Source organism: Streptomyces albiflavescens (assembly GCF_014645835.1).
In the GTDB taxonomy this organism is placed as follows: Bacteria; Actinomycetota; Actinomycetes; order Streptomycetales; family Streptomycetaceae; genus Streptomyces; species Streptomyces albiflavescens.
The window spans coordinates 188470-246140 of sequence record NZ_BMMM01000004.1; the positions used below are offsets into that span (position 1 = coordinate 188470).

Annotated in this window: 47 protein-coding genes and 2 pseudogenes (1 of these 49 running past the window's edge); 28 read left to right on the forward strand and 21 right to left on the reverse strand. The window is 71.4% G+C overall.

The window, feature by feature from the left end; translation table 11 throughout:
* Positions 1 to 140 precede the first annotated feature (140 nt).
* Both IEY95_RS13280 and IEY95_RS13285 read left to right on the forward strand, forming a co-directional pair.
* Positions 141 to 836, forward strand: coding sequence for a copper homeostasis protein CutC (locus IEY95_RS13280; protein ID WP_189186186.1), 696 nt, complete (start codon positions 141 to 143; stop codon positions 834 to 836).
* 327 nt (positions 837 to 1163) lie between these two features.
* Positions 1164 to 2378: a trypsin-like serine peptidase gene (locus IEY95_RS13285; protein ID WP_189186187.1), complete on the forward strand. Its 1215-nt coding sequence runs from the start codon at positions 1164 to 1166 to the stop codon at positions 2376 to 2378.
* Here the strand turns inward: IEY95_RS13285 and IEY95_RS13290 are convergent.
* Positions 2371 to 3570 (reverse strand): MFS transporter, encoded by a 1200-nt coding sequence (locus IEY95_RS13290; RefSeq protein ID WP_189186188.1) that lies wholly within the window; start codon positions 3568 to 3570, stop codon positions 2371 to 2373. The two genes, IEY95_RS13285 and IEY95_RS13290, sit on opposite strands and share 8 nt — an antisense overlap.
* Positions 3571 to 3676: 106 nt before the next feature.
* On the opposite strand from IEY95_RS13290, the gene IEY95_RS13295 reads away from it, so the two are divergent.
* Positions 3677 to 4003: an ArsR/SmtB family transcription factor gene (locus IEY95_RS13295; protein WP_189186189.1), complete on the forward strand. Its 327-nt coding sequence runs from the start codon at positions 3677 to 3679 to the stop codon at positions 4001 to 4003.
* A 16-nt stretch (positions 4004 to 4019) separates the two neighbouring features.
* Here IEY95_RS13295 and IEY95_RS13300 read toward each other — a convergent pair whose 3' ends face one another.
* Positions 4020 to 6083, reverse strand: coding sequence for a HelD family protein (locus IEY95_RS13300; protein WP_189186190.1), 2064 nt, complete (start codon positions 6081 to 6083; stop codon positions 4020 to 4022).
* Positions 6084 to 6425: 342 nt separating this feature from the next.
* On the opposite strand from IEY95_RS13300, the gene IEY95_RS13305 reads away from it, so the two are divergent.
* Together IEY95_RS13305 and IEY95_RS13310 are read left to right on the forward strand one after the other, a co-directional pair.
* Complete coding sequence (locus IEY95_RS13305; protein ID WP_189186191.1) at positions 6426 to 6617, forward strand: hypothetical protein; 192 nt, start codon at positions 6426 to 6428, stop codon at positions 6615 to 6617.
* Between the two features lie 128 nt (positions 6618 to 6745).
* Positions 6746 to 7885, forward strand: a complete 1140-nt coding sequence (locus IEY95_RS13310) for a glycosyltransferase 87 family protein (RefSeq protein WP_373294469.1) — start codon at positions 6746 to 6748, stop codon at positions 7883 to 7885.
* On the opposite strand, the gene IEY95_RS13315 is transcribed toward IEY95_RS13310, so the two are convergent.
* Positions 7798 to 9486 (reverse strand): DNA repair helicase XPB, encoded by a 1689-nt coding sequence (locus IEY95_RS13315; protein WP_189186192.1) that lies wholly within the window; start codon positions 9484 to 9486, stop codon positions 7798 to 7800. The genes IEY95_RS13310 and IEY95_RS13315 overlap by 88 nt on opposite strands.
* Positions 9487 to 9562: 76 nt before the next feature.
* The gene (locus tag IEY95_RS13320; protein ID WP_189186193.1) at positions 9563 to 12103 is read right to left on the reverse strand and encodes a helicase-associated domain-containing protein; all 2541 of its coding nucleotides are present in this window, start codon (positions 12101 to 12103) and stop codon (positions 9563 to 9565) included.
* 234 nt (positions 12104 to 12337) lie between these two features.
* Here IEY95_RS13320 and IEY95_RS13325 point away from each other — a divergent pair, with 234 nt between their 5' ends.
* A complete protein-coding gene (locus tag IEY95_RS13325) occupies positions 12338 to 13321 on the forward strand; it encodes a hypothetical protein (RefSeq protein WP_189186194.1) in 984 nt (327 codons plus the stop codon).
* 36 nt (positions 13322 to 13357) lie between these two features.
* Entirely contained in the window at positions 13358 to 13981 is a 624-nt protein-coding gene (locus IEY95_RS13330) for an HAD family hydrolase (protein ID WP_189186195.1), read from the forward strand.
* Positions 13982 to 14020: 39 nt separating this feature from the next.
* Here IEY95_RS13330 and IEY95_RS13335 read toward each other — a convergent pair whose 3' ends face one another.
* On the reverse strand, positions 14021 to 14272 hold the full coding sequence (locus IEY95_RS13335) for a hypothetical protein (protein ID WP_189186196.1): 252 nt from the start codon (positions 14270 to 14272) through the stop codon (positions 14021 to 14023).
* A 196-nt stretch (positions 14273 to 14468) separates the two neighbouring features.
* Here IEY95_RS13335 and IEY95_RS50380 point away from each other — a divergent pair, with 196 nt between their 5' ends.
* On the forward strand, positions 14469 to 14852 hold the full coding sequence (locus tag IEY95_RS50380; protein WP_099503518.1) for a cold-shock protein: 384 nt from the start codon (positions 14469 to 14471) through the stop codon (positions 14850 to 14852).
* Positions 14853 to 14889: 37 nt separating this feature from the next.
* Here IEY95_RS50380 and IEY95_RS13345 read toward each other — a convergent pair whose 3' ends face one another.
* From IEY95_RS13345 to IEY95_RS13360, 4 genes are all read right to left on the reverse strand, one after another.
* Positions 14890 to 15750 (reverse strand): 1,4-dihydroxy-6-naphtoate synthase, encoded by an 861-nt coding sequence (locus tag IEY95_RS13345; RefSeq protein ID WP_189186197.1) that lies wholly within the window; start codon positions 15748 to 15750, stop codon positions 14890 to 14892.
* The gene (locus IEY95_RS13350; protein ID WP_189186198.1) at positions 15740 to 16498 is read right to left on the reverse strand and encodes a futalosine hydrolase; all 759 of its coding nucleotides are present in this window, start codon (positions 16496 to 16498) and stop codon (positions 15740 to 15742) included. Before IEY95_RS13350 ends, IEY95_RS13345 begins: the two co-directional genes overlap by 11 nt.
* The gene (locus tag IEY95_RS13355; protein ID WP_189186199.1) at positions 16468 to 16965 is read right to left on the reverse strand and encodes a DUF2771 domain-containing protein; all 498 of its coding nucleotides are present in this window, start codon (positions 16963 to 16965) and stop codon (positions 16468 to 16470) included. Before IEY95_RS13355 ends, IEY95_RS13350 begins: the two co-directional genes overlap by 31 nt.
* A gap of 83 nt (positions 16966 to 17048) precedes the next feature.
* Entirely contained in the window at positions 17049 to 18482 is a 1434-nt protein-coding gene (locus IEY95_RS13360; protein ID WP_189186200.1) for an MFS transporter, read from the reverse strand.
* A gap of 614 nt (positions 18483 to 19096) precedes the next feature.
* Here IEY95_RS13360 and IEY95_RS13365 point away from each other — a divergent pair.
* The 3 genes from IEY95_RS13365 (at position 19097) to IEY95_RS13375 (ending at position 24587) form a co-directional block, all read left to right on the forward strand.
* Positions 19097 to 20023: a DUF3027 domain-containing protein gene (locus IEY95_RS13365; RefSeq protein ID WP_189186201.1), complete on the forward strand. Its 927-nt coding sequence runs from the start codon at positions 19097 to 19099 to the stop codon at positions 20021 to 20023.
* A gap of 308 nt (positions 20024 to 20331) precedes the next feature.
* Positions 20332 to 23517 (forward strand): sacsin N-terminal ATP-binding-like domain-containing protein, encoded by a 3186-nt coding sequence (locus tag IEY95_RS13370; protein WP_189186202.1) that lies wholly within the window; start codon positions 20332 to 20334, stop codon positions 23515 to 23517.
* A gap of 221 nt (positions 23518 to 23738) precedes the next feature.
* Complete coding sequence (locus tag IEY95_RS13375) at positions 23739 to 24587, forward strand: DUF5707 domain-containing protein (RefSeq protein ID WP_189186203.1); 849 nt, start codon at positions 23739 to 23741, stop codon at positions 24585 to 24587.
* Between the two features lie 13 nt (positions 24588 to 24600).
* Here the strand turns inward: IEY95_RS13375 and IEY95_RS13380 are convergent, their stop codons facing one another.
* Together IEY95_RS13380 and IEY95_RS13385 are read right to left on the reverse strand one after the other, a co-directional pair.
* On the reverse strand, positions 24601 to 27000 hold the full coding sequence (locus IEY95_RS13380) for a cation-translocating P-type ATPase (protein WP_189186204.1): 2400 nt from the start codon (positions 26998 to 27000) through the stop codon (positions 24601 to 24603).
* Between the two features lie 112 nt (positions 27001 to 27112).
* Entirely contained in the window at positions 27113 to 27391 is a 279-nt protein-coding gene (locus tag IEY95_RS13385; protein WP_189186205.1) for a DUF2530 domain-containing protein, read from the reverse strand.
* Between the two features lie 312 nt (positions 27392 to 27703).
* Here IEY95_RS13385 and IEY95_RS13390 point away from each other — a divergent pair, with 312 nt between their 5' ends.
* Complete coding sequence (locus tag IEY95_RS13390) at positions 27704 to 29155, forward strand: NCS2 family permease (protein WP_189186206.1); 1452 nt, start codon at positions 27704 to 27706, stop codon at positions 29153 to 29155.
* A 16-nt stretch (positions 29156 to 29171) separates the two neighbouring features.
* Here IEY95_RS13390 and IEY95_RS13395 read toward each other — a convergent pair whose 3' ends face one another.
* A complete protein-coding gene (locus IEY95_RS13395) occupies positions 29172 to 29354 on the reverse strand; it encodes a ribbon-helix-helix protein, CopG family (protein ID WP_189186207.1) in 183 nt (60 codons plus the stop codon).
* Positions 29355 to 29497: 143 nt separating this feature from the next.
* Here IEY95_RS13395 and IEY95_RS13400 point away from each other — a divergent pair, with 143 nt between their 5' ends.
* From IEY95_RS13400 to thpR, 3 genes are all read left to right on the forward strand, one after another.
* Positions 29498 to 29935, forward strand: a complete 438-nt coding sequence (locus IEY95_RS13400) for a MarR family winged helix-turn-helix transcriptional regulator (protein ID WP_189186208.1) — start codon at positions 29498 to 29500, stop codon at positions 29933 to 29935.
* A 102-nt stretch (positions 29936 to 30037) separates the two neighbouring features.
* Positions 30038 to 31414 carry an MFS transporter gene (locus IEY95_RS13405; RefSeq protein WP_189186209.1) on the forward strand — a complete coding sequence of 459 codons (1377 nt, stop codon included), beginning with the start codon at positions 30038 to 30040 and terminating at the stop codon, positions 31412 to 31414.
* 79 nt (positions 31415 to 31493) lie between these two features.
* Entirely contained in the window at positions 31494 to 32063 is a 570-nt protein-coding gene (gene thpR, locus IEY95_RS13410) for an RNA 2',3'-cyclic phosphodiesterase (RefSeq protein ID WP_189186210.1), read from the forward strand.
* Positions 32064 to 32196: 133 nt separating this feature from the next.
* Here thpR and IEY95_RS13415 read toward each other — a convergent pair whose 3' ends face one another.
* The 5 genes and pseudogenes from IEY95_RS13415 to IEY95_RS13430 all read right to left on the reverse strand — a co-directional run bounded on the left by IEY95_RS13415 (position 32197) and on the right by IEY95_RS13430 (position 35914).
* Positions 32197 to 33189, reverse strand: coding sequence for an aldo/keto reductase (locus IEY95_RS13415; RefSeq protein WP_189186211.1), 993 nt, complete (start codon positions 33187 to 33189; stop codon positions 32197 to 32199).
* A 342-nt stretch (positions 33190 to 33531) separates the two neighbouring features.
* Positions 33532 to 34119, reverse strand: a complete 588-nt coding sequence (locus tag IEY95_RS13420; protein WP_189186212.1) for a Uma2 family endonuclease — start codon at positions 34117 to 34119, stop codon at positions 33532 to 33534.
* Between the two features lie 157 nt (positions 34120 to 34276).
* Positions 34277 to 34885, reverse strand: coding sequence for a GNAT family N-acetyltransferase (locus IEY95_RS13425; RefSeq protein ID WP_189186213.1), 609 nt, complete (start codon positions 34883 to 34885; stop codon positions 34277 to 34279).
* A gap of 39 nt (positions 34886 to 34924) precedes the next feature.
* Positions 34925 to 35100, reverse strand: a pseudogene (locus tag IEY95_RS48910) (Uma2 family endonuclease); the annotation flags it as partial.
* 130 nt (positions 35101 to 35230) lie between these two features.
* Positions 35231 to 35914: an SGNH/GDSL hydrolase family protein gene (locus IEY95_RS13430; RefSeq protein ID WP_189186214.1), complete on the reverse strand. Its 684-nt coding sequence runs from the start codon at positions 35912 to 35914 to the stop codon at positions 35231 to 35233.
* A 275-nt stretch (positions 35915 to 36189) separates the two neighbouring features.
* On the opposite strand from IEY95_RS13430, the gene IEY95_RS13435 reads away from it, so the two are divergent.
* Complete coding sequence (locus IEY95_RS13435; protein WP_189186215.1) at positions 36190 to 37164, forward strand: WD40 repeat domain-containing protein; 975 nt, start codon at positions 36190 to 36192, stop codon at positions 37162 to 37164.
* Positions 37165 to 37345: 181 nt separating this feature from the next.
* Here the strand turns inward: IEY95_RS13435 and serC are convergent, their stop codons facing one another.
* The 3 genes and pseudogenes from serC to IEY95_RS13450 form a co-directional block, all read right to left on the reverse strand.
* On the reverse strand, positions 37346 to 38464 hold the full coding sequence (serC, locus tag IEY95_RS13440) for a phosphoserine transaminase (protein WP_189186216.1): 1119 nt from the start codon (positions 38462 to 38464) through the stop codon (positions 37346 to 37348).
* A 231-nt stretch (positions 38465 to 38695) separates the two neighbouring features.
* On the reverse strand, positions 38696 to 39904 hold the full coding sequence (locus IEY95_RS13445) for a cytochrome P450 family protein (protein WP_189186217.1): 1209 nt from the start codon (positions 39902 to 39904) through the stop codon (positions 38696 to 38698).
* Positions 39901 to 40482, reverse strand: a pseudogene (locus tag IEY95_RS13450) (cytochrome P450 family protein); the annotation flags it as partial. The pseudogene IEY95_RS13450 and the gene IEY95_RS13445, both read right to left, overlap by 4 nt.
* 701 nt (positions 40483 to 41183) lie before the next feature.
* On the opposite strand from IEY95_RS13450, the gene IEY95_RS13455 reads away from it, so the two are divergent.
* The 4 genes from IEY95_RS13455 to IEY95_RS13470 all read left to right on the forward strand — a co-directional run bounded on the left by IEY95_RS13455 (position 41184) and on the right by IEY95_RS13470 (position 47073).
* Entirely contained in the window at positions 41184 to 44237 is a 3054-nt protein-coding gene (locus tag IEY95_RS13455; protein WP_189186218.1) for an FAD-binding and (Fe-S)-binding domain-containing protein, read from the forward strand.
* Between the two features lie 260 nt (positions 44238 to 44497).
* Positions 44498 to 45649 (forward strand): lipid II:glycine glycyltransferase FemX, encoded by a 1152-nt coding sequence (locus IEY95_RS13460; RefSeq protein ID WP_189186219.1) that lies wholly within the window; start codon positions 44498 to 44500, stop codon positions 45647 to 45649.
* 30 nt (positions 45650 to 45679) lie between these two features.
* Positions 45680 to 45952 (forward strand): hypothetical protein, encoded by a 273-nt coding sequence (locus tag IEY95_RS13465; protein WP_189186220.1) that lies wholly within the window; start codon positions 45680 to 45682, stop codon positions 45950 to 45952.
* A 140-nt stretch (positions 45953 to 46092) separates the two neighbouring features.
* On the forward strand, positions 46093 to 47073 hold the full coding sequence (locus IEY95_RS13470) for an EamA family transporter (RefSeq protein WP_189186221.1): 981 nt from the start codon (positions 46093 to 46095) through the stop codon (positions 47071 to 47073).
* Between the two features lie 181 nt (positions 47074 to 47254).
* Here IEY95_RS13470 and IEY95_RS13475 read toward each other — a convergent pair whose 3' ends face one another.
* Positions 47255 to 47887, reverse strand: a complete 633-nt coding sequence (locus tag IEY95_RS13475; protein WP_189186222.1) for a hypothetical protein — start codon at positions 47885 to 47887, stop codon at positions 47255 to 47257.
* A gap of 170 nt (positions 47888 to 48057) precedes the next feature.
* Between IEY95_RS13475 and IEY95_RS13480 the strand changes: the two genes are divergently transcribed.
* The 8 genes from IEY95_RS13480 to IEY95_RS13515 form a co-directional block, all read left to right on the forward strand.
* The gene (locus IEY95_RS13480; protein ID WP_189186223.1) at positions 48058 to 48852 is read left to right on the forward strand and encodes a TIGR03084 family metal-binding protein; all 795 of its coding nucleotides are present in this window, start codon (positions 48058 to 48060) and stop codon (positions 48850 to 48852) included.
* Entirely contained in the window at positions 48849 to 50552 is a 1704-nt protein-coding gene (locus IEY95_RS13485; RefSeq protein ID WP_189186224.1) for an acyclic terpene utilization AtuA family protein, read from the forward strand. The genes IEY95_RS13480 and IEY95_RS13485 overlap by 4 nt, the downstream gene beginning before the upstream one ends.
* Positions 50549 to 52156 (forward strand): acyl-CoA carboxylase subunit beta, encoded by a 1608-nt coding sequence (locus IEY95_RS13490; protein ID WP_189186225.1) that lies wholly within the window; start codon positions 50549 to 50551, stop codon positions 52154 to 52156. The genes IEY95_RS13485 and IEY95_RS13490 overlap by 4 nt, the downstream gene beginning before the upstream one ends.
* 8 nt (positions 52157 to 52164) lie before the next feature.
* Positions 52165 to 54003: an acetyl/propionyl/methylcrotonyl-CoA carboxylase subunit alpha gene (locus IEY95_RS13495; RefSeq protein ID WP_189186226.1), complete on the forward strand. Its 1839-nt coding sequence runs from the start codon at positions 52165 to 52167 to the stop codon at positions 54001 to 54003.
* Positions 54004 to 54093: 90 nt separating this feature from the next.
* On the forward strand, positions 54094 to 55254 hold the full coding sequence (locus IEY95_RS13500) for an acyl-CoA dehydrogenase family protein (RefSeq protein WP_189186227.1): 1161 nt from the start codon (positions 54094 to 54096) through the stop codon (positions 55252 to 55254).
* 30 nt (positions 55255 to 55284) lie between these two features.
* A complete protein-coding gene (locus tag IEY95_RS13505) occupies positions 55285 to 56850 on the forward strand; it encodes a 4-coumarate--CoA ligase family protein (protein WP_189186228.1) in 1566 nt (521 codons plus the stop codon).
* An 11-nt stretch (positions 56851 to 56861) separates the two neighbouring features.
* On the forward strand, positions 56862 to 57581 hold the full coding sequence (locus tag IEY95_RS13510) for an enoyl-CoA hydratase family protein (protein WP_373294466.1): 720 nt from the start codon (positions 56862 to 56864) through the stop codon (positions 57579 to 57581).
* Positions 57569 to 57671, forward strand: partial view of a TetR/AcrR family transcriptional regulator gene (locus tag IEY95_RS13515; RefSeq protein WP_189186230.1) — the 5' portion only. The gene runs 524 nt beyond the window's last position; 103 of the gene's 627 nt are visible here — the first part of the coding sequence; the start codon lies at positions 57569 to 57571; its stop codon lies beyond the right edge, outside the window. The genes IEY95_RS13510 and IEY95_RS13515 overlap by 13 nt, the downstream gene beginning before the upstream one ends.

Sequence of the window (57671 nt, forward strand, 5' to 3'; positions counted from 1 at the left end):
CAGGTACGGGACGGGTAGGGGCGGAGGGGGCGAATCCCCCCACCCGCACTCCGACTCGGCGTGATCTTCTCGCGGCGGCAGCCCCACCCGCGTACTCTGAGATTGGACTAGACCTGTAGCCGCCCAAGGGAAGAGGTCCGATGATCAAGCGCGAGCGCGCAGTCCTGGAGGTGATCGCCCTCGACGTGGAGGACGCGGTCGCCGCCCAGGCCGGAGGTGCGGACCGGCTGGAGCTGGTCACCGACATGGCCGCCGACGGGCTCACCCCACCGGTGGAGACCTTCGCCGCCATCCGCGCCGCCGTGGACATCTCGCTGCGCGTGATGCTCCGCCTCGCGGACGGGTTCGCCGCGGGAGACATCGACGCGCTCGTCCGCGTCGCAGGGGAGATGCGCACCGCGGGTGCGGACGAGTTCGTGCTCGGCTTCCTCGACGAGCACGGCGGCGCGGACCTGGCCGCCGTGGAGCGGCTCGTCGCCGAACTGGACGGCTGCCGCTGGACCTTCCACCGCGCGATCGACCGCGCCGCCGACCGGGACGCCCTGCGCAAGCAGCTCGCGGACCTGCCGGGCCTCGACGCCTACCTGACCGCCGGTTCCGCGGCGGGTGTGGACGACGGCATCCCCACGCTGCTCGCCGAGGCCGCGCGCGGTGATGAGCCGGGCTACGAGCCGCGGATCATGGTCGGCGGCGGCCTGCGCCTCGACCATGTGCAGCGCCTGCGCGCGACGGGCATCGACGCCTTCCACATCGGCGGCGCCGCCCGCCCGGGCGGATGGACCGCACCGGTGTCGCCGAAGGCGGTACGGGAGTGGCGGCAGGTGCTGGACGCGTAGGGGACGGGCCGTCACGCGACCTTCGCCCCGGCCTCGTTCGTCACCGCACTCCCGGCCCCTCCCGACCCCGGCCCCTCCCGACCTCGCCCACCCCCTGACCCGAGGTCACGGATCGATATCCGAGCGGTAGTTGTTGTGTGCTGACCGCCCTCCCGCGATCACTCTCCGGCTCCGAGCGTGCATAGTAAAGACGCCCTGGATCGGCCAGGGCATGACAAGCCATGCCACGTCATGGCAAGTCGAGCCACTACGCACGCGCGCGCCCGCGGGAAGCGACACGCACGCGCGCGAAGCACGACGTACGCAGCAACAGGGGGACAAGGCTCCATGCCATCCATACGCAGCCGCACGCTCGCGGCCGCCGCGGCCGTGATCGCGGCCATCATGGTCACCACCACGGCCTGTGACAGCAAGAAGGACGACGGGGCCGCCGCGCAGCCCTCGTCGTCCTCGCAGGCGGGCAAGAACGTCGACACCGGCCAGGACGACGACGGCTCCACCTCGCTCGGCGGCTACAAGCTGCCCGCCGGCATTCCCACCGACCTCAGCGGCGCCGCCCTGGAGAAGTGGAAGAACGGGGGGTGGAAGGACTACAGCGACTGGGCCTCCAAGGCCGAGGACTTCGCCAACCCGTACATCAAGGACTTCTGGACGCCGGAGAAGATGGCCGCGGCCAAGTCCAGCATTCCGGTCACGCAGGCGGGCAGCACCAGCTCCGGTTCGGGCAACGGCGCGACCTCGTACCTGCCCGACGGGAGGGTGAAGCGGAAGGTGGCCACGAAGGTCAAGGCGACCTACCACCACTACGCGGCCCCCGTGGGCAAGCTGTTCTTCTCCTCGCCCGAGGGCTCCATGGTCTGCTCCGCCGCGGTCGTCACCGACCCGGCGCACCCGGGCAAGTCCAACATGGTGTGGACCGCGGGCCACTGTGTGCACGCGGGCAAGGGCGGCGGCTGGTACCGCAACATCGCCTTCGTCCCCTCGTACAACAACGGCGCGAGGCTGAGCAACCGGCAGATCACCAACCCGCGCGCCAAGTCCGTCTCCCCGTACGGCATTTGGTGGGCCAACTGGGCCACGACGTCGTCCCAGTGGATCAAGGGTGGCGGTCACCAGGGCAACGCGGCCTCGGCGTACGACTACGCCGTGCTGCACGTGAAGCCCGAGAGCGGCAGGAAGTCCCTTCAGGAGCGGCTCGGTTCGGCCCTGCCGGTGTGGTTCAACGCCCCGGCGGCCAACAAGGTCAAGAACATGAAGGTCCGCGGCTACCCCGCCGAGGCGCCGTACGACGGCTCGAAGATGTACGACTGCCGCGGCGCCACCAAGCGATTCGTGCTGGCGAGCAACGCCCCCGCCCAGTTCATGATCGGGTGCACGATGAACGGCGGCGCCTCCGGCGGCCCCTGGTTCATGACGCACAGCGGCCGGACCTACCTGGTCTCCAACAACTCGCTGAGTGACCGCAAGACGTTCATCACCGGGCCGCGCCTCGGCAAGAACGCCAAGCAGGTCTATCTGGCGACCAGCCGCAAGTTCAAGTAACGGCGTCCGTACGGTCGTTGGTGGCCTCCGGCGCTCGGCGCCGGGGGCCACCGCCTGTCGGTGCCCGGGTCGTGACCGCCGCCACCCCTGTCGCCAGGGCCATCAGGGCCGCTCCCACCAGCAGGAACCACCGGTCGCCGAACAGGGCGATCGCCAGGCTGCCGGTGCCGCCCGCCGCCGCCATGCCCAGGTAGAGCGCGCTGCTGTTGAGGGAGACCAGGACGGGCGCGTTGGCGGGGTCCAGGGAGGCCACGCGGGTGATCAGGGCGACCGCGACCGACCAGCCGACCAGCGGGGTGAGCGCGGAGGCGGCCAGTGCCGTCGGCATGGTGCGCAGGGTCCAGGGCGAGGCGGCCGCGAGCACCACGTATGCCGTGCTGCTGGTCAGGATGACCGCCCGTGGGCCCCACTTGTCCACCAGCCGCCCGCCGGCCGATGAGCCGCCGACCGAGGCGATGCCGGACACCAGGAGCAGCAGCGTCAGCCGGTCCTGGTCGCCGCCCGTCGCGGAGAACGTGGCCACGGTGTAGTAGATGAACGACGTCTGGAAGGCCAGGAAGACCAGGAAGGTGGTCAGGGCCGCGCCCAGTACGCGCGGATCGGCCAGCGGCATCAGACGGTCGCGCAGGGTCAACGCGACGGCGGGCTGCGGGAGTTCGCGCAGCAGCAGCGCCAGGCCCGCGAAGGCGGCGACCCCCAGGCCCGTCACCAGCCACATGGTCAGCCGCCAGTCGGTGCGGCCGATCCAGGTGCCGAGCGGTACCCCGAGCGCGGTGGCGACGGTCAGTCCCCCCATCACCACGGCGATCGCCCGCCCGCGCCGCTCCGGCGGCACGAGGGCGGTGGCGACGGCGTTCGCGGTGGGGGTGTAGAAGGCGGCCCCCGCAGCGGCGAGCACGCGGGTGGCGAGCAGGACGCCGTACGAAGGCGCCAGCGCCGTCAGGGCGTTGGCGAGGCTGAAGACGGTGAGTGCGGTGAGCAGGGCGCGGCGGCGCGGCCAGCGCGCGGTGACCGTGGCGAGGACGGGTGCGAGGACCGCGTACGACAGGGCGAAGACGGTCACCATCTGGCCGGCGACCGAGATGGAGACGTCCAGATCACCGGCGATGAGCGGCAGGATGCCGGCCGTCACCATGCCGTCCGTTCCGACGGCGAAGGTGCCGAGGGCGAGCAGGAGCAGGCGTAAGCGCACGGGTTCCCCCAAGAGTCCGTAGCGGTGCGCATGAATGGTTTGACGTTGGTCAAACCATAGAGACTGTTGGATGATTGTCAAACGGTTTGAGGGGAGGGGTCCGCGCATGGGCGACGAAGGCGAGTGGCTGCCGCAGCCCGAGATCGAGGACATCGAGCTGGTCAAGGTGCTGCACGCGCTCGGTGACCCGGTGCGGCTGTGGCTGCTGAAGGTGTACGCGGGCGGAGAGGCCTTCTCGTGCGCCCCCGACGCGCTGGGCATCGGGCATTTGCACAAGTCGACCGTCTCGCACCACATGCGGATCATGCGTGAGGCCGGGATCACCTCGACGCGGGCCGTGGGCCGCAACCGCTATGTGCAGCTGCGCCGCGACGACCTCGACGCCCGGTTCCCCGGCCTCCTGGACGCCCTGCTGGAGTCCCTGCCGTATTAACCCAGTTGCGGCGGCATTAACCCAGTTGCGGCGGCAGCGGTGCCGCGTGCGTGATGATCAGGCCCGAGACCGCTCGGGTCAGGGCCACATACAGGCGGCGCAGGCCGGTCCGCTCGTCCGGCTCGCCGTCGACGACGCCCTGGGGCTCGTCCAGGACCACGTAGTCGAACTCCAGGCCCTTGGCGAGCGAGGCCGGCACCAGGGTCAGGCGGGTCTCGGCCGTCGTCTCCTCGCCCGGGCCGAGGTACGTCACTCCGGCCGCCGCCAGCGCCTCGGCGAGGACCGGGATCCGGGCGTCCGCGGCGATGAGCCCGATCGAGCCCTCGTTGCGCAGCAACTCCGCGCAGGCGCCGACCACTTCGGAGTCCGCCGCGCTCGGCCGTACCTCGAAGAAGCCCGGGTTCTCCCGCACCGACGCCACCGGCGTCAGCCCCGGCGCGATGTGCGGCAGCAGCCGGGACGCGTACGTGATGACATCCGTGGGCACGCGGAAGCCCGCCGTCAGCTCCTCCACGACGGCCTCCGCCTTGCCGAGGTGGCGCAGCGCCTCGTCCCAGCTCCGGGTGGCCCAAGGGGTCGTCCCCTGTGCGAGATCCCCGAGCACGGTCGCCGAACCGGTCGTGCAGCGCCGCCCCACCGCCCGGTACTGCATCGGCGACAGATCCTGCGCCTCGTCGAGCACCACGTGCCCGAGCGAGTGCGTACGCTGCACGAGATCGGTGACCTCGTCGATCAACACGGCGTCGGCGGCGGACCACTTGGCCGACTTCACCGAGCGCACCGCCTTCTGCCAGAGGATCTTCTTCTGCTCGTCCTCGTCGAGGAGCCCCTGCGCGTGTACGGCGAGGAAGTCCGCGTCGCAGAGCAGCCGCAGCACGAGCTTGGCCGGGTCGACGGGCGGCCAGATGGCCTTGACCGCGGCCTTCACGGCGGTGTTGCGGGCGACGGCGTCCTGCACCCGGTCGTCCGGCGCCTCGCCGGACCGCTCCATCTGGACCAGCACCGCGTGCGCGATGCGCTGCGGAAGGGCCTCGCGGGCCGCGCCGTAGCGGATGTCGCGGTCCAGCAACTCCCGCACGATCTCTTCGAGTTCGTACGCCGCCACGCGCCAGCGCCGCGAACCGCGCACGACGACGACCGGCTCGGTCGGCAGCGTCACATGGGAGCGCACCGCCCGCCGCAGCACCTCCGCCATCCGGGCGTCGCCCTTGATGACGGCGGCGGCCGCGTCGTCGCTCCCGCGCACCTCGACATGCGCGACGAGATCGTCGACCGTCGCCTGCTTGACCTCCAGCTCGCCGAGGGCCGGGAGGACTTGCTCGATGTAGTGCAGGAAGGACTTGTTCGGCCCGATGACCAGGGTGCCGGTGCGGGCCAGCCGCTCCCGGTGGGCGTACAGCAGATACGCCACCCGGTGCAGGCCGACGGCCGTCTTCCCGGTGCCGGGGCCACCCTGCACGCACACGGACCCGGCGAGCCCGCTGCGGACGATCTCGTCCTGCTCCGGCTGGATGGTCGCCACGATGTCGCGCATCGGGCCGACGCGCGGCCGCTCGATCTCCTGCTGGAGCAGCTTGCTGGTGGTCGCCGCCTCGGCCGGGTCCGACAGATGCTCGTCCTCGTACGCCGTGAGGTCGCCGCCGGTGTAACCGAAGCGGCGCCTGAGCCCGACGTCCATCGGGTCCTTCTTGGAGGCCCGGTAGAACGGCTGCGACACCGGCGCGCGCCAGTCGATGACCATCGGGTCGCCCTCGGCGTCGTGCACATGCCGGCGCCCGATGTAGAACCGCTCGCCCCCCGCGCCCTCCGCCTTGTCGGCGCCCGGTGCGTGCAGGTAGTCGAGCCGCCCGAAGAACAGCGGGGTGTGGCTGAGGTCGGCGAGGGCCTTGATGCGCTCGCTGATCTGCCGGTGCAGCACTTCGGCGTTCACCCAGTTCGCGGTGACGTCGCTGATGTCGAGGTTCTCCACGTCCTCGCGCATCGCGCGCAGGGCGGAGCGGGACGAGCTGAGGTGGGTCCGCTCACGGGAGAGGGGATCGTCGGACGGGGTGTCCGACGGGTAGTCGGGCGGGGTGGACACGGGGGTTGCCTCCGGGGACCTGCTGCGGGAGTGATTCCGTCGAGGAGCTGCCAAGGGATCTGCGGGGAATCGGTGACAGTGCGCGATTCCGGGATGCCGTCCGGTTTCCGGCCGGACGGCGGCACTCCGTGAAGGGAGGCGGGCAAGAGCGGAGATTCTAAGTGACCGGAGGATGTGGGGGCCAACGGTTTTTCCACGGCCTCAGGGACGTGCCCCCGGGGACCCTAGGGGTCGGGGTCCGTCGTGAGGCGTACGGCGGGCGGCCCGCAGATGTACGAGGGTCCGCCGAGGTTCGGTCCGGAGGCCGACGCCATTCGGGGCCCGGCGTTCCACCATGGATACATGAGCGCAGCCACCTTCACCCACGGACCCGTCCACCCCAGCCCACCGGCCGGCGCGACCGCCGCCACCTCCACCCACCACCGCCACCGCCTCGGCGACGCCCTGCGCGCCGTCAAGGTGTTCGCGGAGGCGGCCTTCGGAGTGGTGGTCCTCGGCGAGTACGGCGAGGAGGCAGGCGTACGACGTCGGTGACGCCCACACCAGTGAGCGGTACGCCCGGCTCACGCCGGTGAGCCGCACCCCGGGCTGAACGGCCCGGACACTAGGGTCACTGCGTGCCCCGACGGAACGTGGCCGCCGCGTCACCCACCGAAGTCGCCCTGCTCGTCCTCTCCTTCGCCGCCTTCTGCGCGCTGTGCGTCGTCACGCACGCCCCCATGGCCGACACGCTGGTCTACCGGGCCGAGGGCGCGGCCGTACTGAACGGCACGGATCTCTACGGCTTCACCGTCACCGAGTGGCGGCTGCCCGCCACCTATCCACCCTTCGCGGCGCTCCTCTTCGTGCCGACGGCCTGTGTGCCGCCGGACGTCCTCAAGGTGGTCTTCGTCGCCGGCAACATGGCCCTGCTGGCCGCGCTGGTGCGACTCTCCTGCCGTCTCGCCGGACTCCCGGAGCGGCTCCCCGCGGTCTGCGCCGCCACCGCCCTCGCCCTCTGGCTCGAACCCGTCTTCCAGACCGTCCTCTTCGGCCAGGTCAACCTCGCCGTCGCCTGCCTGATCCTGTGGGACCTGACCCGGCCGCCGGGCGCGCCCGGCAGGGGAGTGGCTCTCGGCATCGCGGCGGGCCTGAAGCTCACCCCCGCCGTCTTCATCGCCTATCTGCTGCTCACCCGGCGCGTACGCGAGGGGATGACGGCGCTGGCCGCGTGCGCCGGGACCGTACTGCTGGGGGCGCTCGTGCTGCCGTACGCGAGCGTGGATTTCTGGACCCGACGGCTGTACGAGACCAGCCGCGTCGGCAAGGCGTGGATCGTCGACAACCAGTCGATCCAGGGGCTGATCGCGCGTGCGCTGGGGGAGCCGTCGCCGGGCCCGGCGTGGGCGCTGCCGGCGGCGGCCATCGCCTGCGCGGGCCTCTGGATGGCGCGCCGCACGGCCATCGGCAACGACCGTCGGGGCATCCTGATCACCGCCCTCACCGCCCTCCTCGTCTGCCCGATCAGCTGGTCGCACCACTGGGTGTGGTGCGTACCGCTGATCGCCGTGCTGGCGGCGGACGGCCGCAGGTGTACGGCGGCGCTGGTGGCGGTGGTCTTCACGGCTCGCACGCTGTGGCTGGTGCCGCACCAGGGCTCGCTGGATCTCCAACTCCCCTGGTGGCAGCAGCCGTTGGCGTCGCCGTACGCGCTACTGGCGCTGGTCCTGCTGCCTCAGCTGTCCGCGCTGTCGGTGTCGTCGGCGTTGTCGCCCTTGCCGGCGTTGCCGGCCAGCAACTCGTCCGCGTCGACGATCCGGTAGGCGTACCCCTGTTCCGCGAGGAACCGCTGCCGGTGGGCGGCGAAGTCCTGGTCGATGGTGTCGCGGGCGACGACGGAGTAGAAGTGGGCCTGGTGGCCGTCGGCCTTGGGACGCAGTACCCGGCCCAGCCGCTGGGCCTCCTCCTGCCGTGACCCGAAGGTGCCCGAGACCTGGATGGCGACGGTCGCCTCCGGCAGGTCGATGGAGAAGTTCGCGACCTTGGACACGACGAGGACGCTGATCTCGCCCTCGCGGAAGGCGTCGAAGAGCTTCTCGCGCTGCGCGTTGCTGGTCTCGCCCTTGATGACGGGCGCGTTCAAGTGCTCGCCCAGCTCGTCGAGTTGGTCGATGTACTGCCCGATGACGAGGATCTGCTGTCCCGCGAAGCGGCGGACGATCGCCTCCGTGACCTTCCGCTTGGTCTCCGTCGTCGCGCAGTAGCGGTACTTCTCCTCGGTCTCGGCGGTGGCGTACGCGAGTCGCTCGGAGTCGGTGAGATTGACCCGGACCTCGACACAGTCGGCGGGCGCGATGTACCCCTGCGCCTCGATCTCCTTCCAGGGCGCGTCGAACCGCTTGGGCCCGATCAGCGAGAAGACGTCCGACTCGCGCCCGTCCTCGCGCACGAGGGTCGCGGTGAGCCCCAGCCGCCGCCGCGCCTGCAGATCGGCGGTGAACTTGAACACCGGCGCGGGCAGCAGATGCACCTCGTCGTAGACGATGAGCCCCCAGTCCCGCGAGTCGAAGAGCTCCAGGTGCGGATAGACGCCCTTCCGCTTGGTCGTCAGTACCTGGTACGTCGCGATGGTGACCGGCCGGATCTCCTTCCGCGTACCGCTGTACTCCCCGACCTCGTCCTCGGTCAGCGAGGTCCGCTTCACCAGCTCGTGCTTCCACTGCCGGGCGGAGACGGTGTTGGTGACGAGGATCAGGGTGGTGGCCTTGGCCTGTGCCATCGACCCGGCCCCCACGAGCGTCTTACCGGCACCGCAGGGGAGTACGACGACCCCGCTGCCGCCGTGCCAGAAGTTCTCCACGGCCTGCTTCTGGTACGGCCGCAGCGCCCACCCGTCCTCCGCCAGCTCGATGGGGTGCGCCTCCCCGTCGACGTACCCGGCGAGGTCTTCGGCCGGCCAGCCCAGCTTCAGCAGCGTCTGCTTGATCTGCCCACGCTCGGAGGGATGCACGGCGACGGTGTCGCGGTCGATCCGCGCACCGACGAGCGGCGCGATCCGCTTGGAGCGCAGCACCTCTTCGAGCACGGGCCGGTCGGTGGTGGTGAGCACCAGCCCATGGGCGGGGTGCTTGCTGAGGGTGAGCCGCCCGTAGCGGTCCATGGTCTCCGCGATGTCGACGAGCAGCGCGTGCGGAACCGGATACCGGCTGAACTCCACGAGCGCGTCCACGACCTGCTCGGCGTCGTGCCCCGCGGCCCGCGCGTTCCACAGCCCCAGCGGCGTCACCCGATAGGTGTGGATGTGCTCGGGCGCCCGCTCCAGCTCGGCGAACGGCGCGATGGCCCGACGGCAGGCGTCGGCGAGCTCGTGGTCGACCTCGAGGAGCAGCGTCTTGTCGCTCTGGACGATGAGGGGTCCGTTCACACCCGTCCCTTTCTGCGTGCCGACACCCCTGCGCGGATGACCGGCCAAACGTCCAGTGTGCCTCAAGGGACGATGATCACGGCTGGTCGTCCGCCAGCTCCGACACCCCCGTCACACGGTGCAGCGGATAGGTGCGGACTTCGTCAGCGGTGTGGTCGTACGCCGTGACGAAGCCGCCCTCGACGCGGATGGGCGCGATGACGCGCTGGCTGGCGGAGCCCTCGGCGTTGACGTAGCCGATCCAGAGGGACTCGCCGGTGAGGACGGCGGCCTGCATGGTGGCGAGGGTCTCGGCGGAGCTGGTGCGGGGGAGATCGCCGTTGCCGGGGCGGTCGGTGGCCGGGGCCGGTTTGCGCGGGGTGGTGGAGGCCAGGTCGCCGGCCCGGACGGCGCGGATCGCGGCGCCGAGAAGGGTGGCGTCGGGGACCGGGGGGCCGTCGGGGACGGGCTCGGGGGCGCTGCGTGGCGGGGTGCGGTGGGCGTGCGCGCGGGTGATCAGGACGTCGCCCTCGGCGGACTCGGCGGCGGGCGCGAAGCCCATGGAGCGGAGGCCTTCGAGGAGGGTGGCCGGGTCGGCCTGGGCGGCCAGGACCGTGGGCGCGAGGCGGCGCAGGCGGAGTCCGGCCGAGCGCTTGTCGACGAGGATCTCGTTCAGCAGCGCGTCGTCGTCGCAGCGGACGTACGCCGATGCCGCGCCGATCCGCAGATGGCCGTGTCTGCGCGCCACGTCGTCGATCAGATACGCGAGCGGCTGCGGGACGGGAGTGCGGGAGTGGGCCGCGAGGAAGGCGTGCAGGTCCGACGCCGAGCGCCCCGCGTCGAGGGCGCGGCGTACCGAGCCCGGTGTGAAGCGGTAGACCGTCGCCCCGCCCTTCGACTCCACGTCCGCGAGTACGCCGAGCGTGTCGGCCAGGGGCCGCTCCAGGGGGCCCGGCGCGACCGCGGTCAGGTCCGCCTGGAGGAGGACGTGGTCCAGCGGCTCGGGGAGCAGCGGAGCGAGCAGCCGGGCTGCCCGGGCGGCGGCCGCGGCCTGCTCGGCGGGGGAGTGCGGACCTTCGGGGAGCGGGTGGTGCCGCTTGTGGACGGGGAGCTTGTCGCCGGGGCCGACGGAGCCCGCGTCCCGGTCGCTCGCCGACGGGAACCCCAGCAGCGCCCGCCCCTGCGAGGACAGCGCCCCGCGGCCCGAGATCCCCAGCAGCTCCGCCTCGGACAGGGCCCACCGGGCCAGCCGGCTGCGCAGGTCGTCCGTGGCGTCCTGGGGGCCCCGCAGCGGGCGCTCCCAGTGGAGCCGGGCGAGAACGGAGTCCTCGGCGGGAGAGGCCCCCTCGGGGAGCGTGGCGAGGAAGGTGAGGACGCGGAGGCGGACTTCCGGCGCGGCGGAACGGTCGAGGCCGGGGCCCAGCGCGGACAGCGTGCGGTCCTTCGCGTCCCTCCCCCCGACCAGGCCCGCCGTGCGGGTCGCGGCCAGCCAGGCCGAGGCGAGCCGCACCCAGCGCTCGGCGGCGGGCAGCTCCAGCCACTCGTCGTACGCGGGCGTCGCCGCGTACCGCTCGTCGGCCTCGCCGTCCGACGCCAACAGGCCCGCCGCGTAGGCGAGTTCCACCCAGAACGCGGCCACCGGCTCCGCCACGTCGAGCGCCACCGCCGTCCGCTTCAGGTCCCGCACGCTCAGCCCGCCCGCGCGCAGCACGGCCGGACCGCCCTCGTGCCAGTCCTTGAGCAGCTCCTCGATCGTCGCCAGCGCCGTGTACGCCTGGCCCGCGGCAGCGCTGTCCACAACCTGTGGACGGTGTGTCCGCGCGGGCGCGTGCTCGATGGGCGGCGCCACCGGCTCCGTCGCCCGATGCGCGTGGCCCGCCCGCAGGTGCAGGGCGACCTCCCGGGGCAGTACGACCGTGCCGGGCGCCGTCGGCAGCAGCAGCCCGCGGTCGATCAGCCAGCGCAGATGGCGCGCCGGCTCCGCCGTCACCTGGCCGTACGGCGGTCCCCACACCAGCCGGGACAGCACATCCAGCGACTCGACGGGGGCGTCGTCGAGGAGCGCCGCCATGCGGGTGCGGTCCGTGAAGAGGCCCCCGAGCGCCGCGACGGCGGACACCGAATCGTGGGTCGTCGGCAGTCCGGCCGCCGCCACGATCTCCTGGATGCGCCCCGGGGACATGCCCGCCGTCGCCTCCGCGACGGTCGGTCCCAGTCCCGTCGCGGACGGGTGCTGCGCGGACGGGGCGAGCAGCTCCCGGGCCGTCCGTACCAGCCGGAGGCGGTCGTCGGGGCCCCACACCAGGGCCTGCTCGCGGAGCGTCCCGAGCGCGCGCGGGAACGCCGCCGTGACCGCCGGATCGGCGTCGTCGCCCGCCATCAGTCCGAGCAGCTCGTCGTACGTCGCCGGGTCCGACGCCATGGCCAGGGCCTCCGCCGTCTGCAGGGCGAAACGGTCCAGGCGCTCCAGGGCTCGGACGACCGAGGCGCGGGTGCCCGCGCGGGTGGCGAGCTGGGTGAGGTCCGTGGGGACGGGGGTGATCAGGTCCGGGCGGGACCTGAGGAGCGCGGACAGTGAGGCGTCGTCCCGCGCGCGGAGGGCTTCCGCCAGGGAACGCGGAGCGGTCTCGGTGCTCATCCTGTCAACGGTAGCGGGTGGGGTGGGGCCGGGGTGGTGTTCGCCCCCTCCGCCCCTGCCCGTCCCGACCCCCCGGTTTCGGCCGCAGGGGGGTGGGGGCTCTTCGCGCAGTTCCCCGTGCCCCTTCGAAGGCACAGCCCCCGGGTGTGGGACGGGTGGGGGCGGAGCGGGCGAAGAAACCCGGTACCTTCGTCAGCACGGGGTATCCAACGCGCGCGCCCCGGAGGGGACTTCGTGGGGATCGAGAGCGACCAGCTTGTCTTCGACTACCTGAGCCGGGTCGGCGACCTGGCCCAGCAGCAACAGCTGCCGTCCGCGACCCGCATGCGGCTGGTGTCGGAGCTGCGCAACGAGATCGACCGCCGCAGGGCCAAGGCGACCGTCGACAGCCCGGCCGCCGTCCGCCGCATCCTCGCCCGCCTCGGCACCCCCGACGAGATCGTCGCGGCGGCCGGCCAGGGCGGCGACGGGGCGCCCGGGACGGAGACATGGGCCGCCGTCCCCACCCAGCGCGCCACCGAACCGGAGCCCCGCCCCAAGGGCCTGCGCCGCGTCGTCCCGAGGCCGCGCCCCGCGGAGCCGGAACCCACCGAGAACCTCGACACCCCCTCCCCGCCGCACCTGGCGAGCGCGCAGGAACTCGGCGACAGCGCCACGCAGCCGGACTGGTGGCGCGTGGACAGCAGCCCGTTCGGGCTCGACGACAGCGTGCCGGGATTCGTCGGAGGCGTGGAGATCCCCGAGCTGCTCAAGCGGCCGTCCGAGAAGAAGCAGGACGAGGAGGCGAAGCCACCGAAGGAGACGGGTCCGCAGAAGGAGCCGGAGGCAGAGGCGGAGGAGGAGACGGACCGGACGCCGCGCCGCCGCCTGGCCGGCCTCAGCGGCTGGAGCAACCCCCTCCTCCTGCTCGCCGCCGCGCTCCTGGTCGCCGGCGCCGTCCTCGGCAACTGGTTCGCCCTGGGCCTCGGCTGGCTCATCGCCTACGGCTCGCGCCGGCTGACCCCCGCCGAGTCGAAGTGGGCGGTCCTCGTACTGCCCGGCCTGGCCGCCACGGCCGGCATCGTCTGGCTCTGGGGCCGCACGAACGGCCGCTGGGGCGCCCCCATCGCCGAGGGCCACATGAACGACGCGGTCGCCGAGACCTGGCCCTGGGTCGTCCGCGGGGCAGCCGTGACCTCCGCCCTCTACCTGGTCTGGCGCTCCCAGCGGCAACGCTGACCGGCGCACCGCCCCGCCGCGCCGACGCTGGGCACAATGGCCCATATGACTTCCCCCGCGCTGACCGTCGGCTTCGACCTCGATATGACCCTGATCGACTCCCGCCCCGGCATTCATGCCTGCTACCAGGCACTTTCCGCGCGGACAGGGACGTACATCGACTGCGATCTGGTGGTCACACGGCTCGGGCCGCCGCTGGAGGACGAGCTCGTCCACTGGTTCCCGGCGGAGGACGTCGCCGCCGTCGCGGATCTCTACCGTGAGATGTACCCCACATACGCCATCACCGGCACGCTGGCGATGCCCGGCGCCCGGGAGGCGGTCGCGGCCGTACGGGCGGTGGGCGGGAGCACCGTCGTCGTCACGGCGAAGTGGGAGCCCAGCGCCAAGCTGCACCTGGAGCATCTGCGCATCGACGCGGACGCGGTCGTCGGCAACCTGTGGGCCGAGCAGAAGGCGGTGGCGCTGCGCGAGCACGGCGCGAGCGTGTACGTCGGCGACCACACCGGAGACGTGCGCGGCGCCCACACGGCGGACGCGTACTCCGTCGCCGTGGCCACCGGACCGTGCGACGCCGCGGAACTCCGCGCGGCGGGTGCGGACGTCGTCCTCGCCGATCTCACGGAGTTCCCGGCGTGGCTGGAGGAGTACCTGCGCTAGCCCGCGCGAGGGGCGTCGGCCGCTCCCGCGCGAGGACTGCTAACCCCGCGCGGCGCGCGCCCGGCGGCGGCCCTCCGCGATGGACTGGAGCACGCCGGCTCCGGCCATCAGGAATCCGACACCCATGAGCATGCTCAAGCCGAACATGTAGGTCGGAAAAGGCGTTGTACCGAGCAGCAGCGGTGCCACGGTGACCAGAGTGGCCACGGCTCCGATGAAGAACACGATGGCACCGGCACGGATCAGCCGGTCACCGGCTTCGGCGGAATTCGCTTGGGTTTTGTCACGCACCGGACCAGGGTAGTTCCCTGCGCGAAGGAACAATCCAGCGACGTCTTGTCACCAGCCGCCGGACCATTAGCCTTGGTACCGGCGGGTCAGACGACCCGCTGTAGTGCTATCCAGAGCCGTTTTACGGCAGTTGCCCGTGCAACTGCCGGCGCAGTTTTCAGAGCAGTTTCCGACGAGTACGAGGACGAGGACAGACGTGCCTACCGGCAAGGTCAAGTGGTTCAACAGCGAGAAGGGCTTCGGCTTTCTCTCCCGCGACGACGGCGGCGACGTCTTCGTTCATTCCTCGGTCCTGCCCGCCGGAGTCGATGCTCTCAAGCCCGGCCAGCGCGTGGAGTTCGGCGTTGTCGCCGGTCAGCGCGGTGACCAGGCACTTTCGGTAACCCTCCTGGACCCGACCCCCTCCGTCGCGGCCGCTCAGCGCCGCAAGCCGGACGAACTGGCCTCCATCGTCCAGGACCTGACGACCCTCCTCGAGAACATCACGCCGATGCTGGAGAAGGGCCGTTACCCCGACAAGGCCTCCGGCAAGAAGATCGCCGGCCTGCTGCGAGCCGTCGCCGACCAGTTGGACGTCTAGGGCCGTCCAGGGCGCGTCCGGGGCCTGTCACAAGGCCCTAGGGGAACGCGAGCGCATCCGGGCCGAGGGGCGGCACCAGCCCCTCGGCCGCCGCACGTGTGAGCAGTCCGCGGATGGCGGCATACCCGTCGTTGCCCAGATCGGCCGTGAACTCGTTGACGTACAGGCCGATGTGCTGGTCCGCGACCTTCGGATCCATCTCCTGGGCGTGTTCCAGGACGTAGGGACGGGAGGCCTCGGGGTCGTCCCAGGCGGCGCGCACCGAGGCGCGGGTCGCCTCGGCGAGGGCCTGGAGACGCTCCTCGCCCAGTGAGCGCTTGGCGATGATCGCGCCGAGAGGGATGGGCAGCCCGGTCGTCCGCTCCCAGTGCTCGCCCATGTCGGCGAGCTTGTGCAGCCCGTAGTTCTGGTACGTGAAGCGCGCCTCGTGGATGACGAGCCCCGCGTCGACCTTGCCGTCCCGCACAGCCGGCATGATCTCGTGGAACGGCATGACCACTATCTCGCCGACCCCGCCGGCCACGACGTCCGCGGCCCACAGCCGGAAGAGAAGGTAAGCGGTCGACTTCTCGCTGGGCACGGCGACCGTACGCGCCGTGAGGTCCGCGTCGGCGTCACGGGTGAGCACCAGGGGCCCACAGCCCCGACCCAGCGCGCCGCCGCACGGCAGCAGCGTGTACTCGTCGAGGACGTACGGCAGCACGGCGTACGACACCTTCAGCACATCGAACTCGCCCCGCTCGGCCATGCCATTGGTGATGTCGATGTCCGCGAAGGTGACGTCGAGCGCGGGCGCGCCCGGCACCCGGTCGTGGGCCCAGGCGTCGAAGACGAAGGTGTCGTTCGGGCAGGGCGAGTACGCGATCTGCAAGGGCTCGGGCAGCTTCTCAGGGCTCATGCGGGTTCCAACTCTCCAGTACGGGTGCGAGCTTCCCGAAACCCTCGGTGAGAGCGGCGAGAGCGTCGCCGATGCGCCAGGCGGCGCGGTCGCGCGGGCCGACCGGATTGGACACCGCGCGGAGTTCGAGGACGGGCACACCGTGAGTCGCGGCCGCCTCGGCGACCCCGAACCCCTCCATCGCCTCGGCGAGGGCGCGGGGGTGCCGGGCGCGCAGCTCGGCGGCGCGGGCGGCGGTGCCGGTCACGGTGGAGACGGTGAGCACCGTCCCGGCGCGTCCACCCGTGGTCGCGGCGATCGCTCGTACGAGTGTTTCGGGTGGACGGTGGCTGACGGTCCCGAAGCCGAGTCCGGTGACGGGGACGAAGCCGTCCGCGGTGTCCGCGCCCAGATCGGCCACGGTGATGTCGTCGGCGACGACGAGCGACCCGACGGGGGCGTCGGGCGGGAAGCCGCCGGCGATGCCGGCCGAGACGACCAGGTCGTACGGTTCACCGCCGATGGCTGCCGCGGTGAGCGCGGAGGCGGCGCGGGCGGCGGCGAGAGCGGGGCCGACACCGGCGGCGACCAGGTCGAACCGGTGTGCCCCGCCGGCCCGGTGGAGCGTCACCCCGGGGAGCGGGATCTCACGGAGCGGGCCGGCGAACGCCGCGGCCACCGCGTCCCGTTCGACCGGGACCGCGGTGGCTACGAGGACACGTACTGCGGAAGACGTGGTCAGGAGTCCTTCTTGAGCTTGAAGGACCACAGCCCGGTGACCGTCTTCTCGCCCTCCTTGATGGAGACGAGCGTGGAGTTGCCGCTGGCGCCGTACTGCGCGTTGAAGAACACGCTGCCCGGGATCGTGCGGTACGTCTTGTTGCTGGATTCGGTCAGCGGCTGACCGTTCATCAGGATCGTCCAGCCGTTGTCCGCGATTTCCGGGTCCACGCCGAACCGCACGGTCTCGTCGGGGTCGACCTTGATGGACTTGATGTCCTTGGACTTCAGGCAGCTCGCCAGATCCGCGGTGCTCACCGCCTTGCCGTCGTTGTAGCAGTCGGTCTCGGAACTCACCGAGCTGTTGCCGACCGTGATGGTGGCCATCGGCGTCGGCTTGTCACAGGCGGACAGGACGAGAAGTCCGGCGGATACGGTGCCGACGACGGCAACGGCGCGACGGCGGCGCGCAGCGCTGAGTCCATTAGCGGCTCTGCCGCGGGGCAGGGATGTCATGGCGGAAGGCTATCGGGCACGTCCAGCGCTCTCCCCACGTGGGGTGCGGCGTGCCGTGCCGTGCCCCCGCCTGGCCGCCCGGCTCAGGCCACCCGGGGCCGCGCGGCTCCCCCGTGCCGCGCCGAGCTCAGCAGCCCCCGTACGGTCGTCAGCCATCCCGCGGCGACGATCGCGGCGGCCACGGAGAGCCCGAGTGTGCCGTTGAGCGGCAGCACGATGCCGATGCCGCCGCCGATGACCCAGGCCATCTGCAGCAGGGTCTCGGAGCGGGCGAAGGCGGACGTGCGGACGAGTTCCGGGACGTCCCGCTGGATCAGCGCGTCCAGGGACAGCTTGGCGAGGGCCTGGGCGAAGCCGGCGACCGCGGCGAGACACGCCACGAGGGCCGCGCCGAAGAACAGGGCGGCGATGATCGCGGTCCCCAGCACCAACGCCACGACCGTCACGATGATGATCTCGGGAGCGCGCTGTTTCAGCCAAGCTCCGACCGCGGTACCGAGCGCGTTGCCCGCACCCGCCGAGACGCCCACTATCCCCAGCGAGACCGCCGCGCTCTCGCCGGTGAGCGGGTGCTCGCGCAGCAGGAAGGCGAGGAAGAAGATCAGGAAACCGGAGAGGCAGCGCAGGGACGCGTTGGCGCCGAGTGCGTGCGTGACGGCCGTGCCGACGGTCCGCAGTCCGGGCCGCCGCACCTTCTTCTTGATCAGCTGCGGCCCGTGCAGGTGCTCCTCGTCCGCGGCGAGCAGCGCCCTGTCCTCGCCCTTGGCCGAGTCGACCTTGTGCGGCAGCGTGAACGACAGGAACGTACCCGCGATGAAGATCGCGAAGGCGCCGTAGAGCGGATAACGCGGGCCGAGTACCTGCAGCCCCGCCCCGATCGGCGCGGCGACGCCGGTGGCGAGGAGCCCGCCGAGGGTGACCCGGGAGTTCGCCTTCACCAGGGAGAACGTGGGCGGCAGCAGTCGCGGCACGACAGCACTGCGGACGACCCCGTACGCCCTGGACGCGACCAGCACCCCGAGCGCCGCGGGATACAGCTCGATGCCGCCGGTGACGACCGCGCTGGAGAGCAGCAGCGCGAGGAAGGCCCGGGCGAGCATCGCGCCCGCCATGGCGGCGCGGCGTCCGTGCGGGATGCGGTCGAGGAGGGGGCCGATCACGGGGGCGAGGAGGGTGAAGGGCGCCATGGTGATGGCGAGGTAGAGGGCGACGCGGCCGCGGGCCTCGTCGGTCGGTACGGAGAAGAAGACGGTGGAGGCGAGGGCGACGGTGATCATGACGTCCCCCGCGCCGTTCACCGCGTGCAGCTCGATCAGCTTGCCGAGCCCCGACTCACCCGCCCCGTGCGCGTGCGTCGCCTTCCGGATCCCGCGCGCCGTCCCCGTCAGCGGGAAGTGCAGGGCACGCCCCATCGCACGGACGGACCCGCTCACGCGGCCCGATCCGCCACTCCGACTGCTCCCCTTGGCACCACCACCGACTCCGGTGGCTCCCTGGGGCGACCTTGCGGCTGCCACCCCGTCATAGTGCCCCGAGATGGGCGTGCGTAGTGCGGTTACCGCGCGTACGTCCGCCGAGTCGGACGGAACACCGGAGCACACGCCGCAGACGAGCGCCATGGACGAGCGCCGGGGCTGAGCGTCCGCGCGGAGCGTGTGGGGCGGACGGAGTCGGGGTGAGTGTCTGGGCGGAGCGTGTGGGATGGACGGAGCCGGGCGGAACGCCGGGGCGAGTGCCGGGTCGAGTGTCCGGGCGGAGCCCGTGGGACGGGCCTAGTCGGGTGGGTGGGCGGGAAACACGGCGCGGAGCGCCGAAGAAAACGCCGCGGAGCGGCGAGGACCGGGCCGCGGAGCGGCCAAGACCCGGCCGCGGAGCGGCGGAAAGCCCGGCGCGGAGCGCAGAAGAGCCCCGCCGGTGTGGGCCCAGGGGCCAGGAGAAGGTAGCGTGCGTAACGCGCCTGCGGCGATTGTTCTCGGCCGCGCGCCTCTCGGCCATCCCGCAGAATGGATGGCGTAGGTGCGCCCGAGTGCGATCGGGCGCGGACGTCGACGCGGCCCCCCGGTCCGCTCCGTCCGCACCCCCGCCGGGAAACGGCGCACCCGTGAGACGGCGTAGGAGAGAAGCGATACCTGTGAGCGCAGCGACAACGCGAAGCCGCACCCCCGACCGCCTGTGCGCCGAGGCCGTCGACCTCGCACGCGCCGCCGCCGAGGAGGCTGCCGCACCCGGCATCGTCGGCGAGCACGTAGGGCTGGTCTCCGAGGGGGACCGCGTTGTCACGCACTTCTTCGAGTGCAAGGAGCTGGGCTACCGCGGCTGGCGCTGGGCGGTGACCGTGGCCCGCGCCTCCCGCGCGAAGTTCGTCACGCTCGACGAGACGGTCCTGCTGCCCGGTCCCGACGCCCTCCTCGCCCCGGAGTGGGTGCCGTGGAGCGAGCGTCTGCGGCCCGGTGACATGGGGCCGGGGGACCTGCTGCCCACGGACGCCGAGGATCTCCGCCTCGAGCCGGGTTTCACCGGCGAGGACGAGCCGCCGCCGAACTCGCCGGTCTCGGAGGAGATGGCCGAGCTGGTGGAGGCGGAGGACGCGGAGGTCGCGGGCGGGAGGCCGGCGACGCTGCCGGTCGCGCCTCGACGTGGCTCGATCGCCGCGGTGGCGGAGGAGCTGGGGTTGCGCCGTGCGCGCGTTCTGTCCCGGTACGGGCTGCATGTCGCGGCCGATCGGTGGGAGGAGGGGTATGGCGCGAAGACCGCGATGGCGCAGGCCGCGCCCGCGTCGTGCGTCAGCTGTGGCTTCCTCAACCCCATCGGAGGCTCGCTCGGACAGGCGTTCGGTGTCTGTGCCAATGAGTTCTCACCCGCCGACGGGCATGTGGTTTCGCTCTCGTACGGCTGTGGTGGGCACTCCGAGGCCGCGGTCATGCCGAAGCCTCCGCGGCCGGCCCCGCCGGTGATCGACGAGACCCGGGTGGATCCCTTCCCCCTCCGGCCCTCCCCGGATTCCGGTTCGGTATCGGTCACGACGGACGAGTCCTCGGCGGAACTGGGCCACTCGTAGCCCGGGAGCTTGTTTTCGTCCCCTCCGTCCCCTCCGTCCCCTCCGCCCCTTCCCTCCCCCAAGCTCTCGGCTTCTCCCCCAGTGCCTCAAGGGCCTGGGAGGTACCCCCAGAGCAGGGGGACCCCCATCGTCCCTGGGGGCTGCGCCCCCAGACCCTGTCAAAAGACCGCGCAGTTCCCCGCGCCCCTGAAACCCGCAGGGGCGAAAACCCAAGAGCCCCGGCCGGAGGTAGGTCCGGTGCGCGGTACCTTCATGCCGCGGCCGAGCGCAGCACTCGCGGTCGCGCCAGGCGAGAGGGAGAGTGAACCGTGAGCAAGTTCGTGCGGCCGGCAGCCGAGGGCGCGGACCCGTTCGGGACGGCGCGCCTGCGACGCGGTGTGCTGGACGCCTGGGCGACCAGCCCGGCCCGGTTCCGCGAGGACGCCAACGCCGAGGAGGACCTCGTCCTCGGCGGCTATCGGGACCGACTCGTCGTCGAGCTCGCCCAGAACGCGGCCGACGCGGCGGCAAGGGCCGGTGTCCCCGGCCGCCTCCGTCTCACCCTCCGTGACGACGTACTCGTCGCGGCGAACACCGGCGCCCCCCTCGACGCGACCGGCGTCGAATCGCTCTCCACGCTCCGTGCCTCCGCGAAGCGCGACACGCACGACACGGCCGTCGGCGCCGTCGGCCGCTTCGGCGTCGGTTTCGCCGCGGTGCTGGCCGTCACCGACGAGCCCGCCGTCGTCGGGCGGCACGGCGGCGTCCGCTGGTCCCTCGCCGAGGCCCGCGAACTGGCGGGGGACACCGCCCGCCACAGCCCGGGACTCGGGGACGAGATCCGCCGGCGAGACGGTCATGTGCCCCTGCTCCGGCTGCCGTTCACGGCCGAGGGCACCGCCCCGGACCCGTACGACACCGTCGTGATCATGCCCCTGCGGGACCTCGCCGCCCAGGATCTCGCCGAGCGTCTCCTGCAGAGCATCGACGACGCCCTCCTGCTCGCCCTGCCGGGCCTGGAGGAAGTGGTCGTCGAGATCGGGGACGCGGACGTACGCACCCTCCGGCGCCGCACCGAAGAGCACGGCGTCACCCTCGAGGACTCCCGCGAGGGCGCCACCCGCTACCGCACCGTCTCCCACCACGGCCCCCTCGACCCCGCCCTCCTCGCCGACCGCCCGGTCGAGGAGCGGCTGCGGCCGCACTGGTCGGTGACCTGGGCCGTGCCCGTGGACAGCGGCGACGGCACCCCCGGCCGCCCCCGCACCAGCCCCGTCGTGCACGCGCCCACGCCCAGCGACGAGCCGCTCGGCGTGCCCGCCCTGCTCATCGCCTCCCTCCCGCTCGACACCACCCGCCGCCATGCCGCCCCCGGCCCGCTCACCGACTTCCTGGTGGAGCGCGCGGCGGACGCGTACGCCGAACTGCTCGCCGCCTGGCGCCCGGTGGACACCGGGATCATCGACCTCGTGCCGGGCCCGCTCGGCAAGGGCGAGCTGGACGGCGCGCTGCGCCGGGCGATCCTGGACCGGCTGCCGCGCACCGCCTTCCTGCCGCCCGCCATCGAGCCGGACAGCACCCCCGACACCCCCACCGAATGGCCCGAGACCAGCGCGGCGGAGAACCCGGCCGCCCTGCGCCCCCGTGACGCCGAGGTCGTCGAGGGTGCCGGAGCCGAGACCGTCCGTGTCCTCGCCGAGGTGCTCCCCAGCCTGCTGCCCGCCGGTCTCGAACGCCGGGTGGAGCTCCGGACGCTGGGGGTCTCGCGGGTGCCGCTCACGGAGGCCGTGGACCGCCTCGCCGGCCTCGAGAAGGACCCGGCCTGGTGGCGGAGCCTCTACGACAGCCTCGCCGGGGTCGACCCCGATCGGCTCTCCGGGCTGCCCGTGCCGCTCGCCGACGGGCGTACGACCATCGGCCCCCGGCAGGTTCTGCTGCCGGTGCCCGACGGGCCCACCCCGGACGACACCTGGGCCGCCACCTCCGACTCTCTGGCCCGCCTCGGCCTCAAGGTCGCCCACCCGGACGCCGCCCACCCGCTCCTGGAGAAGCTGGGCGCCCTCCCGGCCACGCCTCGCGCCGTGCTGACCACCCCGCAGGTCCGCGCCGCCGTCGCCGCCTCGCTCGACGACGACGGCGGGGCGTGGGACGAGGACGCGCCGGACACGGAGGAGCTGGCCGACACCGTGCTCGCGCTGGTCCGCGACGCCGGCCTGGAGCCCGGCGACGAGCCCTGGCTCGGCGCCCTCGCCCTCCAGGACGACGAGGGCGAACTCGCGCCCGCGGGTGAACTGGTGCTGCCCGGCAGCCCGTTCGCGCAGGTCATGCGCGAGAACGAACTCGCCTTCATCGACACCGAGTTGGCCGATCGCTGGGGCGAACAGCCGCTCGCGGCCTGTGGCGTCCTCGCCAACTTCGCTCTCGTACGCTCCACCGACGTCGTCCTCGACCCGGACGAACTGGAGCCGCGCGACTCCGACTTCGCCGAACCCGACGACGCGGGCCTCCTTGACGCCGTCGACGTGTGGTGCGAGGACGTCCTCGACCGGCTGCCGGACACGCCGGTGCCGCCGGTCGCCACCGAGATCGTCGCCGTACGGGACCTGGACCTGGTGGACGACGAGCGGTGGCCGCAGGCCCTCGCGCTGCTCTCGCAGCCGCCGCTGCGGGACGCGCTGACCCAGCCGGTGCGGATCCTGCTGCCGGACGGCACGCACGAGATCGTCCGGCCGTACACCGCCTGGTGGCTGCGTGGCCATCCCGTCCTCGACGGCCGCCGCCCCGCCGGGCTGCGCGCCGAGGGCAGCGACCCGCTGCTGCACGGCCTGTACGACGCCGCCGACGCCACCGGCTTCGACGACGAGCAGGTGCTGCGGGCGCTCGGCGTCCGCACCTCGGTGGACGCCCTCCTCGCCGAACCCGGCGGCGCCGCCGAGCTCCTGGACCGGCTCACCGACCCCGACCGGAAGGTCTCGGGCGCCCAACTGCACGCCCTCTACAGCGCGTTGGCCGACCTCGACCCCGAGCAGGTGACCCTGCCGGACGAGCTGCGGGCCGTCGTCGACGGTGAGGTGCGCGTGGTGGACGCGGCCGACGCCGTGGTCGTCGACTCACCCGACCTGCTGCCCTTCACCGGCGGGGTGCCGCTGCTCCCCGTACAGCCGTCGCGTGCCGCCGATCTCGCCGAGCTGTTCCAGGTGCGGCGGTTGAGTGAGTCCGTCACGGGCGAAGTGGACTCCGAGGGCACCGAACACGACGTACCGGACTCCGTGCGGGTCCTGCTGGGTCCCTCGACCCCGGCCTCGTACGTCGAGCACGAGGAACTCGTCGTCGACGGCACCGAACTCGACTGGCGGCGCACCCGGGACGGCGTGCTGCACGCCGCCACCCTGGAGGGCGTCGCGGCCGGACTCGCCTGGGCGGCCGGACAGTGGCCGCGCCGCTTCGAGGTCGCGGCCCTCCTGGAGGACCCGTCCCGCACGGAGGAACTGGCGCGGGACCGCTGGTTCGACTGACGCTGTGCCGGGGCCGCGCGGCTGAACGCTGTGCGGCCCCAGGCAGCTTCCTGTGATCTTGTTCATACGCGCACAAAATATTCACCCCCCGTACAACCATTCTCATCGGTCGCGGATCTGATCTCCCGAGTCAACAGACTCCACGATCATTTGGGCCCCGTGTGACGACGAGCCGTGAGGACCGACCACCATCGGGGCCCCTTTCTCCACTTGGGGATCGCATGCGCATACGTGCCACCGTGGCCGCCGTCTCCGGCGCCCTGGCCCTCTCCGCCTTCGTCGTGCCGGGCGCCCACGCCGCCGACGTCCCGTCCTTCGCCAAGCCGGACGCCGCGTCCCGTTTCGACGCGTCCACGAAGTCGGCGTTCGCCACCGCGGCCGACGAGCCGACCATCTCCAACGTCACCGTCAACGGCGGCAAGGACATCGTCCTCGGCACCACGACCACGAAGACGATCACTGTCTCGCTGACCGCCACGCACGCCTCCGGCATCGAGGACGCGTACATCGACCTGTGGCACGGCACGGACGTCGAGACGGACATCGACGGCCTGCTGGTGCCGAACGAGGACGCGGCGACCTGCACCGCCGCCAGCGCCACCACGTCGACCTGCAAGCTGACGATCACCGTCGACCCGCAGCTCGACCTGTACGCGAACTCCCTGGCGGGCACCTGGCACGTCACGGCGGCCGCGCTCGCCACCGACGGCAGCATGTACTGGAACGACTACTACAAGACCGCACGCGTCCAGCGCTACTCCAAGCTGACGGTCAACGCGGGCCCGGAGCCGGTCTCCAAGGGCGCGACCCTGACCGCGACCGGCAAGCTGAGCCGCGCCAACTGGGAGGACCACCTGTACCACGGCTACACCAACCAGCCGGTCAAGCTGCAGTTCCGCAAGGCGGGCACCAGCACGTACACCACCGTCAAGACGGTGTACTCGGACTCGACCGGCAACCTGAAGGCCACCACCACCGCCAACTACGACGGCTACTGGCGCTTCAGCTTCGCGGGCACGACGACCACCCCGGCGGTCTCCGCCACCGGTGACTACGTCGACGTGAGGTAGTTCGGCACCACCCTTACGCGGGGAAGCGGCGGTCGACCCACTTCCACAGGAACTCCAGGACGGCCGCCGCCACCGCCGAGATGCCCACCGCCATCCACGGCATCGTGGTGCCGACCAGCTTCAGCGCGAAGAAGTGCTGCAGGCCCGGCACCACGAGCACCAGCAGGAACGCCCCGCCCATCGCGGCGACGAGGCAGACCCGCCACCAGGTGTAGGGCCGGGCGATGATCGCGAGCACCCACATGGAGATCAGGAAGAGGGTCAGCGTCGCGGCGCTGGTCTCCGCGTCCAGCGAACCCTCGCCCGTGTAGTAGTGACGGGCGAGCAGATACGTCACGAAGGTGGCCAGCCCGGCGATGACCCCGCCCGGGATCGAGTACCGCATCACCCGTCGTACGAAGTGGGGTTGCGCGCGCTCCGTGTTGGGGGCGAGCGCCAGGAAGAACGCGGGGACGCCGATCGTGAGCGTCGACAGCAGCGTCAGGTGCCGCGGCAGGAACGGGTACTCGACCTGCCAGCACACCACCAGGATGGCCAGCAGCACCGAGTAGACCGTCTTCACCAGGAAGAGCGTCGCGACCCGGGTGATGTTCCCGATGACCCTGCGGCCCTCCGCGACCACCGAGGGCAGCGTCGAGAAGCTGTTGTTGAGGAGGACGATCTGGGCCACCGCCCGGGTGGCCTCCGACCCCGAGCCCATCGAGACGCCGATGTCGGCGTCCTTCAGGGCGAGTACGTCGTTCACGCCGTCGCCCGTCATGGCCACCGTGTGCCCGCGCGACTGCAGCGCGCCCACCATCTCCCGCTTCTGCTGCGGGGTGACCCGCCCGAACACCGTGCCCTTGTCCAGCGACTTCGCCATCTCCTCCCGCTCGTCGGGGAGGTGGCGCGCGTCCACGACGGAGCCGGTGAGCCCGAGCTTCCCGGCCACCGCGCCCACCGACACCGCGTTGTCGCCGGAGATGACCTTCGCCTTGACGTTCTGCTCGGCGAAGTAGCGCAGGGTGTCCGCCGCGTCCGGGCGCAGCCGCTGTTCGAGGACGACGAGGGCGGTGGGCCGGGCGCCCGTCTTGACCTCCGGGTCGTCGAGGTCCTTGGAGGCCCTGGCGAGCAGCAGCACCCGCAGCCCGGACTCGTTCAGCCGCTCGGTCTCGGCGAGCGCCGGATCCTTGGCGGGCAGCAGCACGTCGGGGGCGCCAAGGAGCCACGTACTGGATTCCCCGTTCCCCTCGCTGAAGGACGCCCCGCTGTACTTGCGGGCGGAGGAGAAGGGCAGCGACTCGGTGCAGCGCCACTCCTCGCTGTCCGGGTAGGCGGCGATGACCGCCTGGAGCGATGCGTTCGGCCGCGGGTCCGACTCGCCGAGCGCGCCGAGGACCTTGCGTATGTACGATTCGTCGGCGCCCTGGAGCGGCCGCAGCTCGGTGACGTCCATGCCGCCCTCGGTGAGGGTGCCGGTCTTGTCGAGGCAGACGGTGTCGATGCGGGCGAGCCCCTCGATGGCGGGAAGTTCCTGCACGAGGCACTGTTTCCGGCCAAGGCGGATGACGCCGATCGCAAAGGCGACGGAGGTGAGCAGGACCAGCCCCTCCGGGACCATCGGCACGATCCCGCCGACCGTCCGCGCGATGGAGTCCTTGAAGCCGTGCTGCTTGACCACGAGCTGGCTGATGACCAGACCGATCGCGGTCGGGATCATCATCCACGTCACGTACTTGAGGATCGTGGAGATACCGGTCCGCAGCTCGGAGTGGACCAGCGTGAACCGTGACGCCTCCTCGGCGAGCTGCGCCGCGTACGCCTCCCGCCCCACCTTCGTCGCGATGAACGCGCCGCCGCCCGCGACCACGAAACTGCCCGACATCACCTTGTCGCCGGGGTGCTTGACCACGGGGTCGGCCTCACCGGTGAGCAGCGACTCGTCGATCTCCAGGCCGTCGGCCTCGGCACAGGTGCCGTCGACGACGATCTTGTCGCCGGGCCCTGTCTCGATCAGGTCCCCGAGCACGATCTCCGACGTACTGACCTCTGCGGCGACCCCGTCCCTGCGTACCGTCGGTCTCGCCTCGCCGATCACCGCGAGGGAGTCCAGGGTCTTCTTGGCCCGCCACTCCTGGATGATGCCGATCCCGGTGTTGGCGATGATCACGTAGCCGAAGAGGCTGTCCTGGAACGGCGCCACGAACAGCATGATCAGCCAGAGCACGCCGATGATCGCGTTGAATCGGGTGAAGACGTTCGCCCGGACGATCTCGCCCAGCGAGCGGCTGCTGCGCACCGGGACGTCGTTCACCTCGCCGCGCGCGACCCGTTCGGCCACCTCGGCGGCGGACAACCCCTCCGACCGCCGGGAGGCGGGCAAGGGCACGGGGTGAACGGGATCGAGTTCGGCGCCCGCGTCGATGTGGCTCATGCATTCGACGGTACGTGCGGATATACGGCTTCACCTGCCGAGTGCCCCAAAGATCCGACCTGGGGAGGACGGGGGCGCGGGGGAGTGATGCCCTGGGTGTAGGGGGAGCTGGTTACTCCGCAGCAGTGGCGGCCTGGTCCGGGCCGGCGGCCGCGGCGCGTTTGATGGCGGCGTCGCGCTTGCGGACGTACCAGATGCCGATCAGTCCGAGGCCCGCGCCGGCCAGGCACGTCCACACCCACCAGGTGTGCCCGTGGTCGTCGAACCAGCCGTAGAACGGCAGCTGCACCAGGAAGAGGACGAACCAGAGGATCGTGCCGCCCGTGATGGTGGCGACGACGGGGCCCTCCAGGGGCTCCGGCGCCTCGTGCTTGGGGGTCCACTTCGCCATGTGCACAGCTTACGAGGCCGCGGATCGGGCGCGAGCCGGGCCCGTGCGCGCCCTTGTGTACCAACGGTCTACGCGCGGAGATAGCGATTTCGGACTCATATGTTCATACTGAAACGGTCTGAGTCTGGCTCTTTCTCTTCGTACGAAACACCAACGGAAGCAGCGAAGAAACCCGCTGGTGATCGCGTAACGGCCAGACTCGATCAAGCTCCCAGCCCGGCGCCTTCCCCCGCTCTCGACTCCGCTCGAGCGTGGCCCCATCGTCAGGGCGCCCGTATCGGCCCCGCAAGGCCCCGCACGATGAGGTCACGCATGTCCACCTCGGCCCTCACCAAGGCCCCCACGCCGGAGCAGCCGGAGCCCCGCCCCGCGCAGGGTGCCCTGGACCGCTACTTCAGGATCTCCGAGCGGGGCTCCAGCGTCCCGCGCGAGATCCGCGGCGGTTTCGCCACCTTCTTCGCGATGGCCTACATCATCGTGCTGAACCCGATCATCCTGGGCAGCGCGAAGGACATGTACGGGCACCACCTGGACAACGGCCAGCTGGTCACCGCGACCGCCCTCACCGCGGCGTTCACCACGCTCCTCATGGGTGTCATCGGCAACGTGCCGATCGCGCTGGCGGCGGGCCTGGGTGTGAACACGGTCGTCGCGCTCCAGCTCGCCCCGCGGATGTCGTGGCCGGACGCGATGGGCATGGTCGTCCTCGCCGGCTTCGTCGTGATGCTGCTGGTCGCCACCGGCCTGCGTGAGCGCGTCATGAGCGCGGTGCCGCTGGGCCTGCGCAAGGGCATCTCGATCGGTATCGGCCTGTTCATCATGCTGATCGGTCTGGTCGACTCCGGCTTCGTCTCGCGCATCCCGGACATCGCGCAGACCACGGTCCCGCTCCAGCTCGGCGCCGACGGTCACCTCAACGGCTGGCCCGTCCTGATCTTCGTCCTCGGCACGCTGCTCACCCTCGCGCTGATCGTGCGCAAGGTGCCGGGCGCGATCCTGATCTCGATCGTCACGATGACCGTCCTCGCGGTGATCATCAACGCCGTCGCCACCATCCCGTCCTGGGGTCTGACCACCCCGAAGTGGCCCGGCAACCCGGTCGCCACCCCCGACTTCGGGCTGGTCGGCAAGGTCAGCCTCTTCGGCGGCTTCGGCAAGGTCGGTGTGCTGACCGGCATTCTCTTCGTCTTCACCGTGCTGCTGTCGTGCTTCTTCGACGCGATGGGCACGATCATGGGCGTCAGCGACGAGGCCAAGCTGACCGACGCGCAGGGCAACATGCCCGGCATCAACAAGGTCCTGTTCGTCGACGGCATCGCGGTCGCCGCGGGCGGTGCCACCTCCTCCTCGGCCACCACCTGCTTCGTGGAGTCCACGGCGGGCGTCGGCGAGGGCGCCCGCACCGGCTTCGCGAACGTCATCACCGGCGCGCTCTTCGCCGTGGCGCTCTTCCTGACCCCCGTCGCCACGATGGTCCCGTCCCAGGCCGCCACGCCCGCGCTCGTCGCGGTCGGCTTCCTGATCATGTCCCACTCGGTCAAGGAGATCGACTGGGCGGACTACACGATCGCCATCCCGGCCTTCGTGACGATGATGATGATGCCGTTCACCTACTCGATCACGAACGGCATCGGCATGGGCTTCATCACCTTCGTGGTGCTGCGCCTGGCCGCCGGTCGCGGCCGCGAGATCCCCGTCGCGATGTACGTGGTGTCGGCGGTGTTCGCCTTCTACTACCTGATGCCGGCCCTGGGTCTGACGTAAGCGGCCGTACGGGGTCTCAGGTGACCCCGTAGAACTTCTCCGTCTCCTCGACCGCGGTCTGGAACCGCTCGTCGAAGTCATCGCGAATGAGCGTCTGGACGACATAGTCCTGGACGCTCATTCCGCGTTTGGCGGCGTGATGCCGGAGCCGGTTGAGCAGCTCCCCGTCCATCCGCAGGCTGAGCACGCTGGTCCCCATGGAGTCGAGGGTCGCCGGACCGCGGTCGGCGAGGGGTCACTTTCCGGAGCGGGCTCACTCATACGAGTGATGTCGGGGTTCGGTGGCGCGGTTCACGGGCATTGTGGTGGTCTTTAGGGAGAGTAATGAGTTACTCTAAGGACATGCCTGACCTCACCCATGGCGACGACGAGGCCGCCGTGAACGCCTTGCGCTCCGCAGTGATGCGGTTGTCGCGTCGACTCAAGCACCAACGGGTCGACGAGTCGCTGAGCCCCACCGAGATGTCGGTGCTCGGCACCCTGGCCCGCTGCGGCACCGCCACGCCGGGCGAGCTCGCCCGCAAGGAGCATGTGCAGCCGCCCTCGATGACGCGCATCGTCGCGCTGCTCGAAGCCAAGGGTCTGGTCAGGCTGGAGCCGCACCCCGAGGACCGGCGCCAGAAGGTCGTCACGCAGACCGACAAGGCAGAGGCGATGCTCGAAGAGAGCCGCCGCAAACGGAACGCGTTCCTGGCCGGACTGGTCGAGGCCCTCGACGACGACGAATGGGCGAAGCTTCGCGAAGCGGCCCCCGTTCTGGAAAAGCTCGCGCATCTGTGACCACCCGCGGCCCTCTCCCGAGAGGGCCGCTCCCCTGTTTCGACCATCGCCGACGCCCTCCCATGACGCCGACGTCAACGACTGACCAGGAGGCGAGCCCTTTTGAGTACGGGACCCGGAGCAGACTCCGCCCCCGCACCAGCCACCCACGACTCCCCGCCCGCTCCCGACCGTTCGCCCCGCGCGACGCGTTCCTCCTCGATGTTCAGCTCGCTGAAGATCCGGAACTACCGCCTGTTCTTCCTCGGCCAGGTCGTCTCCAACACCGGCACCTGGATGCAGCGCATCGCCCAGGACTGGCTGGTACTGAGCCTGACCGGCTCGTCCGCCGCGGTCGGTATCACCACCGCGCTGCAGTTCCTGCCGATGCTGCTCTTCGGGCTGTACGGCGGTGTCCTCGTCGACCGCCTCCCCAAGCGGCCCACGCTGCTCGTGACGCAGCTGGCGATGGCCGTCACCGGCCTGGCGCTCGCCTTCCTCACCCTCTCCGGCCATGTCCAGGTCTGGCACGTCTACCTGGCCGCCTTCGCCGTGGGTCTCGCCACGGTCGTCGACAACCCGGCCCGCCAGTCCTTCGTCTCCGAGATGGTCGGTCCGGGCCAGCTGCAGAACGCGGTCAGCCTGAACTCGGCGAACTTCCAGTCGGCCCGTCTGGTCGGCCCCGCCGTGGCGGGGCTGCTGATCACCGGCGTCGGCACCGGCTGGGCCTTCCTCTTCAACGGCCTCTCCTTCGTGGCGCCCATCGCGGGCCTGCTGCTGATGCGCGCTCGTGAACTCCATGTGGTCGAGCGGGCGCCGCGTGGCAAGGGCCAGTTGCGCGAAGGCCTTCAGTACGTGGCGCGCCGCCCGGAGTTGATCTGGCCGATCGTCCTCGTCGGCTTCATCGGCACCTTCGGCTTCAACTTCCCGGTCTGGCTGTCGGCATACGCGGACGACATCTTCCACGCGGGCGCCGGCGCGTACAGCCTCTTCAACGCGCTGATGGCGCTCGGCTCACTGGCCGGCGCGCTGCTCGCCGCCCGCCGCGGCACGGCCCGGCTGCGCGTTCTGATCGCGGCGGCGGTGGCCTTCGGCGCGCTGGAAGTGGTGGCGTCGGCGGCCCCCTCCCTCTGGCTCTTCTCCCTCCTGATGGTCCCGATCGGCATCTTCGGCCTGACGGTCAACGTCACCGCGAACACTTCGGTCCAGATGGCCACCGATCCCGCCATGCGCGGTCGGGTCATGGCGCTGTTCATGATGGTCTTCATGGGTGGTACGCCACTGGGGGCACCCCTCGTCGGCTGGATCACCGACGCCTACGGCGCCCGCGTCGGCTTCGCCCTCGGCGGCCTGATCTCGTTGGCGGCCGCGACCACGATCGGCCTGATCCTGGCCCGTATCGGCGGCCTCCGCCTCTCCCTCGGCTGGAACCACGGCCACCCGCACGTCCGCTTCGTACCGAAGGAGCAGCGGGAGGAGGAGCTGGCCCCGGCAGCCTGACGACGGGCGGCTGCGCACGGCGTGCGTTCCGTGCCGGGCGGGGGTCGCCGGATGATCCATTCCCTGGAAGGGTGACGCCATGAGACTTTTTGCGGCGGTGCTGCCTCCGGAGGGTGTGATCCGTGAACTCGCCTCGGAGGTCGATGAGTTGGAGCGGCTGCCGGCGGCCGAGGCGTTGCGGTGGACGGGCCGCCCTGGCTGGCACTTCACGCTCGCGTTCTACGGAGAGGTGGACGAGGAGATCGTCCCGGACCTCTCGGAACGGCTGGCGCGCGCGGCCCACCGTACGGACCCCTTCCCCGTGTCCCTGCGCGGCGGCGGCCACTTCGGCGGGCGTGCCCTGTGGGTGGGTGTGGCAGGCGACCTGGAGACCATGCGGCTGCTGGCCGACCGGGCGGAGGCGGCGGCGCGCAAGGCGGGCATCCCGATGGGGCAGCACCGCCCGTACCATCCGCATCTGACCGTGGCCCGCAGCCGCGGTTCCGCGCACTTCGGGGCATACGTCACCGCGTTGGGCGACTTCGAAGGGCAGGAGTGGACGGTGGGGGAGCTGTGCCTCGTCCGCAGCCGGCTGCCGAAGTCGGGGGTACCCGGGGAGCAGCCCCGTTATGAGGCGGTCGCCCGCTGGACGCTGGGGGCGGCCGGTTAGGCTCGATGCGTGGACCCGAAGACCCGTAACCGGATCATGGCCGGTGTGCTCGTGCTGATGTTCGTCGTGGTGGCGCTGGCGGCGGCGGTCAGGTAACATCCCGCCACCGCCCGCTGCGGCATGCCCTCGCGGGCTACCAGGCGAAGGCCTCCGGCGACGGCCCAGGACCCGGGAAGATCTCGTCCAGAGAGGCCAGGACCTCCTCCGACAGCTCCAGGTCGACGGCGCGCAGCGCGGACTCCAGCTGCTCCGCGGTGCGCGGGCCGACGATGGGCCCGGTGACACCGGGCCGGGTCAGCAGCCAGGCCAGCGCGGCCTCGCCGGGCTCCAGGCCGTGCTTGTCGAGCAGATCCTCGTACGCCTGGATCTGCGCGCGGATGGTGGTGTTGGCGAGGGAGTCGGCGGCCCGGCCGCTCGCCCGGCGCCCGCCCTCGACCTCCTTCTTGATCACGCCGCCGAGGAGACCGCCGTGCAGCGGCGACCACGGGATGACCCCGAGCCCGTACTCCTGCGCGGCCGGGATGACCTCCATCTCGGCGCGCCGCTCGGCGAGGTTGTAGAGGCACTGTTCGCTGACGAGGCCGATCGTGCCGTTGCGCCGCGCGGCGATCTCATTGGCCTGGGCGATCTTGTACCCGGGGAAGTTGCTGGATCCCACGTAGAGGATCTTCCCCTGCTGGACCAGCACGTCGATCGCCTGCCAGATCTCCTCGAAGGGAGTCGCGCGGTCGATGTGGTGGAACTGGTAGATGTCGATGTAGTCGGTCCGGAGCCGCTTGAGACTGGCGTCGACCGCCCGCCGGATGTTGAGCGCGGAGAGTTTGTCGTGGTTGGGCCACGGGTCGCCGTCGGCCGCCATGTTCCCGTACACCTTGGTGGCGAGGACCACCTTGTCGCGCCGCTCGCCGCCCTGGGCGAACCAGCTTCCGATGATCGATTCCGTACGGCCCTTGTTCTCGCCCCAGCCATACACGTTCGCGGTGTCGACGTAGTTGATCCCCGAGTCCAGCGCCGCGTCCATGATGGCGTGGCTGTCGGCCTCATCGGTCTGCGGACCGAAGTTCATGGTGCCGAGGACGAGCCGGCTGACCTTCAGTCCCGTGCGTCCGAGCTGCGTGTACTTCATGAGTCCTTAGCCAACGACGTGGAGTGCGCTCTAGGCAAGGGCGTTCGCCCTCGTGGCGGGTCGGGTGGGCGAGGTCGTGAAGTGACCGTGGGGCCGCCCGCTTCCTGTTCGTTGCCGGAGGCGGCGGTTTGGCTTTGTAGTCGTGGGTCGACGCGTCCCCCCTCGCGGCGTGCCGGGCGGAAGTCCTCGATGGGGGTCCCCCCGCGCGAGCGAAGCCGAGCGTGGGGGAGGAGCTACTAGGGCTTTTGTCCGGTGCGGCGAGTGGGGGCACCTCCCACGCCCTTAAGGCAGTGGGGGAGCGTGCCGGGCGTCGCGACGCCGCGGAGATCCATCAGAAACCCCCTAGTCGCGGGGGAACCCGTCGGTCTTGAGGGTGAGGCCGACCACCGTGTCGGTGAGGTCCACGATGTCGCCGAAGGCGATCTTCGTCTCGGTCGCATAGTCGCCGTCCTTGGGCCGAGTGAACAGGCGGCACCTGCCCTGGTAGGGGTCGACGATGAGGTAGACGGCGACTTCGGCGAGGGCATACGTGAGCTTCTTGGGGCCGTAGTCATTGGCGGCGGTGTCCTTGGAGATGACCTCGGCCACGAACTCGACGTCCTGGTAGCGCCATCGGCCCTTGCTGTCCTTGACCGATCGATCGGTCATCGCTGCCACGTCGCAGGCGAAGCCGTTCAGGTGTCCGGGGAAGTCGATCCGTACGTTCGATGCCAGCCGCTTGCGCGGGTACTTGGCGCGCAGTTGCTCCACGATGTCGAGGATGATCTCCCAGTGGGTTTGCCGCTGCGGTGACATGAAGATGTTCCCCCCGACGATCTCGACCTTGGTTCCCTCGGGGATGGGCATCTTCTCGAGCCACTCGAACATGACGTCCAGAGTCAGCTCGCCGCTGTCGTCGGCCATCTCGATCCTGTCTTCAAGGACGGTCATCGTGGCGCTCCTCCTCGGCTGCCACCTGGTCGAGTGCAGCCGCGCGGTACAACGCTACGCACGGTGACCAGGCAACGCCGGGAATCAGTCGGGCGGTTTCGGCCGGGTACGGCTCGCCCAGGTCCCAGGGCCCAGGCCCCAGGTCGCAGGTCCCACCTCACCCCGCGCCCAAGGCGTCCCCCTGGACGAGGGCGTGCAGGTGCTGGTCGTGCCAGCCGTCCGCGTGGAGCAGGGCGCCGCGCATGGTGCCTTCGAGGGAGTAGCCGGCCTTGGCCGCCACTCGGCAGGATGCCGGGTTCGCCACCGAGTGGCACAGTCGCAGGCGGTGCAGCCCAAGCTCCTCCAGGGCCCACCGGCTGACGCGCCGCACGGCCTCGACCACGACACCGCCGCCGCGGGCCGCGGGCAGGATCCAGTAGACGATCTCGGCGCTGCCGCCGATGAGATCGATGTCGTTCCACCCGATGAGTCCCATGGCCCCGCCGCTGTCGTCGTCCGACCGTGCGATGGCCCAGATCGCGCCCTGCTCGCTCCGCCAGCGCTCGTGCATCCGCGCGATCCTCTTGCGCGCGTCCTCCGGTGACTCCACGTACAGGAGGTTCCATTGGCGAATCGCCGGATCCTGGCCCGCGGCCACCAGGGCGTCGGCGTCGCCGGGGCGCCATGGGCGCAGCTCCAGGCCGTGGGGGAGGTCGAGAACCGGTTGCTCGGACCGGGCCATCCGACCTGCGGGAACGACAGGAGTTATGGGGGAGTTGGCGATCATCGCGGCATCGTGCCACATGCCTTTCGGCGGACGATATCCCTAATCCCGGGGGAACTCACCGGTCTTGAGGGTGAGGTCGAGGGGAGTGGCGGTCATGTCTACGTCCGTGCCGAAGGCGACGGAGAGCTCGCTGAGGTATTCGCGTCCTTGGGCCGCGTGTAGAGGTGGCACTTGCCCTGGTAGGGGTCTGCGACGAGATAGACGGACACTTCAGCTGTTGGCGTCGGCCATGGCGATCCTGTCGTCTACGACGGTCATCGTGGCGCTCCTCCCCGGCCGCAACCCGGTCGAGTGCAGCCGCGCGGTACAACGGTACGCACGGTGACCAGGCAACGCCGGGAATCGTCAGACGGTTTCGGCCGCGTAGGGCTCGCCCAGGTCCCACGCCTGGTACATCGCCTCCGCGAACCCCTCCGCGATCTTGTGCTCGCCGCTCGCGTTCGGGTGCGTGCCGTCGTACGTGTCGAAGTGGATGTCGTACGAGGGTGGCGGGGAGGCGAGGAGGAGCGGGGAGCGGGGTTCGTCGAGGTCGGCCACGGTCTTGGCGAGGAGTTCGTTGAAGGCGGCGACCTCGGCGGCGAAGGGCGCGTCGGACTCGGCGCGGACGTTCGGTATCACCGGGAGCAGGGCCATGCGGATGCGCGGGTTCGCGGCGCGGGCCTGCTCGATGAAGGCGCGGGCGTTGTCCGCCGTCTGGGCCGCGTTCGTGTAGAAGCCGAGGTCGATGAGGCCGAGGGAGACCAGCAGGACGTCGGCGCGCTGCGCGCGGACCGCCTCGCGGATCAGCGGGGCCATGTGCAGCCAGCCCTCGCCCCAGCCGGCCAGGTGGGCGCGGGGGAAGTCCGGTTCCGCGTACTCGTACGAGTCGGGGGAGTCCGTCGCCTTGTCGTAGAGCGTCTCGCGCGGGCCGACGATCTTGAACGGGCCCCCGTACGTCGCGCGCAGGTGCTGCCACATTCGGTAACGCCATGTGTGTTCGCCCGCGCTACCGATCGTCATGGAGTCGCCGACGGGCATGAACCTGAGCATCCGCTCATCATGGACGATCAGCGGGGGCGTCTCGGGCCGTGGGGATGTGAGGCTGGACACGCCGTCGTGCGGGACGCGCCTCCACGCGAGGCACGCCTCCGAGCGAGACGCCTTCCACGCGAGGCACGCCTCCGAGCGAGACGCCTTCCACGCGAGGCACGCCTTTGAGCGAGACGCCTTCCACGCGAGGCACGCCTTTGAGCGAGACGCCTTCCACGCGAGTTCGGCAGGCGGCCACCGCGTGAACCGTCCGCGGAGATGGCAGGCTTGGAGCCATGCGCCGATCGCCTTCGCTTCTCGCCGGAGCCGTCCTCGTCGTCGCCCTGGCGGCGCCGGCCGTCGCCGACAGCGCGGACAACGGGTTCACCATCAAGGACCCCAGGATCACCGAGTCCAGCGGACTCGCCGCCTCGCACGCCCACCCGGGCATCTACTGGACCCACAACGACAGCGACGACGGGGCGTACTTGTACGCCGTCGACAGCAGGACGGGCAGGACCGTCGCCACCATCACCATGAGCGGGGTCGGTGCCCCCCGGGATGTCGAGGCCATCTCCATCGGCCCGGACGACAACCTCTACGTCGGCGACATCGGCGACAACCTCGGCGGCAAGTGGGACCACGTGTGGATCTACAAGCTGCCCGAGCCGAAGGTGCTCAAGGACCAGACGATCCGCGCCACGCAGTACGTCGTGAAGTACGCGGACGGGCCGCGCAATGCCGAGTCGCTGATGGTCCATCCCAAGACCGGGCGCGTCTACATCGTCGACAAGAACGAGGACGGCGGCCACCTCTACGAGGGCCCCGCCCAGCTCTCCGCCTCCGGCACCAACGTCTTCAAGCCCGTCGCCACGATCGACCTCTGGGCCACCGACGGCGCCTTCTCGCCCGACGGCAAGCAGCTCGCCGTACGCGGGTACTTCGGCGGGATCGCGTACGACTGGAACGGCGGGAAGATCAAACGTCAGGGGCGGCTGAACGTCCCCCTGCAGGGGCAGGGCGAGTCCCTCACCTACACCCCCGACGGGTCCGAGCTCATGTACGGGAGCGAGGGCGCGGACAGCGGCGTGCAGCCGGAGAGCGTGCCCGGGTACCCCGGGTCCGGGTCCAACTCGCCTTCGAAGGGCGGCAGTTCGGCCTCCGGGGACAACGGCGACGGGCTGAGCGACGGGTTCAAGGTCGGCGCCATCGCGGTCGCAGCCGCCTTCGCCGTCGTCATCGGCTTCAAGCGGCTGCTGCGCCGGAGCTGACTTTCGTCACTTCACGTACTCGCCGACGCCGATCACAACGGCGCGGTCGCGGTGGGCGGTTCGGCGGGTTTCGGGTTCGGGGGAGCGCCCGGGGGCGGTGCCGTACCCGCGGTTTCCTGCACGGCGACATGAGAGAGGGGCGCCCGGCGAGTGCCGGGCGCCCCCATCCTCGTACGAACGGTTACAGCTTCTCGATCACGTAGTCGACGCACTTCGTCAGGGCCTCGACGTCCGCCGGGTCGATCGCCGGGAACATCGCGATGCGGAGCTGGTTGCGGCCGAGCTTGCGATAGGGCTCGGTGTCGACGATGCCGTTGGCGCGGAGGGCCTTGGCGACGGCGGCGGCATCGATCTCGTCGGCGAAGTCGATCGTGCCGATGACCTGCGAGCGCTTGGCCGGGTCGGCGACGAACGGCGTGGCGTACTTGGAGTCCTCGGCCCAGGTGTAGAGGCGGGTCGAGGAGTCCTTCGTGCGGGCCGTGGACCAGGCGAGGCCGCCCTGGCCGTTGATCCACTCCAGCTGCTCGTTGAGGAGGAAGAGGGTGGCGAGGGCCGGGGTGTTGTACGTCTGGTTCTTGCGGGAGTTGTCGATCGCCGTGGGAAGGCTGAAGAACTCCGGGACGTGGCGGCCGGACGCGTGGATCCGCTCGGCGCGCTCGATCGCGGCCGGGGAGAAGACGCCGATCCACAGGCCACCGTCGGAGGCGAAGGACTTCTGCGGGGCGAAGTAGTAGACGTCGGTCTCGGCGATGTCGACCGGGAGGCCGCCGGCGCCGGACGTGGCGTCCACGAGCACCAGCGCGCCCTCGTCGGCGCCCGCGACCCGCTTGATGGGGGCGGCGACACCGGTGGAGGTCTCGTTGTGGGTGAAGGCGTAGACGTCGACGCCCGCCTCGGCCAGGGGCTCCGGGTGGGTGCCGGGGTCGCTCGCGATCACGGTCGGCTCGGCCAGCCAGGGGGCGAGCTTGGCGGCCTTGGCGAACTTGGAGCTGAACTCGCCGAAGCTGAGGTGCTGCGACTTGTTCTCGATCAGGCCGTGGGTCGCGATGTCCCAGAACGCGGTGGAGCCGCCGTTGCCGAGGATGACCTCGTACCCGTCGGGGAGCGAGAACAGCTCGCGTACGCCGTCGCGGACCTTGCCGACCAGGTTCTTCACCGGGGCCTGGCGGTGGGAGGTACCGAGCAGAGAGCTACCGGTCGCGGCCAGCGCGTCAAGCGCCTCCGTACGCACCTTGGAGGGGCCCGCGCCGAATCGTCCGTCGGCGGGCTTGATGTCAGCGGGGATCTGGATATCAGCCACGATCGGAGCCTAGCCGTTTCGGGAAACCTGGGCGAAACGTCGTCCGTCGGGTGAGACGGGGCTCCGCCCCCAGACCCCCCGTGTCGCGCTGAGTGGTGCGCCCCGTCAGGGGTGCGGGGAACTGCGCGACCAGCCCCCACCACCCGCAGCCGCAGAACAACCGAGCGGGGCCTGGGGCGGAGCCCCAGGCAGGGGACGGGTGGAGGGGAGGGGGGCGAAAAAACCCGGACCTCAGCCCAGTCGTACCGGGAGTTCGAACAGGTCGTTCTGGGTCACCACCGGCTTGTTGCGGAGCTCGGACGCGGGGATCGCCGGATCGAGGGACGGGAAGCGGGTGTACAGGGCCGGGAGGGCGACCGCCGCTTCCAGGCGGGAGAGGGCGGCGCCGGGGCAGACGTGCGGGCCGTGGCCGAAGGAGATGTGCCGGTTTTCGCTCGTGCGGGTGATGTCGAAGTCGCCGGCGGTCGGACCGTGAGCCTGCTCGTCACGGCCGATCGCGCCGTACGACACGATCAGGGCGTCCCCCGCGGGGAGCACCTTGTCGCCGACCGGAACGTCCTGCGTCGCGAAGCGGATCAGGACGTGGGAGGTGGGGGTGGAGTAGCGGAGGGTCTCCTCGATCACCGACGCCCAGTCGGCCTCGCCGGAGAGAACGAGGGCGCGTTGGCCGGGGTGGGTGGGGAGGTTGACCACCGCGTTGACGATCAGCGAGATCGTCGTCTCGTGACCCGCCGCGACCATCAGCTGCAGGGTGGAGACGATCTCCTCGTCGGTGAGGTGGTCGCCGTCCTCGGAGGCCAGGATCAGCGCCGATGTGAGGTCGTCGCCGGGCTCGGCGCGCTTCGCCGCGACCGTCTGCGCCATGATGCCCGACAGCTCGGTCAGCGTCGCGATGACCTCCGCCGGCGGGGTCTGCGTCGAGAAGAACTTCTCGAAGAGTTCCTTGAGGCGGGGAAGCCGGGACTCGTCGATGCCCATGAGGTCGGCGATGACGTACATGGGGAGGGGGTAGGCGAAGTCCGCCTTCAGGTCGATCACCTCGCCGGCCTCCGGCAGGCCGTCCAGCAGGCCCTCCGTCAGCTTGGTGATCCGCTCGCGCATCTGCTCCACCCGGCGCGGGGTGAGCGCCTGGGCGACCAGCGTGCGCATGCGCCGGTGGTCCGCGCCGTCCACCGTGAGTATGGAGCGGCCCGGGTTGGCGAGCCCGATCAGCGGCCAGTCGGGGGGTATCTCGCCGCGCTGCCAGGCACCCCAGACGTTGATGTCCTTCACCAGCCGGGGGTCCGTGAGCAGGGCGCGGGCCTCGGCGTGGCGGGTGACCGCCCATACGGGGACGCCGCCCGGCAGTTCGACGGCTGCGAGCGGGCCCGCGGCGCGCAGTGCCGCGCTCTCGCCCTCCAGGCCGGTGACGAAGGGGTCCAGGGCGATACGAGTGGTCATGCGGCAGGGCCTCCGAGAGCGGGAGTGGGCGTGAATCTCACGGGGAGTTCGGTCAGGCCCCGCAGCCACGGGGACGGCCGCCGCGTCAGCGACTCGGCGGGTACGGCCAGGTCGATGTCCGGCAGCCGGTCCAGTACGACCTCGATCCCCGTCCGCGCGATCACCTCCGCGACCTCCTGGGCCGGGAACGGGCAGCGGTGCTCCCCGTGGCCGAAGGAGAAGTGGGCGTTGTTGCCACCGGTGAGGGCGGAGCCGTCGGTGCGGACCTGGGGATCGGAGTTGGCGCCCTGGAGGCCGAGCAGCAGCAGGTCGCCGGCGCGGACGCGGCGGCCGCCGAGCTGGGTGTCGCGGGAGGCCCAGCGCCCCGCCACGTTCTGGGTGGGGGTGTCCTCCCACAGGACCTCGTTCATGGCCTCGGCCAACCTGTGCCGGCCGCCGAACAGCGACGCCGCGAACCGCTCGTCCGTCAGCATCAGGCGCAGCGAGTTGCCGATCCAGTCGGCGGTCGGCTGGTGCCCCGCGGCCATCATGACCATCAGGTCCTGCATCACCTCTTCGTCGGTGAAGCCGCCGCCGTCCGGGGCATGTCCCGGTTCCTGCGTATGCCCCGGCGCATGCCCCGGTTCTTGCGAACGACCGGGTTCTTGCGAGCGACCCAGGACGGCGACGGAGTCGGCGAGGCGGCCCGCCTGCGCGATGCGGTGGTCGAGGTGGAGGAGGTCGGCGAGGACCTCCTCGTCGGAGTGCCGCTCCTCCATGGCGCGCAGGTCGGCGAGCATGCCGGTGGCCAGCGCCTGCATGCGGCCCGCGGCGTTGGCGGTCGCCGAGATCGCGGCGGCGCGTTCGCTCGTGGCCTGCCGGGCGCGCTCGGCCAGCCGGGCGTTCTCCTCGGCGAGGCGAGTGCGTTCGCCGGTGAGCTGCTGCCGCTCGGCCGCGAACTCCTCGGTGAGGCGCGCGCGTTCCTGGGCGGCCGCCTCGGTCAGACGCACGCGTTCCCGGGCCGCCGCCTCGGTCAGGCGGGCCCGCTCTCGTGCGGCGTCGTCGGCCAGCCGGGACCGCTCCTGGTTGAACTCCTCGACCAGTCGGGCCTGATGCTCAACTCGCCGTCACTATATGGGAGTTCGTGATCGAATTGGGAAGCTTCTGGAAGCGGTTGCATGATCGAACGTGATCGGGCCGCGATCCGTCTGCGATCCGTTCGCAATCTGTCTGCGATCCGTTCGCGATTCGGGGTGCGCGGCTGACGGTCACTGTCGGAGCCCGGCGGCATCCTGGAGACATGACGGATCTCGGGGAGCAGGGCACACCGGCGTCGGCGGCCGATCTCGCGGGGCTGCGGACCGGGCTGGAGCGGGCGGTGCGCGGTGAGGTCGCCTTCGACGCGACCGCGCGGGCGCTGACCACCATGGACGCGTCCAACTACCGGCGCGTCCCACTCGGCGTCGTCTCCCCGCGCGACGCCGACGACGTGGCGGCGGCCCTCGCCGTGTGCCGCGCGCACGGCGTGCCGGTGGTGCCGCGCGGCGGCGGCACGTCGATCGCCGGGCAGGCCACGGGCACGGGCATCGTCCTGGACTTCACACGCCATATGAACCGGATCGTGTCGCTCGACCCGGGGGCCCGTACGGCCGTGGTCCAGCCCGGTGTCGTACTGGACCGCCTCCAGGACGCCGCCGCCCCGCACGGCCTGCGCTTCGGCCCCGACCCCTCGACCCACAGCCGCTGCACCCTCGGCGGGATGATCGGCAACAACTCGTGCGGTTCCCACTCGGTGGCCTGGGGCACGACGGCGGACAGCGTGCGGGAGCTGTCGGTGGTCACCGGTCATGGGGCCGCCGTGCGCCTCGGCCAGGACTGGGCCGGTGCCCCCGATGGCCTCCGGGCCCTGGTGGAGGGCGAGTTGGCGCGCCTGCGCACCGGCTTCCCGGACCTCCCGCGCCGTATTTCCGGGTACGCGCTGGATGCCCTCCTGCCCGAGAAGGGCGCGGACGTCGCCCGCGCCTTCTGCGGCTCCGAGGGCACCTGGGGGGTGCTGACCGAGGCGGTCGTAGGACTGGTGGAGGCGCCGCACGCGCGGGCACTGGCCGTGCTGGCCTACCCGGACGAGAGCGCGGCGGCGGAGGCGGCCGCGGGGCTGCTGCCGCACAGGCCGCTCACGGTGGAGGGGATGGCCGCGGATCTCGTGCCGGCCGGCGCGGGGCTGCCGCGGGGCGGTGCCTGGCTGTTCGTGGAGACGGGCGGCGCGTCGGAGGCGGAGGCACGCGCGCGTGCGGACACGATCGTGCGCGCGGCGGACGTCACGGACGCCCTCGTGGTCACCGATCCGGCAGGGCAGCGCGCCCTGTGGCGCATCCGCGAGGACGCGAGCGGTACGGCGACCCGGATGCCGGACGGCAGCGAGGCCTGGCCCGGCTGGGAGGACTGCGCGGTGCCGCCCGCCCGGCTGGGCGGGTATCTCCGCGACTTCAGAGGCCTGCTGTCCGCCCACGGCCTGCGCGGCACGCCGTACGGGCACTTCGGCGACGGCTGCATCCACGTGCGCATCGACTTCGACCTGATGAGTTCCGAAGGTGTGGCCCGCTTCCGGCGCTTCTCCGAGGAACTCGCGGCCCTGGTCGTGTCGCACGGCGGCTCCCTGTCCGGCGAGCACGGGGACGGGCAGGCACGCGCGGAGCTGCTCCCCACGATGTACGGCGCCGAGATGGTGGGCCTCTTCGAGCGGGCCAAGGGCATCTGGGACCCGGACGACCTCCTCAACCCCGGGATGCTCGTACGCCCCCACCGGCTGGACGAGAACCTGCGGTTCGCGGTGCTCCCGCGGAAGCCGGTGGACGTGGTGTTCGGCTATCCGGCGGACGGCGGGGACTTCTCGGCGGCGGTGCGCAGATGTGTGGGGGTCGCCAAGTGCCGTGCTCCCATGTCGGCGGGCACGGGTGTCATGTGTCCTTCCTTCCGGGCGACCGGCGAGGAGGAGCACTCCACGCGCGGGCGGGCCCGGCTGCTGCACGAGATGCTCGCGGGCGAGGTCGTGACGGACGGCTGGCGGTCCACCGAGGTCCGTGACGCGCTGGACCTGTGTCTCTCCTGCAAGGGGTGCAAGTCGGACTGCCCGGTCGGCGTCGACATGGCCACGTACAAGGCGGAGTTCCTCCACCACCACTACGAGGGGCGACGTCGCCCGGCCGCGCACTACGCGATGGGGTGGCTGCCGGTCTGGCTGGCGGCGGTGACCCGGACGCACTCGGCCCGGCTGGTCAACGCCCTCGCGTCGGTGCGTCCGTTGGCCGCCCTGGCCAAGCGGCTGGGCGGGATCGCGCCCGAGCGGGAGATTCCGCGGGTGGCGCGGGAGACGTTCAGCGGGTGGTGGAGGCGGCGGTTCAAGGAGCGGGCGCGGGCGTTCGTGCGGGATGCGCGGCGCGGGCAGCGGGGGGCGTTCCCGGGGCTCGGAGGGGACGCCGTCGTGCTGTGGCCGGACACCTTCACCGAGTACCTGTCTCCGTCCGTCGGCAAGGCGGCCGTACGGGTCCTGGAGGCGGCGGGGCTGACGGTGATGCTGCCGCCGACGATCCGGATGAGGTTCGGGCCGGCGCTGGAGGGACTGGCCGCATACCTGGCGGAGGGCGCGTCGGATGAGGCGCCGGTCGGGGACGGGAAGTTGCACGGCCCCATCGGGGACGGGGTGCCGCTGCGGCCGATCGCCTTCAACACGCTGCTGTCGCGCCGCCAACGCGTCTGCTGCGGACTGACGTACGTCTCGACCGGCCAGCTCGACCGCGCCCGCGCCGTGCTGCGCCGCACGCTGGACCTGATGGGGCCATATCTGCTGATGGACGACACCTCGGTTGTCGTCCTGGAACCGAGCTGCGCCGCCGCGCTGCGCACCGACCTCCCGGAGCTGCTGCCCGACGACCCCCGGGCGGCGCGTCTGGCCGCGGCAGTGCTGACCTTCGCCGAGGCGCTGGAACGCCATGCCCCGCACTGGACCCCGCCCCGTCTGGACCGCCCGGCCGTCGGTCAGACCCACTGCCACCAGCACGCGGTGCTCGGCGACGCCGCCGACCGCCGGCTGCGCGAGGCGGCGGGCCTGACCGGAACCCTCACGGGCGGCTGCTGCGGCCTCGCGGGCAACTTCGGCTTCGAGAAGGGCCACTACGAGGTGTCGAGGGCCTGCGCGGAGGAGCAACTGCTCCCAGCCGTCCGCGCGGCCACCGACGACGCGGTGATCCTGGCGGACGGCTTCTCCTGCCGCACCCAACTGGAGCAGCTGGCGGGGCGGAGGGGGCGTCACCTCGCCGAGGTACTGGCGGAGGCGCTGCCGGAGGGACACCCGTAAGTACGCTGGCAGGTCCACCGAGCCGAGGACCTCCGGACGCACGGATCCACGGAGCTGTCGGCCCACGGAGCTGTCGGCCCACGGAGCCCCGGAGTCATGGATCCACGGAGCCACGGAGCCACGGAGCCACGGAGCCACGGACTCCAGAGCAACCCCGAGACCCCTCAGACCCCCCAGAACCCTCAGATCCCTCAGATCCCCCAGAACCGTCAGACCTCTCAGACCTCTCAGAACCCTCAGAACCCCGAGGAGCAGCGAGCATGAGTCTCCGTCTTCAGGCGATCACCCGTGAAGAACACCTCGCGTTCGTCAGGACGCGGCCCGCGGCCAGCCACATGCAGGTGCCGTCGTGGGGCGATGTGAAACCGGACTGGCGGGCAGAGAGCCTGGGATGGTTCGACGACGGCGGTGATGGCCATGGCGCGGGCGGAGGCGGGCGACTGGTCGGCGTCGGGCTGGTGCTGCTGCGCCCGCTGCCGAAGGTGAAGCGGTACCTCGCGTATCTGCCCGAGGGACCGGTCATCGACTGGCACGCGGCGGACCTCGCCGAGCGCTGGCTCGAACCGATGCTGGCGTACCTCAAGACGCGGGGCGCGTTCTCGGTGAAGATGGGGCCGCCCGTCGTCGTACGCCGATGGAGCGCGGACGCGGTCAAGGCGGCGATCGCCGATCCGGCGGCGCGGCGGCTGGGGGACGTGGAGGCCACGACGTACGAGCCGGACGCCGTCGGGGTCGCGGAGCGGCTGCGCCGCATGGGCTGGCGGCGGACCGAGCCGGGCGGCGAGGACGGCTTCGCGGCCGGACAGCCGCGATACGTCTTCCAAGTGCCGTTCGCCGGCCGGTCGTTGGACGAGATCCGGCGTGGGCTCAACCAGCAGTGGCGGCGCAACATCAAGAAGGCCGAGAAGGCCGGTGTGAAGGTGGTGCGGGGCGGCCACGACGATCTGCCCGCCTTCTACGAGCTGTACGCCGAGACCGCCGAACGCGACCGTTTCATCCCGCGCCCGCTGCCGTACTTCCAGCGTATGTGGACCGCGCTGACGGCCGAGGACCCCGACCGCATGCGGCTCTACCTCGCCCACCACGACGGCGACGTCCTCGCGGCGGCCACGATGCTCACTGTCGGCAGCCATGTCTGGTACTCCTACGGCGCCTCCACCAGTCGCAAGCGTGAGGTCCAGCCCAACAACGCCGTCCAGTGGCGCATGATGGCCGACGCCCACGAACTCGGCGCCGCCGTCTACGACTTCCGCGGCATCACCGACACGCTGGAGGAGTCCAACCACCTGCTGGGCCTGCTCCGTTTCAAGGCGGGCGCGGGCGGCGAGGCCGTCGAGTACCTCGGCGAGTGGGACTTCCCGCTCAACCGCCTGCTGCACAAGGCGCTGGACGTGTACATGGCCCGCCGCTGACGTTCGCGCGCGAGGGAGGCTCCGGTCGGAGTGCCCGCTGGGGATCCGATGTACGCCTATGGCGCCGCGGTGGCCTGGCCGGGCCGCCACCCGGCCGACGGCGCTTCCGACTCCCTCGCGGACGGCGCTCCCGACTCCCTCGCTGACGGCTGGTACCCGTACGCCGGCACCCTCCCGGCAGTCGAGACCGGCGCCCACTTCTCCGGACCCGTTCCGGGCCATTACCTGCCGGGGGCCGCTCCCGACCACCTCTCCGACGGCCGCCCCCTCTTCCGCGACGAGGCGCCCTGGACAGGTGCCTGACGGCCCGCACCGACACCTCTCCACCCCGAGCGCCCCGGACAGTTGCGCAACGGGTTCACACACCTGACGGAGTCCATTACCCTGGACTCAGAGGTACACCACGATGAACGAAACCCTGAGTCGATTCCCTGGAAGGCCCCGTGAACACCCCCAGCGCCGCCCCGTCCTCCCCGGCCCCTGCCGCCCCCGCTACGGCATCGGTGCCCACGGCGGGCGTACCCGCGGCGGGCGGCCCGCGCCGACGGGGCTCCCTCGGACCCCTGGGACTGGTCCTCGCCGGAGGCATCTCCGTGCAGTTCGGCGGCGCCCTCGCGGTGACGCTGATGCCACGGGTCGGCGCCCTCGGGGTGGTGACGCTGCGGCTGCTGTTGGCCGCGATCGTGCTGCTCGCTGTGTGCCGCCCCAAGGTGCGCGGGCACTCACGCGCCGACTGGGGCACGGTCGTCGTCTTCGGCGTGACGATGGCCGCGATGAACGGCCTCTTCTACCAGGCGGTTGCCCGCATCCCGCTGGGCCCCGCGGTCACGCTCGAAGTGCTCGGCCCGCTCGCGCTCTCCGTCCTCGCGTCCCGCCGCGCCGTGAACCTGATCTGGGCCGGCCTCGCCGTCTGCGGCGTCTTCCTGCTCGGCGGCGGAGGCTTCAGCAGCCTCGACCCCACGGGTGTCGCCTTTGCCCTGGGTGCCGGCGCCATGTGGGCGGCGTACATCATCTTCAGCGCGCGTACGGGGCGACGCTTCCCCCAGGCCGACGGACTCGCCCTCGCCATGGCCGTCGCGGCGGTGGCGTTCCTGCCCTTGGGGATCGTCGAGTCCGGTTCGAAGCTCGTCGTGCCGGCCACGGTCGCGCTGGGCGCCGCGGTGGCCGTCCTGTCCTCGGTCCTCCCGTACACCCTCGAACTCCTCGCCCTGCGCCGCCTGCCCGCCTCCACCTTCGCCATCCTGATGAGCCTCGAACCGGCCGTCGCCGCCACCGCCGGTTTCCTCGTCCTGAACCAGGCTCTGTCGGCCACCGAGGCCCTGGCGATCGCCCTGGTCATCGCGGCGAGCATGGGGGCGGTGCGGACCCAGGTGGGGCGAGGGAAGGCCAAGGGCTTGGAAGGGGAGTTGGGGACCGGCGGCTGACCGGCCCACGGCCGAGCCGAGCCGTGCCGACTGTCCGGCCCGCGAGCTGCGTCGCGTCGGCTGTCCGGCCTGCGAGCTGAGCAGAGCCGATGGACAGGCCACGCCCGAGCCGAGCGGACTGACCGTCCGGCCCACGGCCGAGCCGACCCGGCCCACCGGCCCCGGCTCGATTCGCGCCCGCTCAGCTCATGCGCTGCAACGGCCGCATATAGCCGTACGGCCGCTCGTGTTCGCCGAACCACAGCTGCGGTGCCCGCTCGTAGGCGGCCTGGGCGAGTTCGCGCCCCCACTGGCGGCTGGCGTACATCGGGATTCCGATCCGGTAGCGGCGGTCCGGCAGGCCGGGGCGCAGCGGCTCGTCCCGCACGACGAGCGGCTTGAGCAGCGGGTCGGACGCGTCGACAACGCCGTACGGGCACAGCTCGAGGCTCATCACCTTCTGGCCGGCCTTGGCGTTGCCCTTGTGCGCCCAGTACAGCCCGACCCCGGCGAGTGACTGCCACGGCACCACCGTCTGCCGCTCGCGGCTGTGCCGCCACCACACTCCGTACGCGTCGAAGGCGAGCAGCGTCCCGCGCCCCGCCCACAGCGCGTACGTCATCAGCGCCCCGAGCCCGCCCCAGAGCAACAGCCACACTCCGGCGAAGACCCACTGCCCGACCCCCGCCCCGCCCTTGCCCGCCGTGACGACGAGCGGGAGCGGTGCGAGGAGGAGTGCGATCAGCGTGCCCGGCAGCCCGGTCCGGAGCCGACGCATTCCGAAGCGGTAGACGGCGGCGTCGGGGCCGGGGTGGGGCGGCGGAGGGGGAAACATGGCGGCAGAGCCTAGCGGGGTGATCTGTGCATGGCGAAGTCGCCCGGGTCTCGCCGGCAGGACGATGCGGTGGCTGCATCTGCGTCAATTAATGCAAGCATGCTTGCTTGTTTCTCAGGTCGCTGCCATGCTCCCGGACACGCAACGTCGTGCCCCGAGGGGAGCGCATCGTGTCCGACCCGTCGTCCGTGATCGACGATCTGCACCGGGAGAGCGAGGAACTCGACCGGCTGGTGGGGGAGTTGGGTGAGGGGCAATGGGGTCTCGCGACGCCCGCTCCCGGGTGGACCGTCGCCCACCAGATCGCGCATCTCGCCTGGACCGACCGCTCCGCGCTGCTCGCCGTGACCGACGCCGAGGCCTTCGCCAAGGAGGTCGAGAAGGCGCTCGCCTCGCCCGACGGATTCGTGGACGACGGCGCGGCGGAGGGGGCCGCACTGCCGCCGGCCCGGCTGCTCGCCGAGTGGCGGGAGGGGCGGGCCGCGCTGGAGGAAGCCCTGCGCGCGGCACCCACCGGAACCCGGTTTCCCTGGTACGGCCCACCCATGTCGGTCGCCTCTATGGCCACCGGCCGTCTTATGGAGACCTGGGCCCACGGACAGGACGTGGCCGACACGTTGGGTGTGGTGCGCGCACCCACGGACCGGCTGAAGCATGTGGTGCGCATTGGCGTGCGGGCCCGTGATTTCGCGTTCGGGGTGCGGGGGCTCACCGTGCCCGGTGAGGAGTTCCGGGTCGAACTCGTCAGCCCCTCGGGCGCGTTGTGGACCCACGGCCCGGCCGACGCCGCCCAGCGTGTCACCGGCCCCGCCCTCGACTTCTGCCTGCTGGTGACCCAGCGGGCGAACCGCGCCGACCTCGCCGTACGGGCGGAGGGTCCCGACGCGGACCGCTGGCTGGACATCGCGCAGGCCTTCGCGGGGCCGCCGGGCGCCGGACGTGGGCCGAAGGGAGCCGCAGGGTGACCGCCGTACCACCGCTGCGCATCGGCAACGCCTCCGGCTTCTACGGCGACCGCTTCGACGCCATGCGCGAGATGCTCACCGGGGGTCCGCTGGACGTCCTCACGGGCGACTACCTCGCCGAGCTGACGATGCTCATCCTGGGCCGCGACCGGCTGAAGGACCCGAAACGCGGATACGCCAAGACCTTCCTGGGGCAACTGGAGGAGTGCCTCGGCCTCGCGCACGAGCGAGGCGTCCGCCTCGTCGCGAACGCGGGCGGCCTCAATCCCGCCGGACTCGCCGATGCCGTACGCGCGTTGGCCGACCGGCTCGGCATCCCGGTACGCGTCGCCCACGTCGAGGGCGACGACCTGACGCACCGGTACGCGGGGAGTCTCGCCGCGCACGCCTACCTCGGCGGCGCGGGCATCGCGGCGTGCCTGCGCGAGGGCGCGGACATCGTCGTCACGGGGCGGGTCACGGACGCCGCGCTCGTCACCGGGCCCGCCGTCGCCCACTTCGGCTGGGGGCCGCGCGCGTACGACCGGCTCGCGGGCGCCGTCGTCGCCGGGCACGTCCTGGAGTGCGGCACCCAGGCCACCGGCGGCAACTACGCCTTCTTCGCCGACCACGACCCGGCGAGCCTGCGCCACCCCGGCTTCCCGCTCGCCGAGCTCCACGAGGACGGCACGAGCGTCATCACCAAACACGACGGCACCGGCGGCCTCGTCGACGTCGGCACGGTCACGGCCCAACTCCTGTACGAGACACAGGGCGCCCGGTACGCGGGCCCCGACGTCACCGCCCGGCTGGACTCGGTCCGGCTCACCCAGGAGGGCCCCGACCGGGTACGGATCGAGGGCGTGCGCGGCGAGGCCCCGCCCCCCACCCTCAAGGTCGGCCTCAACCGGCTCGGCGGCTTCCGCAACGAGGTCGTGTTCGTCCTGACGGGGCTCGACATCGAGCAGAAGGCCGCCCTGGTGCGGGCCCAGCTGGAGGCCGCGCTCGACGCCGCCAAGTCCCGCCCGGCGGACGTCCGCTGGGACCTCGCCCGCACCGACCGTCCCGACGCCCCCACCGAGGAGACCGCGAGCGCGCTGCTCCGGCTCGTCGTGCGGGACGCGGACCAGAACGCGGTGGGCCGGGCGCTCAGCGGCGCAGCCATCGAGCTGGCGCTGGCGAGCTACCCCGGATTCCATGTGATGGCGCCACCTGGGACGGGCGCGCCCTATGGGGTCTTCGAGGATCTGTACGTCCCCCATGGGGCGGTGGACCATGTGGCGGTCCTCCATGACGGGCGACGGGTCCCGGTGGCTCCGGCGGAGGACACCCGCGTACTGGAGACGCCCGAAGAGCCCCCGCTGCCCGAGCCGTTGCCCTCGACCGGACCGACCCGCCGCGCTCCCCTCGGGCTCATCGCCGGTGCCCGGAGCGGGGACAAGGGCGGGAACGCCAACGTCGGCGTGTGGGCGCGATCCGACGACGCCTGGCGGTGGATGGCTCACGAGCTGACAACGGACAGATTTCAGAATCTGATAACGGAAAGCTCTCGCCTGAAAGTTGTCCGTCACCTACTGCCCAACCTCCGCGCCCTCAACTTCGTCGTCGAAGGCATCCTCGGCGAAGGCGTCGCCTCCCAGGCCCGTTTCGACCCCCAGGCCAAGGCCCTCGGCGAATGGCTCCGCTCCCGCCACCTGGACATACCGGAGACCCTCCTGTGACCGTCCTCTCCTCCGCGCTCGACATCAACAGCGCCGACTACACCGCCCACCGCGAAACCATGCTCACCAAGCTCGCCGAGCTGGACGCCGAGCACGCCAAGGCGCTCGCGGGCGGCGGCGAGAAGTACGTCGCCCGGCACCACAAGCGCGGCAAGCTGCTCGCGCGGGAGCGGATCGAGCTGCTGCTCGACCCGGACACGCCCTTCCTGGAGCTGTCGCCGCTGGCGGCCTGGGGAAGCGCCTCCCCCGAGTACACAGTCGGCGCCTCGCTCGTCACCGGCATCGGGGTCGTCGAGGGCGTGGAGTGCCTGATCACGGCGAACGACCCGACCGTACGGGGCGGTGCCAGCAACCCCTGGAGCCTGAAGAAGGCGCTGCGGGCCAATGACATCGCCCTCGCCAACCGGCTGCCCTGCATCAGCCTCGTCGAGTCGGGCGGCGCCGATCTGCCGTCCCAGAAAGAGATCTTCATCCCCGGGGGTGCGATCTTCCGCGACATCACGCGGCTGTCGGCGGCCGGAATCCCCACCGTGGCCGTGGTCTTCGGGAACTCCACCGCCGGAGGCGCGTACATCCCCGGCATGTCCGACCACGTGATCATGGTCAAGGAGCGGGCCAAGGTCTTCCTGGGCGGGCCGCCGCTGGTGAAGATGGCCACCGGCGAGGAGAGCGACGACGAGTCCCTGGGCGGTGCCGAGATGCACGCGCGCGTGTCGGGTCTCGCGGACTACTTCGCCGTCGACGAGCAGGACGCGCTGCGGCAGGCCCGGCGCGTGGTGGCCCGGCTCAACCACCGCAAGGCGTACGGCGATCCGGGTCCGGCGGCCCCGCCCAAGTACGACGAGGAGGAGCTCCTGGGGATCGTCCCCGGCGACCTGAAGCACCCCTTCGACCCGCGCGAGGTCATCGCCCGCATCGTCGACGGTTCGGACTTCGACGAGTTCAAGCCCCTCTACGGGACGAGCCTCACGACCGGCTGGGCGACGCTCCACGGCTACCCCGTCGGCATCCTCGCCAACGCCCAGGGCGTGCTCTTCAGTGCCGAGTCCCAGAAGGCCGCCCAGTTCATCCAGCTGGCCAACCAGCGCGACATCCCCCTCCTCTTCCTGCACAACACCACCGGCTACATGGTCGGCAAGGAGTACGAGCAGGGCGGCATCATCAAGCACGGCGCGATGATGATCAACGCGGTGAGCAACTCGCGCGTCCCGCATCTCTCCGTGCTCATGGGGGCCTCGTACGGGGCCGGTCACTACGGCATGTGCGGGCGGGCGTACGACCCGCGCTTCCTCTTCGCCTGGCCCAGCGCCAAGTCGGCGGTCATGGGCCCCCAGCAGCTCGCGGGTGTCCTGTCCATCGTCGCCCGGCAGTCGGCGGCGGCGAAGGGGCAGCCGTACGACGAGGACGCCGACGCCGCCCTGCGCGCCATGGTGGAGCAGCAGATCGAGTCGGAGTCCCTGCCGATGTTCCTGTCCGGGCGGCTGTACGACGACGGGGTCATCGACCCGCGCGACACCCGCACCGTCCTCGGCCTGTGCCTGTCCGCGATCCACACGGCGCCGTACGAGGGCGCGCGTGGCGGCTTCGGCGTCTTCCGGATGTGAGGGATCCAGTGATCACTTCTGTGCTCGTCGCCAATCGCGGCGAGATCGCGTGCCGTGTCTTCCGCACCTGCCGTGAGGGGGGAATCCGAACCGTCGCCGTGCACTCGGACGCCGACGCGAACGCCCTCCACACGCGCGTGGCCGACACGGCGGTACGACTGCCGGGGGCGGCGCCCTCGGAGACGTATCTGCGCGGCGACCTGATCGTGAAGGCGGCCCTCGGCGCCGGCGCGGACGCCGTGCACCCCGGGTACGGCTTCCTGTCCGAGAACGCCGACTTCGCCCGGGCCGTCCTCGACGCGGGCCTCGTCTGGATCGGGCCGCCGCCCGAGGCGATCGAGGCGATGGCCTCGAAGACGCGCGCCAAGAAGCTGATGGGGATCGAAGCCCTGTCGGAGGTGACGGCCGACGACCTCCCCGTGCTGGTGAAGGCGGCCGCGGGCGGCGGCGGGCGCGGTATGCGCGTCGTCAGGGAACTGGCGCAGCTGGACGCCGAGTTGACGGCCGCCCGTGCCGAGGCGCTCTCCGCCTTCGGCGACGGGGAGGTCTTCGTCGAGCCCTATGTGGAGGGCGGCCGGCACGTCGAGGTGCAGATCCTCGCCGACACGCACGGCACCGTGTGGGCACTCGGCACCCGCGACTGCTCACTCCAAAGGCGCCACCAGAAGGTCATCGAGGAGGCTCCGGCACCGGGGCTGGACGACCTCACGGAGACGCTGTACGACCTGTCGGTACGCGCCGCCCGCGCCGTCGACTACGTGGGCGCGGGAACGGTCGAGTTCCTGGTCGCGGACGGCAAGGCCCACTTCCTGGAGATGAACACCCGCCTCCAGGTCGAACACCCCGTCACGGAAGCCGTCTTCGGCATCGACCTCGTGGCACTGCAGATCCAGGTCGCCGAGGGCGCGGCGCTCGAAAACCACCCTCCACGCGCGCGTGGCCACGCCGTCGAGGCCCGCCTGTACGCGGAGGACCCGGCCGGCGAGTGGGCCCCGCAGACCGGCACCCTGCACCGCCTCACCGTCCCGGACGGCATCCGTCTCGACACCGGCTACACCGACGGCGATCCCATCGGCATCCACTACGACCCGATGCTCGCCAAGGCCGTCGCCCATGCCCCCACGCGCGCGGAGGCCCTCCGCCGGCTGTCGGGCGCCCTGGAGAAGGCGACGGTCCACGGCCCGGTCACCAACAGGGACCTGCTCGTACGGTCGCTGCGGCACGAGGAGTTCACCGCGGCCCGGATGGACACGGGCTTCTACGAGCGGTACCTCGCCGATCTGACGGCACCCGCCGCCGACCCGTACGCCCCCTTGGCCGCCGCGCTCGCGGACGCGCACGGACGCTCCAGGTTCGGCGGCTGGCGGAACCTGCCCTCGGGGCCCCAGACCAAGCGCTACCTCATGGCGGGCACCGAACACGAGGTCCACTACCGGCACACCCGCGAGGGCCTGACCGCCGACGGGGTGCGCGTGGTGCACGCCGACGCCCGTCTCGTCGTCCTCGAAGTGGGCGGCGTACGACGGAAGTTCGAGGTCACGCGCTACGACGACCAGGTCTTCGTGAACGCGACCGCCCTCACCGCCCTGCCCCGCTTCCCCGATCCGGTCGCCGAGCGCGCCCCCGGCTCACTGCTCGCACCGATGCCCGGCACGGTGGTCCGGGTGTCGGAGGGGCTGGCCGTAGGAGCCGCGGTACGGGCCGGAGAGCCCCTGCTGTGGCTGGAGGCGATGAAGATGGAGCACAAGATCTCCGCGCCGGTCACAGGAACGCTCACCGCTCTGTACGCCGCGCCCGGCCGGCAGGTGGAGGTCGGCGCATTGCTGGCGGTCGTACAGCAGACCTGAGAGGCGCGGGGAACTCCGCGACAAGCCGCACGAGCCACACAAGACCCGCACCCTCCAGACGGCCGAACTCCCTCCCCCTGAGGAGCCCTCATGACAACGCTCGTCGAAACCGAAGAACAGAAGGCCCTCCGCTCTGCCGTGGCCGCCCTGGGCAAGCGCTACGGCCGCGACTACCTCACCAAGGTCGTCGCCGACGGCCGTCACCCGGACGAACTGTGGTCCGAGGCCGCCAAGCTCGGCTACCTCGGCGTCAACCTGCCGGAGGCCTACGGCGGTGGGGGTTGCGGCATAGCGGAACTCTCCATCGTGCTGGAGGAGTTGGGGGCGGCGGGCTCCCCGCTGTTGATGATGGTCGTGTCCCCGGCGATCTGCGGCACGGTCATCGCCCGCTTCGGCACCGAGGAGCAGAAGCGGGCCTGGCTGCCCGGCCTGGCCGACGGCACCCGCACCATGGCCTTCGGCATCACCGAACCCGACGCGGGCTCCAACTCCCACCGGATCACCACCACGGCGCGACGCGACGGCGACACCTGGCTCCTCAACGGCCGCAAGGTGTTCATCTCCGGCGTCGACATCGCCGACGCCACGCTCATCGTGGGACGCACCGAGGACGCGCGGACGGGCAGCCTCAAGCCCTGCCTGTTCATCGTCCCGCGCGACGCGGACGGCTTCGGGCGGCGCCGGATCGACATGGAACTCCATGGCGCGGAGAAGCAGTTCGAGCTGACCCTGGACGACGTACGGCTGCCCGCCGACGCGCTCGTCGGCGACGAGGACGCGGGCCTGCTCCAGCTCTTCGCCGGACTCAACCCCGAGCGGGTGATGACGGCCGCGTTCGCGATCGGCATGGGCCGCTACGCGCTCTCCAGGGCCGTCGAGTACGCGCGCGAACGCACCGTCTGGAAGGCGCCCATCGGCGCCCACCAGGCGATCGCACATCCCCTGGCGCAGTCCCACATCGAGCTCGAACTGGCCCGCCTGATGATGCAGAAGGCGGCGTTCCTCTACGACTCCGGGGACGACATCGCCGCCGGAGAGGCCGCCAACATGGCCAAGTACGCGGCCGCCGAAGCCTGCGTGAAGGCCGTCGACCAGGCCGTGCACACCCTCGGCGGCAATGGACTCACCCGGGAATTCGGCCTCGCCTCACTGATTACGGCGTCGCGCGTGTCTCGTATCGCACCGGTCAGCAGGGAGATGATTCTCAACTACGTCTCCCACCAGACCCTGGGCCTGCCCAAGTCGTACTAGCGAGCCGCCCGAGCCGCTCTAGGAGGAACCGTGTTCCGCAGCCAGTACGCAGACGTCCCGGCCGTCGAGGAACCCATCCACGACGCCGTCCTCGGCCGTGCCACCGAGCGCGGTGGCACGCCCGCGCTCGTCGACGGCGTCGACGGGACCACGCTCACGTACGAACAACTGGACCGCTTCCACCGGCTGCTGGCCGCCGCGTTCGCCGACGCGGGCGTCCGCAAGGGCGACGTGCTCGCCCTGCACAGTCCGAACACCATCGCCTTCCCGACGGTGTTCTACGCCGCCACGCGTGCGGGGGCGTCGGTCACGACCGTGCACCCGCTCGCCACGCCCGAGGAGTTCGCCAAGCAGTTGCGCGACAGCGCGGCCGCCTGGATCGTCACCGTGTCGCCCCTCCTGGACACCGCCCGCGCGGCAGCCGAACTCGCGGGAGGCATACGGGAGATCTTCGTCTGCGACCAGGCACCCGGGCACCGCTCGCTGATCGACCTGCTCGCCACCACCGCGCCCGAACCGCGGATCCACATCGACCCTGTGGCCGACGTCGCCGCCCTCCCGTACTCCTCCGGGACGACCGGCATCCCCAAGGGCGTGATGCTCACCCACCGGTCCATAGCCACCAACCTCGCCCAGCTCGTGCCGTCCATGCCCCTGGGCCCCGGCGACCGCATCCTGGCCGTGCTGCCGTTCTTCCACATCTACGGGCTGACGGCCCTGATGAACGCCCCGCTGCGGCAGGGCGCCACCGTCGTCGTACTGCCCCGCTTCGAGCTGGACACGTTCCTCGCGGCCATCGAGAAGCACCGCATCAACGTGCTGTTCGTGGCCCCGCCGATCGTCCTGGCCCTCGCCAAGCACCCGGCGGTCGCCCAGTACGACCTGTCGTCCCTGAAGCACGTCATTTCCTCCGCCGCGCCCCTGGACGCGAAACTGGCGCAGGCCTGTTCGCAGCGGCTCGGGCTGCCGCCCATCGGCCAGGGCTACGGCATGACGGAACTCTCGCCCTGCACCCACCTGGTGCCCCTGAACACCCCGGACGCGCCCCCCGGGACGGTCGGCAGGCTCATCGCCGGTACCGAGATGCGCATCGTCTCCCTCGACGACCCCGACAAGGAGCTGGGCGTCGGCGAGGCCGGAGAGATCGCCATCCGAGGCCCCCAGGTCATGAAGGGCTACCTGGGCCGCCCCGACGCCACCGCCGCGATGATCGACCCCGACGGCTGGCTGCACACCGGAGACGTCGGTCACGTGGACGCCGAGGGCTGGCTGTTCGTCGTCGACCGCGTCAAGGAACTCATCAAGTACAAGGGCTTCCAGGTGGCCCCCGCCGAGCTGGAGGCCCTGTTGCTCACCCATGCCGGCATCGCCGACGCCGCCGTCATAGGGGTCTACAACGAGGACCACAACGAAGTCCCGCACGCGTACGTGGTCCGTCAGCCGTCGGCGCCCGACCTCTCCGAAGGCGAGGTCATGATGTACGTCGCCGAACGCGTCGCCCCCTACAAGAGGGTCCGCGCCGTCACCTTCATCGAGGGCGTCCCGCGGGCGGCGTCCGGGAAGATCCTTCGACGGGAACTGCGGGGCCGCTCGTGACCGTTGTACACATGGCGCGCGACCGCGCCATCACCACCCTCACCCTCGACTCGCCCGGCAATCGCAACGCCCTCTCGGCCGTCCTCGTGGGCGAACTGGCGGACGCGCTCACGCGGTGCGGCAAGGACGGCGACGTACGCGCGATCGTCCTGACCCACACCGGGAACACGTTCTGCGCGGGCGCCGACCTGCGCGACCCGCCCCACCCGGACGCGCTCGTCGGACTGCTGCGGCAGATCGTCGAGCTGCGCAAACCCGTGCTGGCCCGGGTGACCGGACACGTACGGGCGGGCGGCCTCGGCCTGCTGGGCGCCTGCGACATCGCGGCCGCCTCCACCGAGGCCACCTTCGCCTTCACGGAGGTACGCATCGGCGTCGCACCCGCCGTGATCTCCCTCCCGCTGCTGCCCCGTACCGACCCCCGCGCCCTCGCCCGCTACTACCTCACCGGCGAACGCTTCGACGCCGCCGTGGCGGTCCGCACCGGACTCCTCACGGCGACCGGCGACGACGTCGACGAGGTACTCGCCCCCATCCTCGACGGCTTGCGCCGAGCCTCTCCCCAAGGCCTCGCCGAGACGAAAGAGCTGCTCACGGCTAAGGTGCTGGAGACCTTCGACCGGGACGCGGCCGAACTGACCGCGCTCTCGGCCCGGCTGTTCTCCTCCGCACAGGCCCGCGAGGGGATGACGGCCTTCCTCGAACGACGGGATCCCGCATGGGTGGTGTGAGCGCTCCGGAGAACGCGCCGAACGCCGCGCGTCTTCCGCATGTCCCCAAGCAGGACCGCAGCCGGGCCACCCGGCAGCGGCTCCTGGCAG

Coding starts and splice junctions, on each gene's coding strand:
- IEY95_RS13280 (WP_189186186.1), top strand. CDS start 141: ATGATCAAGCGCGAGCGCGCAGTCCTGGAGGTGATCGCCCTCGACGTG.
- IEY95_RS13285 (WP_189186187.1), top strand. CDS start 1,164: ATGCCATCCATACGCAGCCGCACGCTCGCGGCCGCCGCGGCCGTGATC.
- IEY95_RS13295 (WP_189186189.1), top strand. CDS start 3,677: ATGGGCGACGAAGGCGAGTGGCTGCCGCAGCCCGAGATCGAGGACATC.
- IEY95_RS13305 (WP_189186191.1), top strand. CDS start 6,426: ATGAGCGCAGCCACCTTCACCCACGGACCCGTCCACCCCAGCCCACCG.
- IEY95_RS13320 (WP_189186193.1), bottom strand. CDS start 12,103: ATGAGCACCGAGACCGCTCCGCGTTCCCTGGCGGAAGCCCTCCGCGCG.
- IEY95_RS13330 (WP_189186195.1), top strand. CDS start 13,358: ATGGCCCATATGACTTCCCCCGCGCTGACCGTCGGCTTCGACCTCGAT.
- IEY95_RS13345 (WP_189186197.1), bottom strand. CDS start 15,750: ATGAGCCCTGAGAAGCTGCCCGAGCCCTTGCAGATCGCGTACTCGCCC.
- IEY95_RS13355 (WP_189186199.1), bottom strand. CDS start 16,965: ATGACATCCCTGCCCCGCGGCAGAGCCGCTAATGGACTCAGCGCTGCG.
- IEY95_RS13375 (WP_189186203.1), top strand. CDS start 23,739: ATGCGCATACGTGCCACCGTGGCCGCCGTCTCCGGCGCCCTGGCCCTC.
- IEY95_RS13380 (WP_189186204.1), bottom strand. CDS start 27,000: ATGAGCCACATCGACGCGGGCGCCGAACTCGATCCCGTTCACCCCGTG.
- IEY95_RS13385 (WP_189186205.1), bottom strand. CDS start 27,391: ATGGCGAAGTGGACCCCCAAGCACGAGGCGCCGGAGCCCCTGGAGGGC.
- IEY95_RS13390 (WP_189186206.1), top strand. CDS start 27,704: ATGTCCACCTCGGCCCTCACCAAGGCCCCCACGCCGGAGCAGCCGGAG.
- IEY95_RS13395 (WP_189186207.1), bottom strand. CDS start 29,354: ATGGGGACCAGCGTGCTCAGCCTGCGGATGGACGGGGAGCTGCTCAAC.
- IEY95_RS13400 (WP_189186208.1), top strand. CDS start 29,498: ATGCCTGACCTCACCCATGGCGACGACGAGGCCGCCGTGAACGCCTTG.
- thpR (WP_189186210.1), top strand. CDS start 31,494: ATGAGACTTTTTGCGGCGGTGCTGCCTCCGGAGGGTGTGATCCGTGAA.
- IEY95_RS13415 (WP_189186211.1), bottom strand. CDS start 33,189: ATGAAGTACACGCAGCTCGGACGCACGGGACTGAAGGTCAGCCGGCTC.
- IEY95_RS13420 (WP_189186212.1), bottom strand. CDS start 34,119: ATGACCGTCCTTGAAGACAGGATCGAGATGGCCGACGACAGCGGCGAG.
- IEY95_RS13425 (WP_189186213.1), bottom strand. CDS start 34,885: ATGATCGCCAACTCCCCCATAACTCCTGTCGTTCCCGCAGGTCGGATG.
- IEY95_RS13430 (WP_189186214.1), bottom strand. CDS start 35,914: ATGCTCAGGTTCATGCCCGTCGGCGACTCCATGACGATCGGTAGCGCG.
- IEY95_RS13435 (WP_189186215.1), top strand. CDS start 36,190: ATGCGCCGATCGCCTTCGCTTCTCGCCGGAGCCGTCCTCGTCGTCGCC.
- IEY95_RS13445 (WP_189186217.1), bottom strand. CDS start 39,904: ATGACCACTCGTATCGCCCTGGACCCCTTCGTCACCGGCCTGGAGGGC.
- IEY95_RS13455 (WP_189186218.1), top strand. CDS start 41,184: ATGACGGATCTCGGGGAGCAGGGCACACCGGCGTCGGCGGCCGATCTC.
- IEY95_RS13460 (WP_189186219.1), top strand. CDS start 44,498: ATGAGTCTCCGTCTTCAGGCGATCACCCGTGAAGAACACCTCGCGTTC.
- IEY95_RS13475 (WP_189186222.1), bottom strand. CDS start 47,887: ATGTTTCCCCCTCCGCCGCCCCACCCCGGCCCCGACGCCGCCGTCTAC.
- IEY95_RS13500 (WP_189186227.1), top strand. CDS start 54,094: ATGACAACGCTCGTCGAAACCGAAGAACAGAAGGCCCTCCGCTCTGCC.
- IEY95_RS13510 (WP_373294466.1), top strand. CDS start 56,862: ATGGCGCGCGACCGCGCCATCACCACCCTCACCCTCGACTCGCCCGGC.